The sequence below is a fragment of the Pseudomonas putida genome (assembly GCF_022627325.1).
Lineage (GTDB): Bacteria > Pseudomonadota > Gammaproteobacteria > Pseudomonadales > Pseudomonadaceae > Aquipseudomonas > Aquipseudomonas putida_X.
On record NZ_JAETZZ010000006.1, the window covers coordinates 55,574 to 110,840 of the forward strand.

The 55,267-nt window shown below is 62.4% G+C and carries 54 protein-coding genes and 1 pseudogene (2 of these 55 cut by a window edge); 29 read left to right on the forward strand and 26 right to left on the reverse strand.

Annotation, left to right across the window (positions count from 1 at the left end):
- Positions 1–265: the final stretch of an MFS transporter gene (locus JNA92_RS11265; RefSeq protein WP_241804733.1), read on the forward strand. Its footprint begins 980 nt before the window's first position; only the last 265 of its 1,245 coding nucleotides appear in the window; the start codon falls outside the window, past its left edge; it ends in the stop codon at positions 263–265.
- A gap of 63 nt (positions 266–328) precedes the next feature.
- Here JNA92_RS11265 and JNA92_RS11270 read toward each other — a convergent pair whose 3' ends face one another.
- Positions 329–1,876 (reverse strand): AmpG family muropeptide MFS transporter, encoded by a 1,548-nt coding sequence (locus JNA92_RS11270; protein ID WP_241804734.1) that lies wholly within the window; start codon positions 1,874–1,876, stop codon positions 329–331.
- Positions 1,877–1,919: 43 nt separating this feature from the next.
- Positions 1,920–2,273: an MGMT family protein gene (locus tag JNA92_RS11275; protein ID WP_241804735.1), complete on the reverse strand. Its 354-nt coding sequence runs from the start codon at positions 2,271–2,273 to the stop codon at positions 1,920–1,922.
- Between the two features lie 152 nt (positions 2,274–2,425).
- Here JNA92_RS11275 and JNA92_RS11280 point away from each other — a divergent pair, with 152 nt between their 5' ends.
- The 10 genes from JNA92_RS11280 to JNA92_RS11325 all read left to right on the forward strand — a co-directional run bounded on the left by JNA92_RS11280 (position 2,426) and on the right by JNA92_RS11325 (position 10,937).
- Entirely contained in the window at positions 2,426–3,436 is a 1,011-nt protein-coding gene (locus JNA92_RS11280) for a DUF481 domain-containing protein (RefSeq protein ID WP_241804736.1), read from the forward strand.
- A 150-nt stretch (positions 3,437–3,586) separates the two neighbouring features.
- Positions 3,587–4,318, forward strand: a complete 732-nt coding sequence (locus JNA92_RS11285; protein WP_241804737.1) for a HugZ family protein — start codon at positions 3,587–3,589, stop codon at positions 4,316–4,318.
- A 66-nt stretch (positions 4,319–4,384) separates the two neighbouring features.
- Positions 4,385–4,846, forward strand: coding sequence for an FxsA family protein (locus JNA92_RS11290; RefSeq protein WP_241804738.1), 462 nt, complete (start codon positions 4,385–4,387; stop codon positions 4,844–4,846).
- Between the two features lie 240 nt (positions 4,847–5,086).
- Positions 5,087–5,380, forward strand: coding sequence for a co-chaperone GroES (locus JNA92_RS11295; protein WP_009395550.1), 294 nt, complete (start codon positions 5,087–5,089; stop codon positions 5,378–5,380).
- Between the two features lie 48 nt (positions 5,381–5,428).
- Positions 5,429–7,069 carry a chaperonin GroEL gene (gene groL, locus JNA92_RS11300; protein ID WP_241804739.1) on the forward strand — a complete coding sequence of 547 codons (1,641 nt, stop codon included), beginning with the start codon at positions 5,429–5,431 and terminating at the stop codon, positions 7,067–7,069.
- A gap of 164 nt (positions 7,070–7,233) precedes the next feature.
- Positions 7,234–7,917: a two-component system response regulator ColR gene (gene colR / locus JNA92_RS11305; protein WP_003255215.1), complete on the forward strand. Its 684-nt coding sequence runs from the start codon at positions 7,234–7,236 to the stop codon at positions 7,915–7,917.
- Positions 7,907–9,217, forward strand: coding sequence for a sensor histidine kinase (locus tag JNA92_RS11310; RefSeq protein ID WP_241804740.1), 1,311 nt, complete (start codon positions 7,907–7,909; stop codon positions 9,215–9,217). The genes colR and JNA92_RS11310 overlap by 11 nt, the downstream gene beginning before the upstream one ends.
- Positions 9,218–9,324: 107 nt before the next feature.
- Complete coding sequence (locus tag JNA92_RS11315; RefSeq protein ID WP_241804741.1) at positions 9,325–10,005, forward strand: class I SAM-dependent methyltransferase; 681 nt, start codon at positions 9,325–9,327, stop codon at positions 10,003–10,005.
- Positions 10,006–10,011: 6 nt separating this feature from the next.
- On the forward strand, positions 10,012–10,710 hold the full coding sequence (locus tag JNA92_RS11320) for a lipopolysaccharide kinase InaA family protein (protein WP_241804742.1): 699 nt from the start codon (positions 10,012–10,014) through the stop codon (positions 10,708–10,710).
- Positions 10,710–10,937: a hypothetical protein gene (locus JNA92_RS11325; protein ID WP_241804743.1), complete on the forward strand. Its 228-nt coding sequence runs from the start codon at positions 10,710–10,712 to the stop codon at positions 10,935–10,937. The genes JNA92_RS11320 and JNA92_RS11325 overlap by 1 nt, the downstream gene beginning before the upstream one ends.
- 62 nt (positions 10,938–10,999) lie before the next feature.
- On the opposite strand, the gene JNA92_RS11330 is transcribed toward JNA92_RS11325, so the two are convergent.
- The 9 genes from JNA92_RS11330 to JNA92_RS11370 all read right to left on the reverse strand — a co-directional run bounded on the left by JNA92_RS11330 (position 11,000) and on the right by JNA92_RS11370 (position 24,558).
- Positions 11,000–14,044, reverse strand: coding sequence for a multidrug efflux RND transporter permease subunit (locus JNA92_RS11330; protein ID WP_241804744.1), 3,045 nt, complete (start codon positions 14,042–14,044; stop codon positions 11,000–11,002).
- 13 nt (positions 14,045–14,057) lie between these two features.
- Entirely contained in the window at positions 14,058–15,206 is a 1,149-nt protein-coding gene (locus JNA92_RS11335; RefSeq protein WP_241804745.1) for an efflux RND transporter periplasmic adaptor subunit, read from the reverse strand.
- A gap of 156 nt (positions 15,207–15,362) precedes the next feature.
- Positions 15,363–16,460 carry a DUF1513 domain-containing protein gene (locus tag JNA92_RS11340; RefSeq protein WP_241804746.1) on the reverse strand — a complete coding sequence of 366 codons (1,098 nt, stop codon included), beginning with the start codon at positions 16,458–16,460 and terminating at the stop codon, positions 15,363–15,365.
- Positions 16,461–16,462: 2 nt separating this feature from the next.
- On the reverse strand, positions 16,463–17,527 hold the full coding sequence (locus JNA92_RS11345) for an imelysin family protein (RefSeq protein ID WP_241804747.1): 1,065 nt from the start codon (positions 17,525–17,527) through the stop codon (positions 16,463–16,465).
- Positions 17,528–17,545: 18 nt separating this feature from the next.
- Entirely contained in the window at positions 17,546–18,973 is a 1,428-nt protein-coding gene (locus JNA92_RS11350; protein ID WP_241804748.1) for a di-heme oxidoredictase family protein, read from the reverse strand.
- 276 nt (positions 18,974–19,249) lie between these two features.
- Positions 19,250–20,587, reverse strand: coding sequence for an imelysin family protein (locus tag JNA92_RS11355; protein ID WP_241804749.1), 1,338 nt, complete (start codon positions 20,585–20,587; stop codon positions 19,250–19,252).
- A 147-nt stretch (positions 20,588–20,734) separates the two neighbouring features.
- Positions 20,735–22,786, reverse strand: a complete 2,052-nt coding sequence (locus JNA92_RS11360; RefSeq protein WP_241804750.1) for a putative bifunctional diguanylate cyclase/phosphodiesterase — start codon at positions 22,784–22,786, stop codon at positions 20,735–20,737.
- Between the two features lie 269 nt (positions 22,787–23,055).
- Complete coding sequence (locus tag JNA92_RS11365; protein WP_012312902.1) at positions 23,056–23,652, reverse strand: superoxide dismutase; 597 nt, start codon at positions 23,650–23,652, stop codon at positions 23,056–23,058.
- Positions 23,653–23,958: 306 nt separating this feature from the next.
- Positions 23,959–24,558 (reverse strand): LysE/ArgO family amino acid transporter, encoded by a 600-nt coding sequence (locus tag JNA92_RS11370; RefSeq protein WP_241804751.1) that lies wholly within the window; start codon positions 24,556–24,558, stop codon positions 23,959–23,961.
- A gap of 90 nt (positions 24,559–24,648) precedes the next feature.
- On the opposite strand from JNA92_RS11370, the gene JNA92_RS11375 reads away from it, so the two are divergent.
- The 3 genes from JNA92_RS11375 (at position 24,649) to JNA92_RS11385 (ending at position 27,496) form a co-directional block, all read left to right on the forward strand.
- Complete coding sequence (locus tag JNA92_RS11375; protein ID WP_241804752.1) at positions 24,649–25,539, forward strand: LysR family transcriptional regulator ArgP; 891 nt, start codon at positions 24,649–24,651, stop codon at positions 25,537–25,539.
- Between the two features lie 46 nt (positions 25,540–25,585).
- Positions 25,586–26,581, forward strand: coding sequence for an NAD-dependent epimerase/dehydratase family protein (locus tag JNA92_RS11380; RefSeq protein WP_241804753.1), 996 nt, complete (start codon positions 25,586–25,588; stop codon positions 26,579–26,581).
- Positions 26,582–26,668: 87 nt separating this feature from the next.
- Positions 26,669–27,496 (forward strand): ATPase, encoded by an 828-nt coding sequence (locus tag JNA92_RS11385; RefSeq protein WP_241804754.1) that lies wholly within the window; start codon positions 26,669–26,671, stop codon positions 27,494–27,496.
- 113 nt (positions 27,497–27,609) lie between these two features.
- On the opposite strand, the gene JNA92_RS11390 is transcribed toward JNA92_RS11385, so the two are convergent.
- A complete protein-coding gene (locus JNA92_RS11390; protein WP_241804755.1) occupies positions 27,610–28,659 on the reverse strand; it encodes an alkene reductase in 1,050 nt (349 codons plus the stop codon).
- A gap of 18 nt (positions 28,660–28,677) precedes the next feature.
- A complete protein-coding gene (locus JNA92_RS11395; RefSeq protein ID WP_241804756.1) occupies positions 28,678–28,980 on the reverse strand; it encodes an ArsR/SmtB family transcription factor in 303 nt (100 codons plus the stop codon).
- A 152-nt stretch (positions 28,981–29,132) separates the two neighbouring features.
- Between JNA92_RS11395 and JNA92_RS11400 the strand changes: the two genes are divergently transcribed.
- Positions 29,133–29,714, forward strand: coding sequence for an ACP phosphodiesterase (locus JNA92_RS11400; protein WP_241804757.1), 582 nt, complete (start codon positions 29,133–29,135; stop codon positions 29,712–29,714).
- 21 nt (positions 29,715–29,735) lie between these two features.
- Here the strand turns inward: JNA92_RS11400 and JNA92_RS11405 are convergent, their stop codons facing one another.
- The gene (locus tag JNA92_RS11405) at positions 29,736–30,524 is read right to left on the reverse strand and encodes a lysophospholipid acyltransferase family protein (protein WP_241804758.1); all 789 of its coding nucleotides are present in this window, start codon (positions 30,522–30,524) and stop codon (positions 29,736–29,738) included.
- Positions 30,524–31,279 carry an L-ornithine N(alpha)-acyltransferase gene (olsB, locus tag JNA92_RS11410; protein WP_241804759.1) on the reverse strand — a complete coding sequence of 252 codons (756 nt, stop codon included), beginning with the start codon at positions 31,277–31,279 and terminating at the stop codon, positions 30,524–30,526. Before olsB ends, JNA92_RS11405 begins: the two co-directional genes overlap by 1 nt.
- A gap of 148 nt (positions 31,280–31,427) precedes the next feature.
- Here olsB and JNA92_RS11415 point away from each other — a divergent pair, with 148 nt between their 5' ends.
- The 6 genes from JNA92_RS11415 to JNA92_RS11440 all read left to right on the forward strand — a co-directional run bounded on the left by JNA92_RS11415 (position 31,428) and on the right by JNA92_RS11440 (position 36,169).
- A complete protein-coding gene (locus JNA92_RS11415; protein WP_241804760.1) occupies positions 31,428–32,315 on the forward strand; it encodes an acyl-CoA dehydrogenase family protein in 888 nt (295 codons plus the stop codon).
- Between the two features lie 63 nt (positions 32,316–32,378).
- Positions 32,379–33,461 (forward strand): serine hydrolase domain-containing protein, encoded by a 1,083-nt coding sequence (locus JNA92_RS11420; protein WP_241804761.1) that lies wholly within the window; start codon positions 32,379–32,381, stop codon positions 33,459–33,461.
- A complete protein-coding gene (locus JNA92_RS11425) occupies positions 33,458–33,754 on the forward strand; it encodes an amidase (protein ID WP_241804762.1) in 297 nt (98 codons plus the stop codon). The genes JNA92_RS11420 and JNA92_RS11425 overlap by 4 nt, the downstream gene beginning before the upstream one ends.
- A 44-nt stretch (positions 33,755–33,798) precedes the next feature.
- Positions 33,799–34,380: a YceI family protein gene (locus tag JNA92_RS11430; RefSeq protein WP_241804763.1), complete on the forward strand. Its 582-nt coding sequence runs from the start codon at positions 33,799–33,801 to the stop codon at positions 34,378–34,380.
- A 1-nt stretch (position 34,381) separates the two neighbouring features.
- Complete coding sequence (locus JNA92_RS11435) at positions 34,382–35,539, forward strand: phospholipase D-like domain-containing protein (RefSeq protein WP_241804764.1); 1,158 nt, start codon at positions 34,382–34,384, stop codon at positions 35,537–35,539.
- 51 nt (positions 35,540–35,590) lie between these two features.
- Positions 35,591–36,169, forward strand: coding sequence for a DJ-1/PfpI family protein (locus tag JNA92_RS11440; RefSeq protein ID WP_241804765.1), 579 nt, complete (start codon positions 35,591–35,593; stop codon positions 36,167–36,169).
- A gap of 36 nt (positions 36,170–36,205) precedes the next feature.
- On the opposite strand, the gene JNA92_RS11445 is transcribed toward JNA92_RS11440, so the two are convergent.
- Positions 36,206–36,604: a nuclear transport factor 2 family protein gene (locus JNA92_RS11445; protein WP_241804766.1), complete on the reverse strand. Its 399-nt coding sequence runs from the start codon at positions 36,602–36,604 to the stop codon at positions 36,206–36,208.
- 115 nt (positions 36,605–36,719) lie between these two features.
- On the opposite strand from JNA92_RS11445, the gene JNA92_RS11450 reads away from it, so the two are divergent.
- Both JNA92_RS11450 and JNA92_RS11455 read left to right on the forward strand, forming a co-directional pair.
- The gene (locus JNA92_RS11450; protein ID WP_241804767.1) at positions 36,720–37,310 is read left to right on the forward strand and encodes a GNAT family N-acetyltransferase; all 591 of its coding nucleotides are present in this window, start codon (positions 36,720–36,722) and stop codon (positions 37,308–37,310) included.
- Positions 37,307–38,179: a carbon-nitrogen hydrolase family protein gene (locus JNA92_RS11455; RefSeq protein WP_241804768.1), complete on the forward strand. Its 873-nt coding sequence runs from the start codon at positions 37,307–37,309 to the stop codon at positions 38,177–38,179. The genes JNA92_RS11450 and JNA92_RS11455 overlap by 4 nt, the downstream gene beginning before the upstream one ends.
- A 30-nt stretch (positions 38,180–38,209) precedes the next feature.
- Here the strand turns inward: JNA92_RS11455 and JNA92_RS11460 are convergent, their stop codons facing one another.
- Positions 38,210–39,733, reverse strand: coding sequence for a fumarate hydratase (locus JNA92_RS11460; protein ID WP_016488901.1), 1,524 nt, complete (start codon positions 39,731–39,733; stop codon positions 38,210–38,212).
- A 249-nt stretch (positions 39,734–39,982) separates the two neighbouring features.
- On the opposite strand from JNA92_RS11460, the gene JNA92_RS11465 reads away from it, so the two are divergent.
- Complete coding sequence (locus JNA92_RS11465) at positions 39,983–40,903, forward strand: iron-sulfur-binding ferredoxin reductase (RefSeq protein ID WP_241804928.1); 921 nt, start codon at positions 39,983–39,985, stop codon at positions 40,901–40,903.
- A 96-nt stretch (positions 40,904–40,999) separates the two neighbouring features.
- Here JNA92_RS11465 and pyk read toward each other — a convergent pair whose 3' ends face one another.
- A complete protein-coding gene (pyk, locus tag JNA92_RS11470) occupies positions 41,000–42,454 on the reverse strand; it encodes a pyruvate kinase (RefSeq protein ID WP_039604343.1) in 1,455 nt (484 codons plus the stop codon).
- Positions 42,455–42,625: 171 nt separating this feature from the next.
- On the opposite strand from pyk, the gene JNA92_RS11475 reads away from it, so the two are divergent.
- The 3 genes from JNA92_RS11475 (at position 42,626) to sbcB (ending at position 44,978) form a co-directional block, all read left to right on the forward strand.
- Positions 42,626–43,012, forward strand: a complete 387-nt coding sequence (locus JNA92_RS11475) for a tetratricopeptide repeat protein (protein ID WP_241804769.1) — start codon at positions 42,626–42,628, stop codon at positions 43,010–43,012.
- Between the two features lie 123 nt (positions 43,013–43,135).
- Positions 43,136–43,495: a PilZ domain-containing protein gene (locus JNA92_RS11480; RefSeq protein ID WP_241804929.1), complete on the forward strand. Its 360-nt coding sequence runs from the start codon at positions 43,136–43,138 to the stop codon at positions 43,493–43,495.
- Between the two features lie 46 nt (positions 43,496–43,541).
- Positions 43,542–44,978: an exodeoxyribonuclease I gene (gene sbcB, locus JNA92_RS11485; protein ID WP_241804770.1), complete on the forward strand. Its 1,437-nt coding sequence runs from the start codon at positions 43,542–43,544 to the stop codon at positions 44,976–44,978.
- An 80-nt stretch (positions 44,979–45,058) separates the two neighbouring features.
- Here sbcB and mvaT read toward each other — a convergent pair whose 3' ends face one another.
- A complete protein-coding gene (gene mvaT / locus JNA92_RS11490) occupies positions 45,059–45,436 on the reverse strand; it encodes a histone-like nucleoid-structuring protein MvaT (protein WP_012312927.1) in 378 nt (125 codons plus the stop codon).
- Positions 45,437–45,733: 297 nt separating this feature from the next.
- Between mvaT and purU the strand changes: the two genes are divergently transcribed.
- Complete coding sequence (gene purU, locus JNA92_RS11495) at positions 45,734–46,585, forward strand: formyltetrahydrofolate deformylase (RefSeq protein ID WP_241804771.1); 852 nt, start codon at positions 45,734–45,736, stop codon at positions 46,583–46,585.
- A gap of 188 nt (positions 46,586–46,773) precedes the next feature.
- Here purU and JNA92_RS11505 read toward each other — a convergent pair whose 3' ends face one another.
- The 5 genes and pseudogenes from JNA92_RS11505 to JNA92_RS26070 all read right to left on the reverse strand — a co-directional run.
- Positions 46,774–47,766, reverse strand: coding sequence for a lysylphosphatidylglycerol synthase transmembrane domain-containing protein (locus JNA92_RS11505; RefSeq protein ID WP_241804773.1), 993 nt, complete (start codon positions 47,764–47,766; stop codon positions 46,774–46,776).
- A complete protein-coding gene (locus tag JNA92_RS11510) occupies positions 47,763–48,527 on the reverse strand; it encodes a DUF2334 domain-containing protein (RefSeq protein ID WP_241804774.1) in 765 nt (254 codons plus the stop codon). The genes JNA92_RS11505 and JNA92_RS11510 overlap by 4 nt, the downstream gene beginning before the upstream one ends.
- Complete coding sequence (locus tag JNA92_RS11515; protein ID WP_241804775.1) at positions 48,520–49,641, reverse strand: glycosyltransferase family 4 protein; 1,122 nt, start codon at positions 49,639–49,641, stop codon at positions 48,520–48,522. Before JNA92_RS11515 ends, JNA92_RS11510 begins: the two co-directional genes overlap by 8 nt.
- 194 nt (positions 49,642–49,835) lie before the next feature.
- A complete protein-coding gene (locus JNA92_RS26065) occupies positions 49,836–50,600 on the reverse strand; it encodes a methyl-accepting chemotaxis protein (RefSeq protein WP_372490470.1) in 765 nt (254 codons plus the stop codon).
- Between the two features lie 93 nt (positions 50,601–50,693).
- Positions 50,694–51,710: pseudogene (locus tag JNA92_RS26070) on the reverse strand (cache domain-containing protein); the annotation flags it as partial.
- Between the two features lie 165 nt (positions 51,711–51,875).
- Here JNA92_RS26070 and JNA92_RS11525 point away from each other — a divergent pair.
- The gene (locus JNA92_RS11525) at positions 51,876–53,351 is read left to right on the forward strand and encodes a helicase HerA-like domain-containing protein (protein WP_241804777.1); all 1,476 of its coding nucleotides are present in this window, start codon (positions 51,876–51,878) and stop codon (positions 53,349–53,351) included.
- Positions 53,352–53,458: 107 nt separating this feature from the next.
- Here the strand turns inward: JNA92_RS11525 and JNA92_RS11530 are convergent, their stop codons facing one another.
- Positions 53,459–54,931, reverse strand: coding sequence for an inorganic phosphate transporter (locus JNA92_RS11530; protein ID WP_241804778.1), 1,473 nt, complete (start codon positions 54,929–54,931; stop codon positions 53,459–53,461).
- Positions 54,932–55,248: 317 nt separating this feature from the next.
- Positions 55,249–55,267, reverse strand: partial view of a hypothetical protein gene (locus JNA92_RS11535; RefSeq protein ID WP_012312935.1) — the final stretch only. It continues 182 nt past the right edge of the window; only the last 19 of its 201 coding nucleotides appear in the window; its start codon lies beyond the right edge, outside the window; its stop codon occupies positions 55,249–55,251.

Genomic DNA, 55,267 nt, shown 5'->3' on the forward strand with positions numbered 1-55,267 from the left:
TGCGCTGGGCCTGGGCGTGGCCAATGCGGTGCTGTACCGCATGACGTTGTTCTCCAGCGATCAGAGCAAAGGGTTGGTGTCTGCGATGCTGGGGATGATCACCATTGCCTTGTTGGGCTTGGGCGGGGCGCTCATGGCCATGATCGGGGCGGGGGCGAGCTTGATGCACTTCGCGCTGGCGGCAGGGGTAGCGGGAGCGCTGGCGCTCTGGCCGTTGTGGTCTGTGGTAGGTGGCCGGCCTGATGAGGGTGCTGTCGCTCAGTAGCGATAGCAGTGGCCCCATTGCCGGCAAGCCGGCGATGGGGCGGGTAACGTCCGCGACTGACACTCAGGGCTGCTCGGTCGCCGAGTTATCCACCGGTGCCTGTTTCCCGCGGCCTGCTTCCTGTCGCCATTGCAAGGCGATCAGGATCAGGGTCGGTACACCCAGCAGGGCGGTGATCAGGAAGAAGTCGTGATAACCGAACTTCTCGACCATCACCCCCGAATAGCCGCCAATCAGGCGTGGCAACAACAGCATGATCGAGCTGAGCAGGGCATATTGCGTGGCCGAGAACTTCAGGTTGGTCAGGCTCGACAGGTAGGCGACGAACGCCGATGTCGCCAGGCCCGAGCTGAAGTTGTCCAGGGAAATGGTCACCACCAGCATTTGCAGGTTCGGCCCCATGTCGGCCAGCATCAGGAACAGGATGTTGGTCGCCGCCGACGCCGCGCCGCCGATGAACAGGATCGGCAGGATGCCGAAGCGCACGATCAGCAGCCCACCTGCGCCTGCGCCCACCAAGGTCATGATCAGGCCGAAGATCTTGCTGACGCTGGCAATCTGGTCCTTGGTGAAGCCCATGTCGATGTAAAACACGTTGGCCATGACGCCCATCACCGTGTCCGACATCCGGTAGGTGGCGATCAGCCCCAGCAGCAGCAGGGCCTGCCAGCGGTAACGGGTGATGAAATCATTGACTGGCGTCAGCACTGGCGCCAGGCCGCGACGGCCCATGCCCGACAGGCACGCCCAGCTCAGCAGTACATAGAGAATCAGGCGCAGGAAGGCGCGGTCTTCGAGCAGCAGGTCCAGTGGTGTGGCATCGCCGAAGATGACGCTGGCCCAATCGGTGTTGAACAGCTGGGTGAAGCTTGCCGGCACCGATACCAACAGAATGATCAGCACGAACACCGAAGCCAGTTGGTGGATAAGCCCGTAGCGCGCTGCCGACAACTGGGTGCGCAGGGGCACGGGAGGTTCGCGCATCACCAGCGTGGTGAACAGCGCCGGCAGCATCATCACACCGAACAGGACGTAAGTGCCGGCCCAGGCCTTGTGCAGGTAGCTGAAGCCGGTGGAACCGAACCATTCGGCAAAGAACAGGGCGCCAGCGGTGGCGAGCAGCGCAGCGATCCGGTAACCGGCCATGTAGCTTGCGGCCAGGGCGGCCTGACGTTGATCGTCGGCAATCTCCAGGCGGTAGGCGTCGACGGCGATGTCCTGGGTGGCAGACGCGAACGCGACCAGCACGGCCAGAGCGATCAGCCACGACAGGTGCTGTTGCGGGTCACACAAGCTCATGCCCACCAGGCCGATCACCACCAGTGCCTGTGACAGCAACAGCCACGAGCGCCGCCGACCCAACCCACCGAGCAGCGGCAGCCGCCACTGATCGAGCAGCGGGGACCATACCCATTTGAAGGCATAGGCCAGGCCGATCAGGCTGGCATAGCCAATGGTTTCGCGCGCCACGCCAGCTTCGCGCAGCCACACCGACAGGGTCGAAAACACCAGCATGTAGGGCAGACCGGCAGCGAAGCCGAGCAGCAGAAGCACCAGGGTTGACGGGCTGGCATAGGCAGCGAGCGCAGCGCGCCAGGTTTTACGGGGCATGGGCCAACATCTGCCTCAAGTTTGCGAAAACAAAACGCGCACTCTAACCGCTGTGCTCCATCGGGCGCCAGCCATGGCGCATCATATCCACACGATTATTGGCTACATTCACGCCCTCCGCACGCAGCCGCGCCCTTTGTTCGTCACCCGATGGCGTGCCCAGCGCCAGGCTCAGACGGCCGCCTGCACCCAGCACACGGTGCCACGGCAGGCGGGTGTCCGCAGGAAGCTGGCCAAGGGTCCTGCCAACCCAACGCGCCGCTCGGCCAAGCCCTGCCAATTCGGCGAGCTGACCGTAGCTGACCACCTTGCCGGCAGGCACCTGGCCCAGTACCGAATAAAGCGCCGTTCGTCGGGCCTCGGGTGTTTCCAGCGCGTGCTCATATCCCTCAGACATCCCGGCAGCCCTGGCCTGAAGTGAAACCGGACCAATGGTCACGGTAAATGCGTATTGAACTCAACGCCATGGTGGTGGGTCTGTCCTTGCTCTGGTCGTCCGCATCCGGATAATGCCCGGCTCATTCGTCTAATCGAACCTGTATTTCGCTTATGCATTCTAGATCCTTGCTGTGCCTGCTGACCGTTTCCTTGTGCGCTTCTTCTGCGTTCGCCGACACCGTGTGGATGAAGAACGGTGACCGCTTGAGCGGCAAGATTCGCGTTTTTGACGGTGGCAAGTTGTTGCTGGAGACCCCGTACGGTGGCTCTATCTCGCTGGACTGGAAACAGGTGCAGACCCTGGAGAGCGACCAGGAGTTGCTGGTCAAGCAGGATGCCTACAATGGAGAGCGGGCCAAGTCGTTGAAGGCCGCTGAACCGGGCAAGGTGACCCTGGCCAATGGTGACGCGCCCAAGACTGTCGAGCTTGCCAGCATCGAGCAGATCATGAAGCCCAAGCCTGTGGTCGAGGACTTGGTCTGGAAAGGTAATGTCGATGCCGCACTGGATTATAAGCGCGCGGAGAACGATACCGATGACTATGACATCGGCTTCAAGACCACGGCCCGTCATGGCCATTGGCGGCACAACGCTGAAGGCGAGTACAACCGCGAGACCAAGGACGACGTCACCACGACCAACAATTGGAGCGCGGAGTACGCGCTCGATCGCTTCATCACCGAGAAGTGGTTCTGGCAGGGCCGTCTTGAGTACAAGCGTGATCACATCGAGGATCTGGCGCGCCAGCGCACCGTGGGTACCGGCCCCGGTTATCAGTTCTGGGATGACGAACTGGGCGCGTTCTCGCTCGGCTCTTTGATCAACCGCACCGACTTCGAATACCAGGATGGCAGCAAGGACAACTTCTATGCGGCAGCGGTGAAGTGGGACTACACCCGTTATCTGATCGGCAAGAATGTCCAGCTGTTCACCAACGGTGAGTTCGCCAAGCCTCTGGGTGGCGTAGCCGACTATTCGCTCGATGCGGAGGTGGGGCTGCGCTACAAAGTGACCGAATGGGCCTCGCTCAACCTCAAGGCTGAAAAGGACATCATCACTGGCACGCGTGAGAGTGACCTGGACAAGACGCGCTACACCGCAGGTTTTGGCGTGACCTGGTAAGGGCAGCTGCAAGCCGCAAGCTCCAAGCTCCAAGCGAAAGCAGATGTCATGGCACCTCGCTCCCGCTTTTTCTTGCAGCTTGAAGCTTGAAGCTTGAAGCTTGAAGCTTGAAGCTTAAGGGCCCCCTAGCCCCCTGCCGAGGAGTAAGACGTGAGTCAAAAGGCCATCCGCCCCGCCCGGGAACTGCTGCTCAAGGAGTACCGCGGTGTACTCTCGACCCATTCCAAGTCCATGCCTGGCTTCCCTTTCGGCTCTGTGGTGCCCTACTGCCTGGATGCCGAGGGCAACCCGCTGATCCTCATCAGCCGCATCGCCCAGCACACCCACAACCTGCAGAAAGACCCAAAGTGCTCCTTGCTGGTGGGGGAGCGAGAGGCTGAGGACGTGCAGGCCGTGGGCCGCCTGACCATCATGGCCGAGGCGCACAAACTGCTGGACGAAGCGGCCGTCGACGCCGCTGCCGAACGCTACTACCGTTACTTCCCCGAAGCCGCCAACTACCACAAGGCGCACGACTTCGACTTCTGGGTGCTGCAGCCAGTGCGTCATCGGTACATAGGTGGCTTCGGGGCGATCCACTGGCTCGACCAAGTGACGCTGGCCAATCCCTTCGCCGGCAAGGCCGAGGCCAGCATGATCGAGCACATGAACAGCGACCATGCCAACGCCATCGCCCACTACGTAGCATTGAGCGATTTGCCGCGCAGCGCGCCAGCGCAGTTGGTCGGCATCGACAGTGAAGGCATGCACCTGCGTATCGGCCAAGGTATCCACTGGCTGGCTTTTCCAAGCAATTGCAATACGCCGACACAAGTTCGCGAGGCCTTGGTTTTACTGGCGCGCGCCGACCAATGGCCGGCCCCGGCAGAAATCGACGCTTGAAAAACCGAGCGCACGCATCCATCTGATGGTCTTAAAGGAAGATAGTCTTCCGTCGAGGAATCCTTGATGCGTGCTTTTCTACTGCTGTTTCTGCTTTTCCCTGTGCTGGAGTTGTTCGTCTTCGTCAAGGTCAGCGCAGCCATCGGTTTCTTCCCGGCGCTGCTGCTGATCATCGCCGGCTCCGCCCTGGGTGTGCTGGTCATGCGTGTGGCCGGCCTGGCCACTGCCTTGCGTGCCCGTGAAAGCCTGCAACGTGGCGAACTGCCTGCCGAGGACATGTTCCAGGGCCTGATGCTGGCGGTGGGCGGTGGCCTGCTGCTGCTCCCGGGCTTCATCAGTGACGTGCTGGGCCTGCTCTGCCTGTTGCCCTTCACCCGCCACTTTGCCGCGCGCAAGATGCGTCAGCGTGCCGAGGCCCAGGCCATGCGTCAGCGGGCGTTTCAGGATGACCCCTTTCAGGCACAGCCGCGCGACAGCGGCCACCGGCCCAATGTGATCGAAGGCGAGTACGAACGTCGCGACAAATAGACATCCCTGGGGCCGCTTTGCGGCCCCAGGCATTTCTGCTCGTTGAAAAAATTTCTGCAGCAAGCCTTGTAATTGATCCTGCCGGCCTCATGTATGTGGTCACCGCAAGGTTTCTGGTGGCAACACCGGACAATACACAGGTGGTTCGCCCGTCGCGGGCCACCCCGGCAACGCCGGACCGCATCAACCCGCCGGTGTCGACACCGGCCGATGAAAACCACAAATTGGGAGAGATCGACAATGAAGCTTCGTCCTCTGCATGACCGCGTAGTCATCCGTCGCAGCGAAGAAGAATCGAAAACCGCTGGCGGTATCGTCCTGCCGGGTTCGGCCGCTGAAAAACCAAACCGTGGCGAAGTTGTCGCCGTCGGCACCGGTCGCATCCTGGACAACGGCGAAGTACGTGCACTGGCCGTCAAAGTGGGTGACAAAGTGGTTTTCGGCCCTTACTCGGGCAGCAACACCGTGAAAGTCGATGGCGAAGACCTGCTGGTAATGAGCGAGAACGAAATCCTCGCCGTTGTCGAAGGCTGATTTACCCGACTTCCCGTTACTCCAAAGAATTTCAAGGATTAAACGATCATGGCTGCTAAAGACGTAAAATTCGGCGATTCCGCCCGTAAAAAAATGCTCGTTGGTGTCAACGTTCTGGCTGACGCGGTAAAAGCGACCCTGGGCCCGAAAGGCCGCAACGTCGTCCTGGCCAAGAGCTTCGGCGCGCCGACCATCACCAAGGACGGCGTTTCCGTCGCCAAAGAGATCGAGCTCAAAGACGCTTTCGAGAACATGGGCGCCCAGCTGGTCAAGGAAGTCGCTTCCAAGGCCAACGATGCTGCCGGTGACGGCACCACCACTGCGACCGTTCTGGCTCAGGCCATCGTCAACGAAGGCCTGAAGGCCGTCGCTGCCGGCATGAACCCGATGGACCTCAAGCGCGGTATCGACAAGGCCACCGCTGCAGTCGTCGCCGAGCTGAAAAACCTGTCCAAGCCATGCGCCGACTCCAAGGCCATCGCTCAGGTAGGCACCATCTCCGCCAACTCCGACAACTCCATCGGTGAAATCATCGCCGAAGCCATGGAAAAAGTCGGCAAAGAAGGCGTGATCACCGTTGAAGAAGGCTCGGGCCTGGAAAACGAACTGTCCGTCGTAGAAGGCATGCAGTTCGACCGCGGCTACCTGTCGCCTTACTTCGTCAACAAGCCAGACACCATGGTTGCCGAGCTGGAAAGCCCGCTGCTGCTGCTGGTCGACAAGAAAATCTCCAACATCCGCGAGCTGCTGCCAGTGCTGGAAGCCGTTGCCAAGGCCGGCCGCCCGCTGCTGATCGTTGCTGAAGACGTCGAAGGCGAAGCCCTGGCTACCCTGGTCGTCAACAACATGCGCGGTATCGTCAAGGTTGCCGCAGTCAAGGCACCTGGCTTCGGCGACCGCCGCAAGGCCATGCTGCAGGACATCGCCGTCCTGACCGGCGGCCAGGTCATTTCCGAAGAAATCGGCCTGACCCTGGAAACCACCACCCTGGAGCACCTGGGTAACGCCAAGCGCGTCATCCTGTCCAAGGAAAACACCACCATCATCGACGGTGCTGGCGTTGACGGCGACATCGAAGCACGCGTCAAGCAGATCCGTGCCCAGATCGAGGAAACGTCTTCGGACTACGACCGTGAGAAGCTGCAAGAGCGTCTGGCCAAGCTGGCTGGCGGTGTTGCCGTGATCAAGGTCGGTGCTGGCACCGAAGTTGAAATGAAAGAGAAGAAAGCCCGCGTTGAAGACGCCCTGCACGCTACCCGTGCAGCCGTCGAAGAAGGCGTGGTGCCTGGCGGTGGTGTTGCCCTGGTTCGCGCCCTGGCTGCCATTGTCGACCTCAAAGGCGACAACGAAGACCAGAACGTCGGTATCGCTCTGCTGCGTCGCGCTGTTGAAGCGCCGCTGCGCCAGATCACTGCCAACGCCGGCGACGAGCCAAGCGTTGTGGCCGACAAGGTCAAGCAAGGTTCGGGTAACTACGGCTACAACGCTGCTACCGGCGAATACGGCGACATGATCGAGATGGGTATCCTTGACCCAGCCAAGGTCACCCGTTCGGCCCTGCAAGCAGCTGCTTCGATCGGCGGTCTGATGATCACCACCGAAGCCATGGTTGCCGACCTGCCGGAAGACAAGCCAGCTGGCGGCATGCCAGACATGGGCGGCATGGGCGGTATGGGCGGCATGATGTAAGCCAGCCTTACCCCTGTAACAGGAAAAGCCCCGGTTCGTGAGAATCGGGGCTTTTTCGTTTGCGTAAACTTCGCTGAATATGTACCAGCACTGGCACTGTCCGGTCGATGGCCTTAAGCTGCGCCTGCCGCGCACCACAGCGAAGCGCCGCACAGGAGAACCCGATGCGAATTCTTTTGGTTGAAGACAACCGCGATATCCTTGCCAACCTGGCTGATTATCTGGGCATGAAGGGCTACACCGTCGACTGCGCCCAGGACGGCCTGTCAGGTCTGCACCTTGCAGCCACCGAGCACTACGACCTGATCGTGCTCGATATCATGCTGCCTGGTATCGACGGTTACACCCTGTGCAAGCGCCTGCGCGAGGATGCCCGTCGCGATACGCCGGTGATCATGCTGACCGCCCGCGACCAGCTCGATGACCGCCTGCAGGGCTTCCGCTCCGGCGCCGACGATTACCTGCTCAAACCGTTCGCCCTGTCCGAGCTCGCCGCGCGCATCGAAGCCGTGCTGCGCCGCGCCCAGGGCGGCGGGCGACGCACCTTGCAGGTTGCCGACCTGAGCTACGACCTTGATACCCTCGAAGTCACGCGCCAAGGGCGCTTGCTCAAGCTCAACCCTGTCGGCCTCAAGCTGCTCGCGGTGCTGATGCAGAAAAGCCCCCACGTGTTGCGCCGTGAGGTACTGGAAGAGGCGTTGTGGGGTGATGATTGCCCCGACAGCGACAGCTTGCGCAGCCACGTACACCAACTGCGGCAAGTGATCGACAAACCCTTCGAAAAGCCGTTGCTGCATACCGTCCATGGCGTCGGCTATCGCCTGGCCGAGGGTCGCGATGGAGTTTAAGCAAAGCCTGGCGCAGCGCATCATCATCGCCTTCGCGCTGATGAGCGCGCTGGTGGCCGGGGCGTTCGCCTTCGGTATCGTCGCCACGGTGCATCTGGTTGAAGAACGCTTGATCTCCTCGGTGCTGGGCGGCGACTTGCAGCGCCTGCTGCGCATGGACAGCATCAGTGACTGGAGCCATCGGCCGCGCCCCGACCAGCTGTTCTACTTCAGCGGTGGGCGAGATGACTTCGAGCTGCCGAAAGACTTGCGCCACCTCGATGCAGGCTTTCATGAGGTATTCCGCGACCAGCTTTCCTACCACGCAATGGTGGAAATCGTAGACGGCCGACGTTATGTACTGCTGCAGGATCAGAGCGATTTCGAAGAGCGCGAACGGGTGCTGTTCGCTGTCGTCGTGGTGGGCTTCGTGCTCAGCCTGGTCCTGGCAGTGTTCCTCGGCTGGCTGCTGGCGCGGCGTGTAATGGCACCGGTGATCCGCCTGGCGCGGCAAGTGCGCCATCGTGATCAACTGCTTGGCCTGGCACCGCCCTTGGCGCCTGACTACGCCGCCGATGAAGTCGGCCAGCTGGCCGCGGCCTTCGACGATACGCTTGGTCGTTTGCGCGATGCACTGACACGCGAGCGTCTGTTCACCAGCGACGTTAGCCATGAATTGCGCACGCCACTGATGGTTCTGGCCACTTCCTGTGAGCTGCTGATCGAAAACCCCAATCTGGACAGCCGCTCACGCAGCCAGGTCGAGCGCATCGCCCGTGCCACCGAAGAAATGCGTGAGTTGGTCAAAACCTTCCTGATGCTCGCCCGTGCCCAGCGCGACCAGGGGGCCGTGGCCTCCCAAGCGACGCTGCGTGAAGTGGCCGACGATTTGATCGGCGTGTGGCGCGACACCATCGAGCAGAAGGGGCTGACGCTGTACTTCGATGGCCGCGTCAGTGCCGGCCCGCTGCTGTACAACGCGACGTTCCTGCAGTCGGTGATGGGCAACCTCTTGCGCAACGCGGCGCACTACACCGACAGTGGCTACATTCGCCTGAGCCTTGAAGCCAACGGGTTCAGCGTCGAAGACAGCGGTGTCGGCATTCCGGAGGAGCAGCGTGAAGCGATGTTCAAACCCTTCGTGCGGGGTGATGAACGGCGCGGTGAGGGTCTGGGCCTTGGCTTATCGCTGGTCCAACGGATCTGCGACGATCAGGGATGGCACGTTACGCTGACCTCAACCGCACCCCATGGCTGCCGCTTTCAGGTGGACTTGAGCCAGAGCGCTGAGAAGTCCGATCCGCTGAAGCCTTGCGAGTGAATCGCTGGGCTATATTCCTTTAGGGATAACACTTTTTTCACATTGGAATGACCTGTTTCCTACGCAGTGTTACTTAAGGTGCGTGCAATGGAGCCAGGAGATGCCCAATGCGTAGCCCTATCAAACTCGAGTTTTCCAAGAAGTACGACCAGCAACATGCCCGGGAGTACTTTCTAAAGCACCAAGATGGTCTGGCACGTCGCCTTTCCCATAAGCGCGACGAGCAACTGGCCCGTCGCGCCTTGGCGCTGGCCGGAGAACCGGGGTTGGTGCTGGACTTGCCTTGCGGCGCGGGCCGTTTCTGGCCGCTGCTGGCCGAAAAACCCAACAGGGTGATCATCGGTGCCGACAATTCCGAGGCAATGATCGAGACAGCCTGTGCGGCACAACCGCCAGAGGTGGTGGCGCGGGTACGGCCCTTGCAAACATCAGCGTTCGCCATCGACTTGCCGGACAACTCGGTCGATAGCATTTTCTGCATGCGCTTGTTTCACCACATCGGCGAGGCGGCCCACAGGAAAGCGATTTTGTCGGAGTTTCAAAGGGTTAGCCGCGACAGCGTAATCCTGTCATTGTGGGTGGATGGAAACTTCAAGGCCTGGCGGCGGCAGAAGCTCGAGCACAAGCGCAGTGCCAAAGCCGAGCCGGGCAGCTACCAGAACCGTTTCGTGTTACCGGCAGAGACAGTCGAAGAAGAATTCAAAGCCGCCGGCTTCAGAATCCAGGAACGCCTGGATTTCCTGCCGTTCTATGCCATGTGGCGGGTTTATGTATTGCGTAAGGGGTAGTGTTTGATGGCTGTAGCCCAAAGCGGGGAATCACGCTTCGATTATTACTGGCGTCAGCAGGGCGAATGGGTCGAGGAACCGAACCAGCGCCGTGGTGGTGAAAGTGGCGTGCAACGCCTTAACGATGCCGATGGCAACTTGCTGTATGCCAAGCGCCAGGTCGGGCACATCTACCGCAGCCTGCTGCACCCGTTCGGCAGGCCGACGGTGCTGCGTGAGCTTGACGCGCTGAACAGCTTCGAACAGCTGGGGGTGCGTGTGCCGCGTATCGTGTTTTGCGGAGCCGAGCGCGATGCTGACCATCAATGGCGTGCGCTGCTGGTCAGCGAGGCGCTCGATGGTTTCATCGAGCTCGATGCCTGGCATGCCCAAGGTGCCCGCGAGCGTTACCCGCACGTGGTGCATGAACGCATGCTCAAAGAGTTGGCCGACAACCTGGCCCGCATGCACCTGGGCCATTGGCAACATGGTTGCCTGTACGGCAAGCACGTGTTCGTCAAGGTGATCGGCGAGGGTGAACAAAGCCGCGTTGAAGTGGCGCTGCTCGATCTGGAGAAGTGCCGCCGCCGCATCAGCTGCCAGCGCGCAGCGGCCAATGATCTTCGCCAGCTGCGCCGCCATTCGTCGCTCAATGACGCGGAATGGCAATCCTTGCTCTACTTTTACGAGATGGCGTTTGGCAGCGCTGTCAAAGGGTTAGGGTAATGAAACTAGAAATCGCTCGAGCTTTGTTTCTGATAGCCGGCCTGGCGGTTACCACGGTGGCGGTTGCTGCCTGGGAAGAGCCGCGGCCCAAGGTGTTCAGCAAGGCTGAACTGGCGGAACAATGCGCGTTGCCGCAGGCAGTGAAACAGCAGGTCCATGCCCAGCCGGACCAGGATCTGCTGTTGTTTCTGTTCGGGCTTCGGCAGGGCTTGCGGCCGGCAGGCTGAGCCAGGTTCGAGCATCGCAGGCCTCGCTATTGCGGGGCCTTTGCTTTTCTGCGTTGCCCCGGTCAGGCGACCACAGGTTGTTTGGCCGCAGACTTGTGCGCCAGCAGGGTGTAGATAGCCGGCAGCACGAACAAGGTAAACAACGTCCCGATCGACATCCCCGTCGCAATCACAGTACCAATGTCGAAGCGGCTCACGGCCCCGGCGCCCGTCGCCAGAATCAGCGGCACCATGCCAAATACCATCGCCGCGGTGGTCATCAGCACGGGGCGTAGGCGAATGGCCGCAGCTTCCTCGATCGCCTCCCTTGCGCTCAGGCCCTTTTCCTCGCGCAACTGGTTGGCGAATTCGACGATCAGGATACCGTGCTTGCTGATCAGGCCGATCAGTGTCACCAGGCCGACCTGGGTGTAGATGTTCATGCTGGAGATACCCAGGAACAGCGGCAACAGCGCCCCGCAGACCGACAGCGGTACCGTCACCAGAATCACCAGTGGGTCGCGGAAGCTTTCAAACTGCGCTGCCAGCACCAGGAAGATGATCGCCAGGGCCAGGCCGAAGGTCACCCACAGCGCGCTGCCTTCCTGTATGTACTGGCGTGCTGCACCTGCATAGTCGAAGGAGAACCCTTCCGGCGCCTGCTCGGCAGCAATGTCCCGTACCGTCTGCAAGGCTTCGCCGATGCTGACCAACGGCACACCCTGGATGATCGCCGAATTCAATTGCTGGAACTGGTTGAGCTGGCGCGGACGCGCCCGGTCACTCAGGGTGATCAAGGTCGACAGTGGCAGCAGTTGGCCCTGGTCGTTCTTGACGTAGTAGTTGTTAAGCCAGCCGGGATTGTCGCGGTAGGGGCGTTCGACCTGGGCGATGACTTTATAGCTGCGGCCTTCGAGGGTGAACCGGTTGATTTCCCCCTCGCCCAGCAAGGTCGCCAACGTGCCACCCAGGACGTCCATGGATACCCCCATCTGCGCAGCCTTGGCACGGTCGATGTCGACTACCACCTCGGGCTTGTCGAACGCCAGGTCGATGTCGAGGAAGGCAAATTTGCCCGATGCCTGGGCGCGTTCCTTGATCCGTTGAGCGACCTCCAGCAGCGTCTGGTAATCGCCAGCGGTATTGATGACGAACTGGAACGGCAGGCCCTCGCCGGTCCCAGGCAGTGACGGCAGATTGAAACCAAAGATCTGCAGGCCGCTGATGTTGTCGAGTTTGGCCTGTACCAGGGGCAGCAACTCCATCTGCGTGCGGTCGCGCTCGTTCCAGGGTTTGAGCAGAAAACCACCGATGCCGCTCTGCACACCGTTGAAGCCGTTGATCTGGAACGACGAGTAGTATTCGGGGAAGGCTTTGAACAGTGGGGTGAACTGGTCGGTGTAGGCATTGAGGTAGTCGAGGTTGGCCGGTTGTGGCGAGCTACTGATCATGAAGATCACCCCCTGATCCTCGTTCGGTGCCAGTTCGTTCTGGGTGAACTTGAGCAGCACCGGGATCAGGCACAGGATGATCACTGCGAACACCAGCACCACCGGGCGGCTGTCCAGGGTAGTGTGCAGCAGGCGCTGATAACGGCCCTTGATTCGCTCGAACAGCATGTCAAGGCGATGGGCCAGGCCGCTGGCATTCTGTTCCCGACGCAGCAGCAAGGCACACATCATCGGCGACAGGGTCAGGGCGACGACACCAGAGATGATTACCGCCCCAGCCAGGGTCAGGGCGAACTCCTTGAACAAGGCACCGGTGAGCCCGGTCAGGAAGCCGATCGGTGCATACACTGCGGCCAGGGTGATGGTCATCGACACCACTGGCATGGCGATTTCCCGCGCACCCTCCAGCGCGGCGTCCAGCGGTGACTTGCCTTCCTCCATGTGCCGGTGGATGTTTTCCACCACGACGATGGCATCGTCCACCACCAGGCCGATGGCCAATACCATTGCCAGCAGGGTCAGCAGGTTGAGCGAATAGCCCATCATCTGCATGAAAAACAACACCCCGATCATCGACAGTGGGATGGTCACCACCGGGATCAGTACCGAGCGCAGTGCGCCGAGGAACAAAAACACCACCACGATGACGATCAGCACCGCTTCGCCAAGGGTCTTGACCACTTCGTCAATCGAGGCCTGGATGAACAGCGTGGCGTCATAGGCAATCGACCCCTTGAGCGTGGACGGCAGCTGGCTTTCCAGCTCCGGCATGATGCGGCGTACTTCCTTGATCACCTCCAGCGGGTTGGCGGCCGGGGTGGCCTTGATGCCGATGTACACCGAAGGCGTGCCATCGAACGAGCTGACCGTGTCGTAATTTTCCGCTCCCATCTCCACCCGGGCCACATCACCGAGCAAGACCCGGCTGTCGCCTGAGGTCTTGAGCGGCAATGCGGCGAAAGCCTCGGCCGACTTCAGTTCGGTGTTGGCGTTGATGCTGGTGACCACGTATTCGCCCTTCACCTCACCCGCGGCGGCGAGAAAGTTGTAGCGGCGTACGGCGCTGGTCACGTCAGTGGCGGCAAGGCCGAAGGCTGCCAGCTTGACCGGGTCGATCCAGATGCGCATGGCGAACACCTGGTTGCCGAGGATTTCGGCCTCGGCCATGCCCGGCAAGGTTGCAAGTTTCGGCTGGATGACCCGTGACAGGTAGTCGGTGATCTGCGGGTTGCTCATTTCCTTGCTGTAGAAGCTGATGTACATCAGGGCCGAGGCATCTGCGGCTTCTTTGCTCAGGACCGGGTCTTCTGCGTCTTGCGGCAACTGGTTGCGCACTTCGTTGGCCTTGGCCAGCAACTCGGTGAACAGGCGGTCGCTGTCGGCACCGATACGCGCATAGATGGAGATGATCGAGAAGTTTTGCCGGCTCACCGAGGTCATGTAGTCGATGCCCTCGGCGCTGGCCAGGCTCTGCTGCAGCGGTTGGGTGATGTAGCCCTGAATGGTCTCTGCGTTGGCGCCGGGGTAGGCCGTGGTCACCGTGATCAGGGCATTTTCCATTTGCGGGTACTGGCGGATCTGCAGCGTGTTCCAAGCCTGAAAACCCAACAGCAGGATCAGCAGGCTGACCACGCTGGCCAGCACCGGGCGGCGGATGAACGGGTCGGTGAACGCCATGCCTGCCTCCTGGTCAGTCCGCGCGCGGGGCGCCTTGTTGGGGATCGAGGGCTGCGTCCTGGCCGATACGGATGGCCGCGCCAGGGCTCAGTTTGAGCTGCCCGGCGGTGACCACCTGTTCGCCAGCGGCGAGCCCTTTGCTGATCACCACCACGCCGTCGCGCCGCTCGCCAGTCTGCACACTGCGTTGTTCGGCGCTGAGCCGCGGCTGGCCACTGTCGTCGCGCTCGGGGTTACCGTCCTTGTCTTTCTTGGGCGCGACGACATACACGGAATTGCCATACAGCGTGTAGGTAATGGCGCTTTCCGGCACCACGATCTGTGGGCGCGGGTCAGGCAGGAGCACCAGCAGGTTGGCGAACATGCCCGGCAGCAGCTTGCCATCCGGGTTGGCCATGGTCGCGCGCACCAGCAGGTTGCGCGTGCTCTCATCGACCTTGGGGTTGATGGCGCTGAGGCTGGCAGAGAAGGTCTGGCCAGGGTAGGCGGCCACCTGCACCTGTACCTGCTGGCCCAGGCTCAGTTGGGGCAGTGCCTGCTCCGGTACGTTGAAGTCGACGTACAGGCTGGAAAGGTCCTGCAGGGTAGCGATCACAGAACCCGCCGCCAGGTAGTCACCGACATCCACCTGGCGGATGCCGATCGTGCCGCTGAACGGGGCGCTGATGCTTTTCTTGGCTTTCGAGGCCTTGAGCTGGTCGACCACCGCCTGGTTGCGCCGGTATTGGGCGGTGAGGCGATCATATTCGCCCCGAGAGATGGCTGAATCGCCCACCAGCTGGCTGCCGCGGCCGAAGTCCACTTTGGCCAGGCCCAGGTCCGCCTGGGCAGTGCCCAGCAGTGCGGTCTCCTGATCGTCATTGAGCTTGAGCAGCAGTTGCCCAGCCTTGACCTTCTGGCCGGAGTCGAAATGCAAGGATTGGACGATGCCTTCCACCTCAAGGCTCAGCTCGACTCCCTGCAGGGCCTTGAGGCTGCCCACGGCGGGCAGGCGCTGCTGCCACTGGCGCTGCTCGGCCATGGCCGCCGCCACGGTGATGGGGGGCTTGGGGGCAGTGAACATCTGGATCTGCTGGTAGATCGAGAAGGCCTTGTAGCCCCCCAGGGCCAGCACGATCAGCAGAACGACGGCCAACATGATGAGCATGCGGCGGCGCAGCATAAGTCCGTTTCCTTGGATGCGAGGTTGTTATTGGTTTTGACACGACAACGGGCAGTCCTGCCCACGTGCGGATGGGAGAAGTATTGACTGTTTTTTGAGTGACGGGGAAATGGTTTGCGACCCCGCGCCTGACGGGGCCGCGCGAACCTGGGTGAATCAGGCCAGGTGCAGGTGGTTGTCCCAGAACCCGGAGGGCAAATCCATCGGCTGGCCGATCGGTGCCTGCTTGCGGCAATCATAGTAGCGGCAACGTCCCTGCCCGGAAGTCACGACGAAACCATCCTTCACCGCCCCGACCCCGGCACAGTCCGGCATCGGCGCATCCAGCCTGACCGCGCCACTGTCCAGGTCCCAGACGAACAGACGGTTGGCCCGCGGCGCCGTCAGCGCCACCAGGCGCAGGTCGCTGTGGATCGCTACGCTGGCCGTGTACTGAGCCATGGCTTGCAGCTGGTGCTCGGGTACCGGGAACGCCTTGAACGGCTCGCCCGGGCGCTTGATGGCCAGCAGCTCGGCGGTTTCATCGGCATCGCCCATGAACTGCTGGCAGGCGGCGATGGTGCCATCACTGCCCACTGCCAGATGGCGCACGCTGTTCATTTGCTGAGCCAGCGTTTCCTTGCTCAGCAAGGTGCCGTCGCGCTGCATCAATACCAGGCTTGGCTCCATTGCGTTGAGGTTCATCTCGACCCGGCTTTCGGCCTCGGTACGAATCCCGCCATTGGCCACGATCAGCGTCTCGCCATCTGGCAGCCATGCCACTTCATGCGGGCCGATGCCGTGGGTGGGGATCTCGCCGGTATGGACCAGGCGTTCACCTTCGAAACGGTACACGCCCAGCAGGCCACGCCCGGGGTCGGTCGTGTCATTCTCGGTGGCGTACAGCCATTCGCCGCTTTCATGAATCACGGCGTGCCCGTAAAAGTGCCGGTCAGGCCGCGACGAGACGGTCTGCAACAAGCGCCCGTCGCGCAGGTCGATCAGGTAGCTTTCGGTGCCGGGGCGGCGCGCGACGAACAGGGCGATCGGCAGTTGCGGATGGTTGATGATGGCATGGCAACGCTGGGCCACCTGGGTGCTGAACACCTGGGTACCGTCCAGGCGGAACCCGACGGCATAGTGCTTGCCGTCACCATCGTCACGCGCCGACAGCAGCAAAGGATCGCTGCCTTTGTTGCGCATCAGGCTCCAGCCCCCCAAGGTCAGGGCGCTGAGCAGAACGCTACCGATTTTGAGTGCCTGGCGTCGCAGCATGATCAGTCACCGTCGTTGGCATTGAAGCCCAGCTGGATGTTCAACGCCTTGGCCAGTTCGCCTTCGTGCAGGCGATGCACGACGTTGAGGCTGTCGTAGATCTGGTTGAGGCGTTGCATGCCATCGTCGTCTGCCAGCAACTCGCCCAGGGGTTTCTGGTTGTCGGCCAGCAGTTTGAGCGAAGTAGCGTAAGCGTCGTCGATCTTTTGCGCCAGGGCTTTCTGGTCACTGCCCAGCAAGCTGCGCAGGCCCTGGTTGTCGACCCCGACCCAGACTGCCTGAGCGGCCTTGAGGCTGGCTTCCAGGCTTTTGAGCGAGGCGTGGCTGCGCCAGGCTTCGGCCTGCAGGGGTTGCGCAATGCCTTTGCTCTGGCGACCCATCGGTGCACCGAGCTTCTTCTTGAGGGTATCCAGCGCAGTCACCTGTGCACGCAGCAGGTCGGCGATCGCCTCGTGCGAGTCGGCATAGCGCTGGTTGGGGAACTTGGTCATTTGCGAGAGCATGCCGTCGGTGCTGTTCCAGCCTTTGAGGATCTCTTCAGCCAAGGCCTTCTGGTGCTCACCGATGGCGACCAGCAGCGGGCAGTAGCGGGCTTTCTGCTCGGCGGTGGCGACATCCGGCTTGCTGTCGAACAGGATGTATTCGTAGGCCGACAGGCCGCGGACCACGACGCTGGACTTGCCCAGGGTCTGGGCGTCGATCGGCTTGTCGCCATTGACCAACTGCTCGACCTGGCGACCGACCAGGTTCTTCTTGTCGGGCCAGAACTGCACCTGCCAGGCGCGGTTGCCCTCGGCCAGGGGGCCGACCAGCAGTGGCTGCAACTCGGCCCAGGCTTTTTGCGCGTTGAGGAAGTCGGCGCGGGCGCTGTCCAGGCTTTCTTTGCCTTCGCAGTAGGCCAAGGCACTGGCGGCCAGTTGGCGGTCGGCTTCGACCCAGCGGCTGTAGGTCGGCAGGATCACCTGCTTGGCGATAGCGGCCGAAGCCACGGCCTGCGGGTCCTGCGGCGAGCAGGCGCCCAGAGCGAGTGCGGCGAGGCTGGTGAACAACAGTTTGGGTCGGAACATGCCCGGCTCCTTGCGCTTTTAAAGTGAGTTCAGGAAAGCCAGCAACGCAGCGCGCTGCTCGGCATTGAAGGTCAACACATGATCGCGTGCGGCCTGCGCTTCGCCGCCGTGCCAGAGCACGGCCTCGAGCAGGTTGCGGGCGCGGCCGTCATGCAGGTACTGGGTGTGGCCACTGACCACTGGGCTGAGGCCGATGCCCCACAGCGGTGGGGTCCGCCAGTCTTGGCCGTTGGCGGTAAATTCGGTGCGGTCGTCGGCAAGGCCCGGGCCCATGTCGTGCAGCAGCAGGTCGCTGTAGGGGCGAATCACTTGCCCGGCCAGCTCTGGTTCGCTGGCGTCGGCGGCCGTGGTGAACTGCGGGGTGTGGCAACCCTGGCAGCCGGCCTGGTAGAACAGGTTCTTGCCGGCCAGCACTTGCGGGGCGCCGACGTCGCGCCGGGCTGGCACGCCCAGGTTGCGGGTGTAGAAGGTGACCAGGCGCAGGATGTTGTCGCTGACTTCTTTTTCACCGTTGGCGCCATCGCCATTGGGCGCTGCAAGGCAATCGCGCTGCGCCGGGGTACAGTCGTCCCGGGGCTGCAGGGTGCTGGTCAAACCCATGTCACCCGCAAAGGCGTGCACGTTCTGCTGGTTGACGTTTGGCTGCCCGGCCTTCCAGCCAAAGCGGCCGACCACCGTCTTGCCCAGGGCGTCGTCCCACACCCGGTTGGCCCGGCCGCGAATACCGTCGCGATTGCGATCGTCGGGGTCCTCGTTGGCCAGAATCTGAGCTTGCGGGATGGCTTCGAGCAGCCCCAGGCCGATCATGGGCGGTGCCACGCGTGCCGAGAACCGGGTGTCAGGGTGCATCGGCCCATAGCCGAGCCGGGTGATGTGCAGGGTAGGAAGACGCAGTTCGACCTGGTGGCCGTCCCTGAAGGTGACCGTCTGATGGTCGTAAGTCACGCGCACCTTGCCTTCCGGGGCCACGCCTGGGTTGGCCATGTCCTGCAACTGGGTGCCATAGACCGGCTCAGGAACCACGCCCAGGCGCTCGATTTCATTTGCCAGGTAAGGCTGGTCGGGGATCGACAGGCGCACGAGCATCGACACCGCGTTGCTGTCGCCAGGCTCTGGCGGATGGCCACGGCCATCGCGTACGTGGCAGTTCTGGCAGGCGTTGGTGTTGAACAGTGGCCCCAGGCCGTCGCGTGCAGTGGTGGTGGACGGGGCGATCACCCAGGGGTTGCGGAAGAAACTGTTGCCTACGGCAAAGTCCAGGCGCCGCTCGGGCGACAGGTTGGCCGAGGGCAGGGAAAAGGCATTGCGGTCGTTGCGCTGGACAGTCGCCTGGCCACCTGACAGCGCTTCGCCTGGCTCTGCCTGGGTGAAACGCGGGGCGTCATCACAGGCGGCGAGGGCGAGGGCCAGCAGCAAAGGGGAGAGTCGGGACAGCGACAAGGACATGCAAAATCCTGGGCGTGGGCGAAAAAGCGGCGTGCAAGCTTAGCAGGCTGAGGTTTTTTGAATAAGAGGAATTTGCAATTGCTGGATGAAACAGCTGTCATTTTTGTCGGCCCCATCGCCGGCAAGCCAGGTCCTCAGGTACCACGCAGCATTCAAGTACTGCGTGGTCGCCGTTGGAGCTGGCTTGCCGGTGAAGGGGGCTGCCTGGCAGCCCTGATAGCGCTCAATGACTGGCATTAGCCAGAAGGCCGCGCCAAGTTGCCTGGCAATGCCGAATCAGAATTCGTGATCGGCAGTGTCCGGGTTCAGGTTGGCAATGCCCAGCTTGCCCGCAGCCTGCTCGATCGCACCGGTCTGCTTGACCAGCGAGGCAATGGCGTCACGCACGACCTGGTTGCCGGCAGCATTGTCGGCAGCGATCAGTTGGTCGTAGTGCTCGCCTTTGAGCGCGTGGTCGACGATGACCTGAAGCTTGGCCTCGGTCGCTTCCAGGTCGGCCTTGAGGGTAGCGTCGGCGGCCGGGTCGGCCTTGGCCACGAGCGACGACAGGCTTGGGCCGGTCAGCTGGGTGCCGTCGGTGCGGGTGTACTCGCCCAGGTAGACATTGCGGATGCCCTTGGCGTCGTAGAAGTGCGAGTAGTGGGTGTTGTCACTGAAACAGTCCTGCTCGTCTTCCGGCGAGTTGGCTTCCAGCGAGACCTTCATGCGCTCGCCCGCCAGTTCGCCCAGCGACAGGCTGCCCATGCCGAACAGCATCTTGCGCAGGCCGTCGGTGGCAGGCTCGGCTTCCAGCGTGGCGCGGTAGTTGTCGGCGACGTTCGGCGCCCAGTTGCCGACCATTTCTTCGAGGTCCTTGACCAGCAGCTCGGTGACCGCCTTCAGGTAGGCGCGGCGACGCTCGTTGTGGCCACCGGTGGCGCCTTCACCTTCGAGGTAGTCGGAAGCAGGGCGGTTGCCTGCGCCCGGGCCGGTGCCGTTGAGGTCCTGGCCCCAGAGCAGGAATTCGATGGCGTGGTAGCCCGTGGCGACGTTGGCTTCGGAGCCGCCCAGTTCGTTCAGGCTGGCCAGCTTCTCAGGGGTGATGTCCTTGACATCGACCTTCTCCTCGCCGACCTGGATCTCGGTATTGGCGATGATGTTGGCGCTTGCAGCCGGGTTGCCCAGCGCATGTTCGTAGCTCGTGTCGACGTAGTCGATCAGGCCTTCGTCAAGCGGCCAGGCGTTCACCTGGCCTTCCCAGTCGTCGATGATGGTGTTGCCGAAGCGGAAGGCTTCGCTCTGCAGGTACGGTACGCGTGCTGCAGCCCAGGCTTCTTTGGCCGCTTTGAGGGTGTCGTCGTTGGGCTTGGCGAGGAATGCATCGATGGCCGTTTGCAGGGACTTGGCGGTGCTCAGCGAGTCGCTGTAAACGGCGTAGACCATCTCGGTGTAATGCTTGACCACGGCCTTGCCGGCCGCTTCGTCGACAGCAGCCGGAGCCGCAGCGGCGGTGCTGGCAGCAGCAGGTGCCGCAGCTTGCGGGGCGGCGGCCTTCTCGTCCTTGCTTTCACCGCAACCGGCGAGAGCGATGGCGATGGCCAGCAGACTGGCGGTGGCCAGAGGCTTACGAATCATTGTTGGTTTCCCTGCGTCGTGTGGTTGGACAGTGCGCCGTGGCACGTAAAACGACAACATCATGCGAAAGATTTGCATTTGCTGTAAAGGGGTGGTGGCGCAATTAGGCAAATGCCGGCAACGCGCTGGAGCCAGCAGGGGCAGGGGTTATAACGCAGAAACCTGATTGCGCTGGGCCTGGCGCAGGAAACTGGTCAGCTCGCGTGCCGACAGTGGCTTGCTGTAGTGATAGCCCTGACCTTCATGGCAGCCTTGGGCGATGATGTAGGCTTCCTGCTCGGACGTCTCCACGCCCTCGGCGATCACCTGCATGCCCAGGCTTTTGCCCAACTGGATGATTGCCCGAACGATGGTGGCATCGTCATCGTCGTCGAGCAGGTCCTGGACGAAGCTCTTGTCGATCTTGATCTTGTCCAGGGGCAGCGACTTGAGATAGCTGAGCGACGAGTAACCGGTGCCGAAGTCGTCAATGGCGATCATCGCACCGGAGCGGCGCAGGCTGAGCAGATGCTGGGCGGCGGTGCTGATGTCTTCCATCAGGCCGGTTTCGGTCACTTCCAGCTCCAGGCTGCGCGGTGGCAGACGGTAAGCCTGCAGCAGATTGTTGACCACGCGCGGAAGTTCGTTGTGATGCAGTTGCACGGTGGACAGGTTGACTGCCATGCGCAATTCGCTGAAGCCCAGGTCGTGCCATTCACGCAGTTGCCTGCAGGCCTGGTCGAGTACCCACTCGCCGATGGCGATGATGTTGCCGTTCTGTTCGGCCAGCGGGATGAACTGGTCCGGCGGGACCATGCCCAGTTCAGGGTGCTGCCAGCGCAGCAAGGCTTCGACGCCGACCACGCGGTGGTCGCGGTAGCTGATCTGCGGTTGGTAAACAAGGAACAACTGGTTGCGCGACAACGCCTCGCGCAGGTCTTTTTCCAATTCACGGCGCCGGCGCATCTCGCTGTCGACGCTGGCGATGTAGAACTGGTAGCGGTTGCGCGAGCGGGCCTTGGCCAACGTCATGGTCTGCTCGGCCTTTTGCAGCAGCTTCTCGGTGCTGTCGCCGTCTTCAGGGAACAGGGTGATGCCGATGGTGGCGCGCAGGCGAATCTGCTGGTGGTCCAGGTCGAATGGCGCTTCCAGGTCGTCGAGGATGCTCTGCGCCAGTTCTGCGGCCTCGTAGGGCTGTTCGATATTGGCCTGCACCAGGGCGAACTGGTCGCCACCCAGGCGCGCCAGCGCCCCCAGGCGGCCACTGTGGGCGCGCAGGCGGTCAGCCAGGGCGAGCAGCAATTGGTCGCCGACCTGATAGCTGAACTGCTCGTTTATGCCTTTGAAGTCGTCCAGGCCTACGCACAGTACGGCAACGCGATGCTGCAGGCGGGAGCCGTCTGTAAGGATCTTGTCGAGCTGTGCCTGGAGTTGCTGGCGGTTCGGCAGCCCGGTCAGGAAATCGTATTGGGCCATGCGTTGCAGGCTGTTTTCGGCTTCATGGCGCAGATGGGTATTGCGCTCGATCGAGGCCAGCAGCTGGTTGGCCGTATTGACCCAGATGCCCAGTTCGTTTTTTTCATGGCCTTTGAGCAACGGAATCTGATGCTGGCTGGGGCGGTCAGGGTTGATCTGGGTGAGGTGCTCGATGATTTCCGACAGCGGCTTGGTCAGCAGCCAGTGGTAGACCAGGTACAGCACCAGGCCCATGGCCAGGGCGCGCAGCACGCCGGAAATGAAGATGATGACGGCGTTGAGCAGGAAACCTTCACCGTAGGCGGCAGTGTCCAGGGTGATGCTCAGGTCACCGTAGTACTCGCTGTAGGGGCCGCGGCCGACCAATTGCGTGGTGTAGGTGCGTTCCTGGCCAAGGAGCAGGTCGGTCAACCAGCGTACTGGCGAGTCCTGCAGCGGGCGGGACTTTTCGGCGAGCATGGTTTCATTGGGGTGGCCGATGGAAGCCTGGCGCACAGAATTGTCTTGGAAGAGGCCTTCCATGACCTGCATGCCCATTTCCCGGTCGAGGCTGTAGACCGCCTGGGTCGAGGGGTCACGGAACATGTCGAGGATGCGATGGGCGTCGTTGTCGACGGTCTGGCGGGTCTTGTAGGTGTCATACACGATCTGCGCGCAGCTGAGAACGACACCGACCGCCAGCGCCGAAAGGAGCACGACCCTGAGCAACTTGACCGATAAGCTGTTCCGCAATTCCAGCTTCAATGGGGTTTCCTTAATCCATGCAATGGCATCATTTTGCCATTAACCTTGGCAATACACTATCGGCCGGTGGGCTGCCCTTAGCAGTGTATCGGTTGCCTGACCCTGCAACTTGAGTGCGCTGTTGCGAACTTCCAGACGTTTGATGTTAGCGCGCTATGCGGGGTGAGCAAGAGCCGCTGAGAAAACTGTTGATGGGCAGGCTGGGATGCCGGCGCCGGCCATAAAAAAACCCGGCACATGGCCGGGTTTCTTGGTCAAGGCGCTGGCAATCAGGCCTTGAAGGTCTTGCCTTCGAACTGTTCGGCAACGAAGGCCCAGTTGACCAGGTTCCAGAATGCCTCGACGTACTTGGGACGCAGGTTGCGGTAGTCGATGTAGTAGGCGTGTTCCCAGACGTCGCAGGTCAGCAGCGGGGTGTCGCCGCTGGTCAGCGGGCAGCCGGCACCGATGGTGCTGGCCAGGGCCAGGGAGCCGTCGGCTTTCTTGACCAGCCAGCCCCAGCCGGAGCCGAAGGTGCCAACCGAGGTCTTGGTGAACTCTTCTTTGAACTTGTCGAAGGAACCGAATGCGGCGTTGATGGCTTCAGCCAGTGCACCGGTAGGCTGGCCACCGCCGTTTGGCGACAGGCAGTTCCAGTAGAAGGTGTGGTTCCAGACTTGAGCGGCGTTGTTGAAGATGCCGCCCGAAGAGCTCTTGACGATCTCTTCCAGGGTCTTGCCTTCGAATTCGGTGCCTGGGACCAGGTTGTTCAGGTTCACGACGTAGGTGTTGTGGTGCTTGTCGTGGTGATACTCCAGGGTTTCCTTGGAGATGTGCGGCTGCAGGGCATCGTGGGCGTACGGCAGCGGCGGCAATTCAAAAGCCATGGTGGATCTCCTGATTCAGGTCTAGTTCGCGGTTTGCGCAAGGCCGATCACGGGCGGCCCTATGTGCGTCGGCGAGTTTGTACTCTTTGCGACGCAAGGGCTGGATCATAGCACCAGCCCCGGCGCATAACCACGCAACAAAGATAGGGAATAGAGGTTCCAGAGCGGTTGCCCGCCGCCGACGGGTGGCGCCCCGGGGCAGGAGAGCGGCAAGCTTCAAGCTTCAAGCTGCAAGTAGAAGCGGACCGCGTACAGTCTTGCCGCTTGCCGCTTGCCGCTTGCCGCTTGCCGCTTGCCGCTTGCAGCTCAAGAAAAGACCAGTTGCGCCGCCACGGCGAACATCATTACCGCCACCATCAGGTCGAGCATCCGCCAGGTCGCCGGGCGGGCCAGCCAGGGCGCCAGCCATGCAGCACCGATCGCCAGGGTCGAGAACCACAGCAGCGAAGCGCTGGCGGCGCCTGCCACATACGCGCCTGGTACGGTCTGCTGGGCGCCCAGCGAGCCGATCAGCAACACCGTGTCCAGGTACACATGTGGGTTCAGCAGGGTCACGGCCAAGGCGCTGAGCAGCACCGCACGCCGCGAACGCATGCCTTGGCCTTGCTGATGCTGCAGGCTCTGCTTGGAACAGGCGCTACGCAGCGCTTTGGCGCCGTACCAGAGCAGGAACACCGCGCCACCCCAGCGTGCGACCGCCAACAGCGTCGGATTGTGTGCCAGCACCGTCGCCAGGCCGAATACCCCGGCGGCGACCAGCAGAGCGTCGCAGACGATGCACAGTGCTGCCACCGGCAGGTGATGTTCACGGCGCAGGCTCTGCGCCAGGACGAAGGCGTTCTGGGCGCCGATGGCCATGATCAGGCCGAGGGCCACCAGCATGCCGTTCAGATAGCTTTGCCACATGGCAGATACTCCAAAGAAGATGCTGGCTATTGTGGCGATCGGCCCTGTATAAGAAAAACAAATAATGCTGATCCGTCATTAGGGAAATCGATGTTCGACTACAAGCTGCTGGCCGCCCTCGCCGCCGTGATCGAGCAAGGGGGGTTCGAACGTGCAGCGCAGGTACTGGGGCTGTCGCAATCGGCTATCTCACAGCGCATCAAACTGCTCGAGGCGCGGGTTGGCCAGCCGGTGCTGGTGCGCGCCGCGCCACCGAGCCCGACGGAGGTCGGGCGCCAGTTGCTCAACCATGTGCAGCAGGTGCGGTTGCTCGAACGTGACCTGCAGCGCCAGGTACCGGCACTGGATGAGGAAGGCATGCCAGAGCGTCTGCGCATTGCGCTCAACGCGGATAGCCTGGCGACCTGGTGGGCAGGCGCGGTGGGTTCGTTCTGCGCCGAGCAGCAGGTCCTCACCGACCTTGTGGTGGAAGACCAGGAAGTCGGCCTCAAGCGCATGCGTGCCGGGGAAGTGGCGGCCTGCCTGTGCGGCAGCGAGCGGCCAGTGGCGGGCGCGCGCAGCATGCCACTGGGCGCCATGCGCTACCGGGCGCTGGCCAGCCCGGCATTCATGGCGCGCTATTTCCCTGGGGGCTTCGAGGCCCGGCGGCTGGCCCGCACGCCGGCGATCGTGTACGGCCCGGACGATTTTCTGCAGCACCGATACCTCGCTTCTCTAGGTATCGAGGATGGCTTCCTGCACCACCTTTGCCCCTCGTCCGAAGGCTTCCTGCGCATGACCGAAGCCGGCCTGGGTTGGGGCCTGGTGCCAGAGTTGCAGGCCCGCGAACAGTTGAAAAGCGGGCAACTGGTGGAAATATCGACCGATACCCCCATCGATGTGCCGCTGTACTGGCATCATTGGCGCAATGGCGGGCAACTGCTCGCGCAACTGACCGAACACCTGCGCCACACAGCACAGCATTGGCTGGTGCCGTTGTAGTGGTGGCCGGCGTCTGTTGCATCTGAAATCTGAGGCGGAGTGTTACATGCGAATTCTGGTCACTGGCGCGAGCGGCTTCATCGGCGGGCGCTTTGCGCGCTTTGCCCTGGAGCAAGGCCTGGATGTGCGGGTCAGCGGCCGCCGCGCCGAGGGCGTCGAGCACCTGGTCAAGCGTGGAGCGCAGTTCATCCCCGGCGACCTCGGTGACGCCGAACTGGCCCGGCGCCTGTGCCAGGGCGTCGAGGCGGTGGTGCATTGCGCCGGAGCGGTGGGCACCTGGGGGCGCTATCAGGATTTTTACCAGGGCAATGTGGTGGTCACCGAGAATGTGGTCGAAGGCTGCCTGAAGGAGCACGTCCGTCGCCTCGTGCACCTGTCGTCGCCGTCGATCTACTTCGATGGCCGCTCGCGCCTGGATATCCGCGAAGACCAGGTGCCGCGTCGTTTTCACCACCCCTATGCGCAGACCAAATACCTTGGCGAGCAAAAGGTCTTCGGCGCCCAGGAGTTCGGGCTCGAAGTGCTGGCGCTGCGCCCGCGTTTTGTGACCGGCGCCGGTGACGCCAGTATTTTCCCGCGGCTGATGCAGATGCAGCGCAAGGGCCGCGTGGCGATCATCGGCAACGGCCTGAACAAAGTCGATTTCACCAGCGTGCACAACCTCAACGAGGCATTGCTTGGCGCGCTGTTCGCCGATGATCGTGCGTTAGGGCAGGCCTACAACATCAGTAATGGCCAACCGTTACCCTTGTGGGATGTGGTCAATTACGTCATGCGCCAGATGCAGTTGCCCCAGGTGACCCGTTATCGCGCCTATGGCCTGGCCTACAGCATGGCGGCGCTCAATGAAGCCGCTTGCCTGCTCTGGCCCGGGCGACCCGAGCCCACCCTCACGCGCCTGGGGATGCAGGTGATGCACCGCGATTTCACGCTGGATATCAGCCGCGCCCGGCAGTACCTGGACTATCAACCCAAGGTCAGCCTGTGGACGGCGCTGGATGAATTCTGCGCGTGGTGGAAGCACCAACCTTTTGCTCAGTGAACCAGGCGCCTGGATGATGGTCATCAGTGCGCCGCTTGAGCGGTTTATACTCATGTCTCTTTGCTACTACCGCGGTTGAATCTATCCATGCGCAACGATGCCCACGACGATTTTGATGATGTGCCAACCCTGCGTGCCGGCACCCCGGATGACGACGAACTCTTGCCGGCGCGGGTCTCGCGCAACCGTCAGAAGGCCGTCAGGCCCGCCAGCACGGGCCCTTTGTGGGCGTTGCTGGGGGCCTCGTTCATCGCGTTGGCCGGGCTCGGCTGGTGGAGCTTTCAGCAAATCTCGCTGATGGAGCAGCAACTGGTGGCTACCCAGGAGAGCTTTGCGCGCATCAGCGAGGAAGCAGCGGGGCGTTTGCAGGCGATCAGTGGCAAGGTCGCTGCCACTGAGACCTCTACCACCACCGGCAGTGAAGCGCTCAAGCTGCAGATCCGCCAATTGCAGGCCAGCCTGGCCGAGCAGGGCAAGCAACAGCAGGGCGTGGCAGGGCAAACGGGTGACTTGGGCAAGCGCCTGGAGCAGGTGCTGGCCGATACCCGCGAACAGCAAAAGGCGGTCACTGAACTGCAAACTCAGTTACAGGCGCAGTTGAAATCGGTGAATGCCGAGCTGGCGGCGTTGAAGTCGGGCCAGGTGGATGGCGGCAAGCTCGATGGGCAGCTCAAGAGCCTTAGCGAGGAGGTGGCCGCGCTGAAGAAGCAGGGCAACCCGAAAGCGGCGATCGAGAGCCTGGAGCAGGACGTGCTGGTATTGAAAAGCCAGGTGGACAATCGCCCAGCTGCGGCGGCTGCCGGTAGTGCTTCGGTTCAGGAGTTCGATGCGTTTCGTGGCCAGACGACCCGCAACTTCAACACCCTGCAAAGCCAGATTCGGAACCTGCAGCAGCAGATCAACGCCCGCCCTTGAGGCCTTGCGCGAGGGCTTTGCCCTCCTTACGTCAGGCCAGGGCGCTTCTACAGGATCATCCATAGGTCAGCCATGCGTCGCGCAGGGCCGCAAAGCGGCCCTGGCGTTCGGGCTTACAGCCGCGGGTAATCGATGTACCCCACCGGCCCCTTGGCATAGAAGGTTTCCGGGTGCGCCTGGTTCAACGGCGCATCGGCTGCCAGGCGTGCCGGCAGGTCCGGGTTGGCAATGAATGGCACGCCAAATGCCACCGCATCTGCCTTGCCACTGGCCAATGCAGCATTGGCACTCGCCTTGTCGAACCGCTCGTTGACGATGTAAGGGCCACCGAACGCTGCTTTGATCAGCGGGCCGATACTGTCATCGGCTTCCTTCTCCCGCGAGCAGATGAAGGCGATACCCCGCTTGCCCAGTTCCCGCGCGACATAGGTGAACGTTTCGGCGCGGTCGGCATCACCCATGTCATGGGCGTCTGCGCGCGGTGCAAGGTGCACGCCGACCCGGCCTGCGCCCCACACGCCGATGGCGGCGTCTGTCACCTCCAGCAGCAGGCGGGCACGGTTTTCCAGTGAACCACCGTAGCGGTCGGTGCGCTGGTTGGTGCTGCTCTGCAGGAACTGGTCGAGCAGATAGCCGTTGGCACCGTGGATCTCCACGCCATCGAAACCGGCCGCCTTGGCGTTCTCTGCGCCACTGCGGTAAGCCTCGACGATGTCGGCGATTTCTTCGCTTTCCAAGGCACGCGGGGTCGGGTATTCGGTGATCGGTCGCACCAGGCTGACATGGCCCTTGGGCTGGATGGCGCTGGGCGCCACCGGCAACTCACCGTTCAGGTAGCTGGGGTGGGAAATGCGGCCAACATGCCACAACTGCAAGAATATGCGACCGCCCGCGCCGTGCACGGCCTTGGTCACGTTGTTCCAGCCGCGTACCTGTTGGTCGTTCCAGATGCCTGGGGTATCAGGGTAGCCGACGCCCATGGGCGTGACCGAAGTCGCTTCACTGAGGATCAGCCCGGCGCTGGCGCGCTGCACGTAGTACTCGGCCATCAGCGCATTGGGCACCCGGCCTTCGTCGGCGCGGCAGCGGGTGAGTGGCGCCATGATGATGCGGTTGGGCAGTTGCACATCGCCCAGTGTGATCGGATCGAAAAGCGTGGTCATAAGTGTTTACCTGCTGGGTCAAAGCGCTTGGCGCAGTTGTTCGAGAAACGCCTGGATGGTGGCTTCGTTGCGTTTGAAAAAATGCCACTGGCCGATCTTCTGGCTGCTGACCAGGCCAGCGCGCTGCAAGGTCGCCAGGTGGGCCGAAACGGTCGACTGCGACAGGCCGCAGCGTTGATCGATCTGCCCGGCACAGACACCGTGCTCGGTGCTGTGGTGTTGGGCAGGAAAGTGCGCTGCCGGGTCTTTGAGCCAGTTGAGGATTTCTCGCCGGACCGGGTGGGCCAGGGCTTTTATTATTTCGTCGAGATCGAGAGGCATGGTGTGGGGCTCATGGTGTAGCCATATATCGTGATGTGACGAAATATAAATCGGTATTTCGCGATATAGAAATATGAAGTCGTTCTGAGCTGAGCGCGAATCGTTATATCGCGTTATAACGATATATGAGTGCACGGTGCTAAACTGCGCCCATGAACTACCTCGCACACCTGCACCTGGGCGGCCCGGCGCCGCAACAATTGCTTGGCAGCCTGTATGGCGATTTCGTCAAAGGCTCGCTGGAGGGGCGCTTTGCGCCGACGCTGGAAGCTGCCATCCGTCTGCATCGGCATATCGACAGCTATACCGATCAACACCCGCTGGTGTTGGCGGCGCTTGCGCGGTTCCCCCGGGAGCGGCGCCGCTATGCCGGGATCATTGTGGATGTGTTCTTCGACCATTGCCTGGCACAACACTGGGGCGACTACGCCGAGCAGCCGCTGGAGCAGTTTACCGGTGCGTTCTATCGCGTGTTGCTGGCCGAGCCCGAGTTGCCAGAACGCTTGGCACGCATTGCGCCCTCGATGGCCGCAGATGATTGGCTGGGGGCCTATGGCGATTTTGCCACCTTGGAGCAGGTCTTCAACGGCATTGGGCGACGCTTGTCCAGGCCTGAGGGCATGATGGGCGTGATGACTGAGCTTGAGCGGTTATACGAGCCGTTGCTGGCGGATTTCCGTGAGTTCTATCCGCAGTTGCAGGCGTTTGCCGTAGCGCAAAGGGCTGGCACCTAGCGCTGTACTGCCAATCGAGCATCAAGCCACCTGAGCCTGTCGGCCCAGGGCCACCTCCACTTCGCCAACGCCGAACAACGCCCGCTCGATGGCCTGCTGCGCCTGCAATGCCAATGCCGCGCGCTCTTTGTTCACGCTGCTGATCGGCTGCAACAGGTGAATGCACACCTTACCCCGCGGCTCGGCGAACAGGCGCAACAGGTGGGCCACCAGGTCATCGTTACCAATGAACGGCGCAACCAGGTCGGCCTCGCCGTTGCGCAGGTACGCAAGGGCAACGGGCTGCACCGCCACACCCTGGTCGATGGCCCCTGCCAGCAGACGCCCGTGGAAGGTCCGCACCTGGCGCCCATCGGTCGTGGTGCCTTCGGGGAAGATCAACAGCGGCCTGGCGTCGCCCAGTTGTGCGCTGATCTGTTCACGCAGGCGCTGGCTGTCGCCGCCGCCGCGGCGGATGAACAACGTGCCGGCTTTCTCCGCCAGCCAGCCCGCCACTGGCCAGTGGCGGACTTCGGCCTTGGACAGGAACGACAGCGGCAGCAGCATGCCGAGCAGTGGGATATCGGTCCAGGACACGTGGTTGCTGACCCACAACATCGGCCGTTGGGGCAGCTCACCGATTACCTGCACGTCGAAGGGCAGGGCCGCGACCAGGCGCTTCATGAACAGGCAGGTCCAGCGCTGGCGGCGCTCGATGGAGGCTTTGCTGCCCAGGCGTTCGCCGACGGCGATCACGCTGGCCATGAGCATGCCCAAGAGCAGCACCAACAACAGCCTTGCGAGGCGGGCGAACACCCGCAGCTTGGGCATCAGACCGCTGCCTTGAAGTGGCGGGCGTAACGCGGGCACAGGTCATCACGCTTGAGCAGGATGAACACGTCGGCAACCTGGAAGTCCTCATCCCAGCAGGGTTCACCGCAGATCTTCGCACCCAGGCGCATGTAGGCCTTCAGCAGCGGCGGCATTTCAGCGATGACATTGTGCGGCAGGGCCAGGGTGGGCAGCGGGTTCTTCGGTTCTGCACGCAGATGTTCGGTGCACAGGTAGCGCTCGCGCAGCCGTTGCATGACAGCATGGGCCTGAACACCGCCATCCTGCATGGGGATGCTCGCGCAGCCCATCAGGTAGCTGTAACGGCCTTCATTGAGCACTTCGGCCAGCTCGCCCCAGAGCACGGCGATGGTGCCGCCGTTGCGGTAGCCGGGGTCCACGCAGGTGCGGCCCAGTTCGAGAATTGGCCCCTGCAGTTGCAGCAGGCCGTGCAGGCTGAATTCTTCTTCACTGTAGAAACGCCCCAGGCTGCTGGCGGCCTGATGGTCGAGCAGGCGGGTGGTGGCGACCAGTTCGCCGGTGCTCAGGTCGCGTACGCCGATGTGCTGGCAGTGTACGTCGTAGTCATCCATGTCCAGGCCCAGTTCAGCGCCCTTGAGCCTGGCCTTGAATTCTGCGCTGAACACGTTGTAGCGCAGGGCCTGTGCTTCCTGCAGGGCCGCGGCGCCGACCAGGCGTTCGGCTTGCAGACGGCGTTCAGTGCTGTTGTCGCCAGAGCGAGCGGTCCGAGTCATTGCGAGTCTCCCTAAGCCAGCCATGAAGGGTTGCGGCCGGTCGGCTTTGTTGTGCAAAGTCAGCCTAGGTAGGCGCGGTGTCACCCCTGTGAACCTTTGGTGATGCTTGCGTGACACCCCTGACAAGCGCTTATGAGAGGAGCGTCCGATGGCCTGGTTGCAACGACTCAACGATCCCTTTCGCCAGCCTCTGGCCGACACCTTGGGCGAGCTCTATGCCGCGCAGCTCGAACGCCTCGGCGGGTGCGCCCCGTTCGAGCTGGCGGTGCTGGGTGGGCGCGCCATGGCCACACCTGGCCTGGCGTTTCTGCTTGGCTACCAGGCCGCCTTGCGTGCGCTGTGGCCCAGCGCCCCCGCCACCCTCGGCGCGCTGTGCGCCACCGAGGGGCGTAGCGTGCGCCCGGCGCACATGCAGACGCGCCTGGAGGGCTTGCGCCTGACCGGCAGCAAGGACTTCGTGACCGCCGGGCTTGACGCCGAATGGCTGCTGGTGGCGGCGCGCAGCGAGGGGCAGGGGGAAGCACCGCGCCTGAGCCTGGGGGTGGTTTACCCGGGTGAGCCAGGGGTGACCCTGGAGGCGTTGCCGACCCTGCCATTGATGCCTGATGTCGGCCACGGGCGCCTGCAACTGCGCCAGGCTGCCTGCGAGTTGCTCGCCGGTGATGGTTGGGATGCATACGTCAAACCGTTTCGTTCACTGGAAGATCTGTACGTGCTGGCGGCGATGGTTGCCTGGTTGTATGGCGTAGCGCAGGAAAGCGGCTGGCAACGGGCGCTGCGGTTGCGCCTGATCGGCTTGTTGGCGGGTTGTGCCGAGGCCAGCCGCCAGTGCGCCGACAGTGTCGGCTGCCATTTATTGCTGGCGGGCTTGTTTGCGCAGTTTCAGGCACTGAAGCCGTCCCTCGACGAAGCCCTGTCGGCCGGGCCGGCGCAATGGGCGCAGCTGTGGCAGCGCGATCAGGGCGTCATGGCGCTGGCGACGGCTGCTCGGGAAAAGCGCCTGGCCAAGGCTTGGGAGGCTGCCGGATTGTCATGAACGCCTGGCAGGATCGCCTGATCCGTTGACACCCGGGTCGCCCTGCGGCCCCAAGAGGCGTCTATGTTCAAGACAGGGTTGATCATCCTGGCGGTGGCGGTCGGTTCGGCCAGGGCAGAGGACTGGCCCCTGCCGGAGTGGCAAGCCGACACCACGGCCATCGACTGGCAGGCTGTCGATAGCTATGCCTTCCCGGAGCGCGATACCACCCGGCGCAGCGGCATTCGCAGCGACGCCCTGCTGATCATCCGCGACGGCCGCATCCTGCACGAGCGGTACGCCGCGCCTACTACCGCGAAAACCGCCCACCTGACCTGGTCGGTGAGCAAGAGCGTACTGGCGACAGTGCTGGGCGTGGCCCAGGGCGAGGGGCGTTTTCAGTTGCAGGACCCCGCAGCACGCTATTACCCGCCCATGCAGGCCCACCCCGATGTGCGTATGGCCGACCTGTTGCATTGGGCCAGTGGACTGGCCTGGCAGGAAGACTACGAATACGCACCGCTGAAATCCTCGGTGGTGGCAATGCTCTATACCCGAGGGCGCCATGACATGGCCGCGTATACCGCTGCAAGGCCCGTTGCCGAAGCGCCTGGGCAGCGATTCCTGTATTCGAGTGGCGACAGCAATGTCCTGGCCGCCGCATTGCGCGGCATGCTCAAGGGCGGTGCTTACCCTGACTACCCCTGGCAGGCGCTGTTCACCCCGCTGGGCATTCACAGCGCCGTGTGGGAGCGCGATGGCAGTGGCACCTTCGTTGGCTCTTCCTACCTCTACCTCAGTGCCCGCGACCTGGCACGCATCGGCCTGTTGATGCAGCGTGAAGGGCGCTGGGGTGGCCGCCAGTTGCTGCCGGCAAGCTGGGTTGCCTTCAATCGTACCCTGTTCAGCCAGGCCACACCGCTGCCCGGCGAAGCCAACCCCGGTGGCCACTGGTGGCTCAACCAGCCACTGCCGGGCAGTACCTTGCCCTGGCCTGACGCGCCGGCGGACACCTATGCCGCCCTCGGCCACTGGGGCCAGGCCCTTTACATACTGCCGAGCCACAAGCTGGTCATCGTCCGCTACGCTGATGACCGTGATGGCAGTTACAGCCATAACGAACTGCTAAGGCGCGTGCTGACAGCGCTGGCCAAGGAGGGGGCATGAAGCGGCTGCTGGGGCTGGTGGTGCTTGCCTTGCTGGGCTGGGCTTGGCTGGAGCGCCAGGCATTGGCGGATTTCCCGGGTATTCTTTCGGCTTATTCGGCCAAGGAGTATTGCTCCTGCCGTTTCGTCATGGGCCTGGACCCTGACTATTGCCGGGGTTATGTAGCGCAGTGGTTGCCGTTGAGCATGCTGGAGGAAGACAGCCAGCGGCGTCTGGTCAGTGCCGCAGGGCTGGGCCAGCGCAATCAGGCGGCATGGCAGGGCGCGCAGGTTGGCTGCCGCTTGCTGCCATGAAAAGGGCCGGGTAAGGTTGGCGGTCTGGTTTCACGAGATCTGTCATGTTCAAGCTGCCCCGTCTTTTACCCGCCCTGTTGCTGGCCCTGTGCCTGCCCGCCCACGCCAATTGGCACCTCGATGGTGAGTCCTCACGCCTTTCATTCGTCACTGGCAAGGACGGCGACACGGCCGAAGTCCATCGTTTTCTGGTGCTGCATGGTACCGTCGACCGCAAGGGCGCCGCCGGGCTGCGTATCGAGATGGATTCGGTCAGCAGTGGTATCCCGCTGCGGGACGAGCGTATGCGTGACGATCTGTTCGAGGTCGGCCGCTTTGCCGAAGCGACGGTCAAGGCCCAGCTCGACCTGCGGCCGATAAACGATCTGGCCGATGGCGCGCAGATCGAACTGCGCCTGCCGTTGACCGTTACGCTGCATGGCCAGTCGCACAGCTACAACGCCTTGTTGCTGGCAACCCGCCTCGATGCGCGGCGCTTTCAGGTGGTGACCCTTGAGCCACTGATTTTGCAGGCCCACGATTTCGGCTTGCTGCCCGGGCTGGAAACCTTGCGCAAGTTCGCCAAGCTCAAATCCATCAACCCGACGGTACCGGTCAATGCGGTGCTGATTTTCAACGCCCGCTGACATGCCGGGGCCGGTCTTTCCCTGGCGTGATGGCAACCAGTTCGAACTGCTGATCGACGGCCCCGAATTCTTTCCACGCATGCTTCAGGCGATCGTGGATGCGCAAGCCCAGGTCGATCTTGAGTTGTATCTGGTCGAGGCCGGTGCGTGCGCCGAAGCAGTGGTCGATGCACTGGAGCAGGCCGCCCGGCGTGGGGTACGCGTGCGGTGCCTGTTCGATGACTACGGCTCGCTGGCGTTCAATTCGGCTTTGCGCCAACGCCTGCTCGATGCCGGTGTGTACCTGCGCTGGTACAACCGCCTGCGCTGGCGCCGCGGCCTGCGCAACCTGTATCGCGACCATCGCAAGCTGCTGCTGGTCGACGAGCGCCTGGCGGTGGTAGGGGGTACCGGTGTCACCGATGAGTTCTGGACGCCGGGCGAAGCGACCAGCGAGTGGCATGAGGTGATGGTACAGATGCACGGCCCGGTGGTCAGCGATTGGCAGCTACTGTTCGACCGCCAGTGGCAGGCCAACCACCGCCGTACTGCCTGGCGCCCCGCTGAGGGCTTCGGCCTGCCGCGCCTGCCCAAGGTGCCGGTGCATGGCCCGGGCATGGGCCGCGTGGCCTATGCCGACGCCCGCCAGCACCGTGACATCCTGCATTCGCTGGTGCGTGCGCTCAACAGCGGCAAGCAGCGAGTCTGGCTGGCCACACCTTATTTTCTGCCAACCTGGAGCGTGCGCCGTTCGCTGCGCCGGGCGGCAGGCAAGGGCGTCGATGTGCGCCTGCTGCTCACCGGCCCGCGGACCGATCACCCCTCGGTCCGCTACGCCGGCCATCGTTACTACCCTCGTTTATTGCGCGCGGGGGTACGTATCTATGAATACCAGCCGTGCTTCCTGCACCTGAAGATGGCGCTGGTGGATGATTGGGTCAGCGTCGGCTCGTGCAACTTCGATCACTGGAACCTGCGCTTCAACCTGGAGGCCAACCTCGAGGCCTTGGACCCGCCGCTGACGGCCGCCGTGGTCGCCAGCTTCGAACGCGATTTCGCCCTCAGTCACGAAGTCGACCTTGACCACTGGCATGCCCGGCCACTGTGGCGTCGTTTGAAGCAACGGATATGGGGCTGGATGGACCGGCTGGTGGTCAACCTGCTCGACCGTCGTAACTGAAGCAGACTATCGTGCAGGTTGCTTCCCAAACTACCGAAGGAGTGGATGGCGATGACTGCGAAGAAGATTCTCATGCTGGTGGGCGACTACGTCGAGGACTACGAGGCGATGGTGCCTTTTCAGGCCTTGAGCATGGTGGGCCACACGGTGCATGCGGTGTGCCCGGAGAAAATCGCGGGGCAGACGGTGCGCACGGCGATCCACGATTTCGAAGGCGAGCAGACCTACAGCGAGAAGCCTGGCCACAACTTTGCCCTCAATCATGATTTCGTCCAGGTCCGTGCCGAAAGCTACGATGCCTTGCTGATCCCCGGTGGGCGTGCCCCTGAGTATCTGCGCCTGGATGAGCGCGTGCTGGCGCTGGTCAAGGCGTTCGACCAGGCCAGCAAGCCGATTGCGGCGGTTTGCCATGGGGCGCAGTTGCTGGCGGCGGCTGGCGTGCTCGAAGGGCGTGAGTGCAGTGCGTATCCGGCCTGTGCGCCGGAGGTGCGCCTGGCAGGGGGCACGTTCATCGATATCGCAGTGGACCAGGCGCACGTGGATGGCAACCTGGTGACAGCGCCAGCGTGGCCGGCGCACCCGGCATGGCTTGCGGCCTTCCTCAAGGTGCTGGGAACGCGCATCAGCTGAGCCGGCCTGGTCGCCGGCTTGCCGGCGCTGCTGGGTTCAACCCACCTGCTCAACCCAGTCATTGAGGTTGTAGTAGTTGCTTACCCGGGCAATCTTCCCGCAGTGAATGTAGAAGAAGGCGCCTGCCGGTAGCACGTAGGTCTGCCCCTTGGCCGCAGGCAATCCCTCATCATCGGCCAGGTACTCGCCATGTACGGTGAACTCGGCCGCCGCGCGGCTGCCGTCGGCATTTTGCATCACCACGATATCGGCCAGGCGCTCGCGGTAGCAGCGGTTCATCTTGTCCATGAACGCGGCAAACCTGGCCTTGCCCATTTGCCGCTCGCCCTGGTTGATGTCGTGAATCACGTCTTCGCTGAGCAAGGCAAGGAAGGCAGGCATGTCGCCGGCATTGAACGCCGCGTAGTAGGCATTTACCAGTTCGGTAGCGGTCATGGAACAGTTCCTGTCGTGTAGGGGAAAGGTGCAGCCTTGGTTCGGATGATAGGGTTTCCCCTCAAGCCCGGCTTAGCCGAGCGCGTCATCCACATCGACAAAACGACCGCCAAGCATGGAAATACGCCTGTTGCACGGCGCCGCTATCGCGCCTTACATCGATGACCTCGCTCGTCTGCGCCTGACCGTTTTCCGCGAGTTCCCCTATCTCTATGACGGTACGCTGGAGTATGAAGCCGAGTACCTGGCAGCCTATGCGCGTTCCGGCCGCAGCCTGGTAGTGCTGGCCCTGGACAATGGCCAGGTGGTGGGCGCCTCGACCGGCGTGCCGCTGGTGGACGTTGCGCCCCAGTTTCAGCAGCCATTTCTGGCGCAGGGTCGCGACCCGGCCAGCGTGTACTACTTTGGCGAATCGGTGGTACTGCCCCAATACCGTGGCCAAGGCCTGGGCGTGCGCTTCTTCATCGAGCGCGAGTCTTATGCGCACAAGCTGGCCGAGTTCGATTGCTGCGCCTTCTGCACCGTCGAGCGCCCTGGCGTGCACCCAAGGCGGCCTGCCAACTACAAGTCATTGCACGGTTTTTGGCGAAACCGGGGCTTCCTGCATGACCCGTCCCTGCGCACGCATTACGCCTGGCGCGACCTGGACGAGCAGGAAAGCAGCGACAAGATCATGTCGTTCTGGCTCAAGGAATTACCGATATGATCCGTGTGGCGGCCTGCCAGTACGCCATCGAGTTGCATGAATCCTGGAGTGCTTACGCCGAGCACCTGCAACGCGTATGCGCCGAGGCGGTGGCGGCGGGCGCTCAATTGCTGCTGTTGCCTGAATACGCCGGCATGGTGCTCAGCGGCCAGTTGCCTGCCGACCAGCGCGGCGACCTGAAAGCCTCCATCGCCGGTGTTCAGCCGTTGGTCAAACCCTGGTTGGCGCTGTGCGAAGGCATCGCCCGGCGCTTGGGGGTGTACCTGCAGCCGGGCAGCCTGCCGGTGCTGGACAACGATGGGCACTATCGCAACCGGGCTTGGCTGTTCGGGCCGGAAGGTATGCTTGGGCATCAGGACAAACTCATGATGACCCGTTTCGAGCGAGAACACTGGGGCATTAGCGCGGGCCAGGGGCTGCGGGTATTCGATACGCGCCTCGGCCGCCTGGGCATCCTGATCTGCTATGACAATGAGTTCCCGCTGCTGGCGCGGCACTTGGCCGAAGCGGGGGCCGACCTGATTCTGGCGCCCAGTTGTACCGACACCGAAGCGGGCTACCACCGCGTGCGCATCGGTATTCAGGCGCGGGCGCTGGAAAACCAGATAGCGCTGTTGCAGAGCCCGACTGTGGGCTCGGCACCGTGGTCACCGGCGCTGGATGAGAACGTTGGGCGTGCGGGGTTGTTCGTGCCGCCGGATCATGGCATGCCGAGCAATGGGGTGGTGGGTGAAAGCGAAACGCTGAGCCCCGTAGGCAGCCAATGGCTGGTATGCGATGTGGACCTGGGAGCGGTCCGGCGGGTGAGGGAGCAGGGGCAGGTCTTTACCCGGCGCGATTGGCCAGAGCAGTTCGAGCGTATTGCGTGAATCGGGGCCGCGACGCGGCCCCGATACCGATTACTTGACTTCGACCGCCAGGCTTTCGGCGATCTTGCTCTGCCACAGCGCAGGGCCGGTGATGTGCACCGACTCACCGTTGCTGTCCACCGCGACGGTGACCGGCATGTCTTTGACTTCGAACTCGTAGATCGCTTCCATGCCCAGTTCGGCGAAGGCCAGCACCTTGGACTTGCGAATCGCCTGGGCCACCAGGTAGGCGGCGCCGCCGACGGCCATCAGGTAAACGGCCTTGTTGTCCTTGATCGCTTCGATGGCGGTCGGGCCACGCTCGGACTTGCCGATCATGCCCAGCAGGCCGGTTTGCTCAAGGATCTGCCGGGTGAACTTGTCCATCCGGGTGGCGGTGGTCGGGCCAGCCGGGCCTACCACTTCGTCACCGACCGGGTCGACCGGGCCGACGTAGTAGATGAAGCGGCCTTTGAGGTCAACCGGCAGCGCTTCGCCACGGTTGAGCATCTCGACCATGCGCTTGTGCGCGGCATCGCGGCCGGTGAGCATCTTGCCGTTGAGCAGGATGGTCTCGCCCGGTTTCCAGCTGGCGACTTCTTCCGGGGTGATGTCGTCGAGGTTGACGCGGCGGGCGCTCGGGCCTGCTTCCCAGACGATTTCCGGGTAGGCGTCCAGCGACGGGGCTTCCAGCTCGGCCGGGCCGGAGCCGTCGAGCACGAAGTGCGCGTGACGGGTGGCGGCGCAGTTGGGGATCATGCACACCGGCAGCGATGCGGCGTGGGTCGGGTAGTCCATGATCTTGACGTCGAGCACGGTGGTCAGGCCGCCCAGACCTTGGGCGCCGATACCCAGCTGGTTGACCTTCTCGAACAGCTCCAGGCGGATTTCTTCGAGGCGGTTCTGCGGGCCACGGGCTTTGAGTTCATGGATGTCGATGGACTCCATCAACACTTCCTTGGCCATGACCGCAGCTTTTTCGGCGGTACCGCCGATGCCGATGCCGAGCATGCCCGGCGGGCACCAGCCGGCACCCATGGTCGGAACGGTCTTCAGAACCCAGTCGACGATCGAGTCGGACGGGTTGAGCATGGCCATCTTCGACTTGTTTTCCGAGCCGCCGCCTTTGGCTGCCACATCGACTTCGACCTTGTCGCCTGGGACGATCGAGTAGTGGATGACGGCTGGCGTGTTGTCCTTGGTGTTCTTGCGGGCACCGGCCGGGTCGGCCAGGATCGAAGCGCGCAGGACGTTTTCAGGCAGGTTGTAGGCGCGACGCACACCTTCGTTGATCATGTCGTCGACGCTCAGGGTGGCGCCGTCCCAGCGCACGTCCATGCCGACGCGCACGAATACGGTGACGATACCTGTATCCTGACAGATCGGGCGGTGGCCGGTGGCGCACATGCGCGAGTTGATCAGGATCTGGGCGATGGAGTCGCGCGCGGCAGGCGACTCTTCACGCAGGTAGGCCTCGTGCATCGCCTGGATGAAATCGACGGGGTGGTAGTACGAAATGAATTGCAGGGCGTCGGCGACGCTCTGAATCAGGTCGTCTTGCTTGATCACGGTCATGCAGCGCGCTCCTCTTAAAGACGGGAACATTCGTAAAGGCCTTCCGACACTGCACACCTGCGTGTCGAAACGCCTGGCAAGGCGTCGACAGGTCAGGCCGACGCAAAAAGGCGCGGCAGTATAGCGCGCCTGTGCCTGCGAAACACCTGCGCGTGGTCTGGACCATGGTCGGCAGGCGGCGGGCATCCTTTTTGCTGCCGATGCCGGCTTGCCTTAGAGTGGCGATGTATAGCCGGAGAAGTGATGACCATGCCTGAACTCTGTGTGGGCGAGCGCCGCTGGACGGTGCCCACCGGCAGCAATCTGCTCGATGCCCTGAACGATGCGGGGCTGAACGTGCCCTACAGCTGCCGTGCCGGTAGCTGTCATGCCTGCCTGGTGCATTGCCTGGAAGGGCAACCCGCCGATGCACTGCCAGAGGCCTTGGCGCTGGAAAAACACGCTCAGGGCTGGCGACTGGCATGCCAGTGCCGGGTGACTGATGACCTGCGCGTGGCGGTGTTCGACCCCCTGCTGGACGGCATCCCTGCACAGGTCTGTGCGCTGGACTGGTTGGGTGATGTGCTGCGCTTGCGCCTGAGGCCGGAGCGCGCATTGCGTTATCAGGCGGGGCAACATGTGGTGCTGTGGAACGGCCCGGTGGCCCGGCCCTATTCCCTGGCAAGCCTGCCGGGCGAAGACGCGTACCTGGAGTTTCATATCGACTGCCGGCACCCGGGCGCGTTTTGCGACAAGGCCCGTGGTTTGCAGGTCGGCGATACGTTGCGCTTGGGAGAGCTGCGCGGTGGGGCGCTGCATTACGATCTGGACTGGCAGGGGCAGGCGCTATGGCTGCTGGCGGCAGGTACTGGGCTTGCGCCCTTGTGGGGCATCTTGCGCGAGGCGGTGCGCCAGGGGCATCGGGGAGAGATCAGGGTGATGCATGTGGCCCATGATGACGCAGGGCATTATCTGGCTGAGCCGTTGATGCAGATCGAGGGCGTGACTGTCGAGCGGGTACTGGCAGGGCAGCTGGATGCAGCGCTGGCGACACTGCGGCCATCATCGCGCCAGACCATTGCGTTGCTGTGTGGCTCGCCGGCCAGTGTGGAGCGGTTCGCGAGGCGGCTGTTCATTGCGGGGGTACCGAGGAATCAGGTATTTGCCGACGTGTTCGTCGCGCATGCCTGACGGCGCTGTGCAGTGATCGAGCCGGCCTGATCGCTGCGGCGCGTCGTGGCGATGAACCGCAGCGATGGGCCGCAGCGCGGCCCCGGTCAAGACCGATCAGCCGACCAGCGGATCACCGACATGCAGGATCTTCATGCCGTTGGTACCACCGATGGTGTGGTAGCTGTCGCCCTTGGTCAGGATCACCCAGTCGCCTTGCGCCACCAGGCCACGCTTGAGCAGTTCGTCGACCGCCGCCTGGCTGACCTTGTCGGCCGGCAGCGAAGCCGGGTCGAACGCGATCGGGTAGACGCCGCGGAACATCGACGCGCGCGCTTGGGTAGCGCGGTGCGGCGACAGTGCGTAGATCGGCACATGCGAGCGCAGGCGCGACATGATCAGCGGGGTGTAGCCACTTTCGGTGAGGGCGATGATCGCCTTGACACCGGGGAAGTGGTTGGCGGTGTACATGGCCGCCAGGGCGATGCTCTCGTCGCAGCGCTCGAAGGTGGTGTGCAAACGGTGGCTGGATTTCTGGCTGGTCGGATGCTTTTCAGCGCCCAGACAGATGCGCGCCATGGCCTGGACCGCTTCGATCGGGTAGGAACCGGCGGCGCTTTCGGCCGACAGCATCACCGCATCGGTGTTGTCCAGCACGGCGTTGGCCACGTCGGAAACTTCGGCGCGGGTCGGCATCGGGTTCTGGATCATCGACTCCATCATCTGGGTCGCCACGATCACCGCCTTGTTGTTGCGGCGAGCGTGCTGGATGATCTTCTTCTGGATGGCGATCAGCTCGGCGTCACCGATTTCCACGCCCAGGTCGCCACGGGCAACCATCACGGCATCGGAGGCAGCGATCAGCTTGTCGAGGGTTTCGTCGTCGGCAACGGCTTCGGCACGCTCGATCTTCGCCACCAGCCAGGCGCTGCCGCCGGACTCGTCGCGCAGCTTGCGGGCATATTCCATGTCGCTGGCGTCACGCGGGAAGGATACGGCGAGGTAGTCCAGGTCCATTTCCGCGGCCAGCTTGATGTCGGCCTTGTCTTTTTCGGTCAGGGCTGGTGCGGTCAGGCCGCCACCTTTGCGGTTGATGCCTTTGTGGTCCGACAGCGGGCCACCGATGATCACCACGCAGTGCAGTGCATCAGCGGTAGCGGTCTCGACGCGCATGACCACACGGCCGTCGTCGAGCAACAGTTCGTCACCAACGCCGCAGTCCTTGACCAGGTCGGGATAGTCGATACCGACGATGTCCTGGTTGCCTTCGGTCAGCGGATGGGCGGTGGAGAAGGTGAACTTGTCACCGATCTTCAGTTCGATGCGCTTGTTGCTGAACTTGGCGATGCGGATCTTCGGACCCTGCAGATCGCCCAGCAATGCGACATGGCGGCCGTTCTTGGCAGCGATCTCACGGATCAGGCGGGCGCGCGCCTTGTGCTCGTCCGGGGTGCCGTGGGAAAAGTTCAGACGTGCCACGTCCAGGCCGGCGAGGATCAGCTGTTCGATCACTTGCGGCGAGTTGCTGGCGGGGCCGAGGGTGGCGACGATTTTGGTACGGCGGATGGTCATGCACAGACTCCTATAGTGAAGCGCAGCGAAAGGCTACTCCTGAATCGCCCTGTAGTCATTGTTCCGTTGCACTACCTGAAGGCGGGTACGATAGGGCAGCTGCAAGCCGCACGTGGCAAGCTGAAGAAATATACCGGCACGCCGATATACTCTTTATTAAAGGAGATCCCCATGCGAGCCCTGATCGTTTTCGCCCTGGCGGCCAGCGCCGTCGGCTGTACCCGCTGGTCCATGGACCACCACCTGAACAACGCCTATCGTGCGTACGACCGTGGCGATTGCCAACGGGTGATGCTCGAGCTGTCACAGGTCGACCGTACCAGCCGCGCGCGGCCGTTCATTCATCCGGAAGTTTCGTTGCTGCGTGGCCAGTGCCTGGAGCGCCAGAAGCTTTACGTGGACGCTGCACAAACCTACGAGTACCTGATTCAGCAGTATCCACGCAACGAGTATGCCTACCGGGCCAAGGCGCGGCTGCAAACCCTGGAGAAGCTGGGCCACTACCGCGCTGGCGAGGCTGCGATGGCCAACCCGGTGAGTACCTCTCCTTGGCGTTAACACCAAGGTGTCGTTTATTTCACGGGATTTGCCGCGCGCGCTGCGCTAACCTGTAACTCAGTTGTTACAACAACCGCCAGTACCTCGTATTCCTGGCATCGGGTACGGACTGCAATTGTGACCATGTTCAACCAGCGTCATATCGAGCGCCATCAGTTACCTTGCGTACTGATGGTCTTCAATCGCGTGACCGATCAGCCGATCGGGCAGTTGGGCAATGCCTCGGAAGATGGCTTGATGTTGATCAGCCAGTTACCGGTGCTGGTGGGCCCGGATTTCGAATTGCAATTGCGCCTGCCGCTGCCCGGTGGCGGCTTTCAGTTCATCAACCTGACCGCCAGTTGCCTGTGGTGCCGTGAGGACCAGACGCCTGGCCATTACGATTCGGGCTTCATGCTGTTGCAGGCACCACGCGAGTACGACGAGTTCGTGCGCTCGTTGCGCGACTATTTCAGTTTCCATCCGGCCAACGCTTCCGTCTGAGGCCATGTCCGCTAGAATCGGGGCGACCTTCGATCAGGACGACCCCGTGACCTCCAGCATTTTCTGGCACGACTACGAAACCACCGGTATCAATCCGCGCTGCGACAGGCCGTTGCAGGTGGCCGGTGTGCGCACCGACTTCGAGCTCAATGAAATCGACGAGCCGATAAGTCTTTATTGCCGCCCCAGCGACGATATCCTGCCGCACCCGGCGGCTTGCCTGGTGACAGGCATCACCCCGCAGCAGCTGGCCAACCAGGGCCTGAGCGAAGCCGAGTTCATGACGCGGGTGCACGCGCAACTGGCCCAGCCGGGGACCTGCGGCGCGGGTTACAACACGTTGCGCTTCGACGACGAGGTTACCCGCTACAGCCTGTACCGCAATTTCTTCGACCCGTATGCCCGGGAGTGGCAGGGCGGCAATAGCCGCTGGGACTTGATCGATGTGGTCCGCACTGCTTACGCCCTGCGCCCTGAGGGCATCGTCTGGCCGCAACAGGACGGGCGCGTCAGCTTGCGCCTTGAATTGCTCAGCAAGGCCAACGGCATCGATCATGGGCATGCCCACGAGGCACTTTCCGACGTGCGGGCTACCATCGCGCTGGCGCGCTTGATCCGCGACAAGCAGCCTAAGTTGTATGAGTGGCTGTTCCAATTGCGCAGCAAGCACAAAGTGATGGAGCAAATCCGTCTGCTGCAGCCCTTGGTGCATATATCGGGGCGCTTCTCGGCGGCGCGCAATTATCTTGGGGTGGTCTTGCCGTTGGCCTGGCACCCACGTAATCGCAACGCGCTGATTGTGTGCGACCTGCAAAGTGAAACCCTACCCTTATTAAGGGAAAGTGCCGAGGTAATTCGTGAGCGCTTGTACACGCGTCGTGAGGAATTGTCTGATGGGCAATTACCCATACCGCTGAAGTTGGTGCAGATCAATCGCTGCCCGGTAGTGGCGCCGCTTTCGGTATTGCGCGCGGCCGATCAGCAACGGCTCGGGATCGATCTGGCGCTCGTACACGCTCGCGCTGAAGAGTTGGCCAATCAGCAGAACGCCTGGCAACACAAGCTGGAACATATTTACGGCAAGGACGACTTTGCTCCGAGTGAAGATCCCGAGCAGCAATTGTATGAAGGGTTTCTCGGCGACCGCGACCGCCGGCTGTGTGAACAAGTAAGAACGCTGGACCCTTCACAGTTGGGGCAAGGCCACTGGATGTTCGATGACCCGCGCCTGCCTGAGTTGTTGTTCCGGTACCGGGCGCGTAACTTCCCGGACACCTTGAATAGCGAAGAGCGGCAGCGCTGGTATGGTTTCTGTCAGCAGCGATTGAGCGACCCACACTGGGGAGCACCGAACACGCTGGGCGACTTCGAGCAGGCGCGGCAAAGCGCCTGGGCCAAGGCGGACGAGCCGGGGCGCCAGGTGCTGGACGCCTGGCAGGCGCATGCCCGTCAACTGGCAGAGCAATTTGCCATTCCTTTTTGAGTGGTTTTGTACACGCAAACAAAAACGCCGGCATTGTGCCGGCGTTTTTGTTTTAAGCAGTACAGCGATCGAGCGGACAATCAGTCCAGCAGGGTCGCCCAGCTTTCAACCACATCGCCACCCCATTTGGCTTTCCACTCTTTCAGGGTTTTGTGGTTGCCGCCTTTGGTTTCGATCACTTCACCGTTGTGCGGGTTTTTGTATTGCTTGACCTTGCGCGCACGTTTGGTGGCGGTGGTCTTGACTGCGCCACGTGGGCCTTTGCTCAGCTTCGATTCTGGGTCGAGCAGGGCAATGACGTCGCGCAGCGATTTGGAGTATTCGCCCATCAGCGTGCGCAGTTTGCCTTCGAACTCCAGTTCTTTCTTCAGCTTGTCATCCTGCGACAGGTTGGCCAGGCGGGCTTGAAGTTCTTTGATGGCTTCTTCGGTGGCGCGGTATTCGTTGATCAGGGACATGGAGTGTTCCTTAATGCGTGTTCGGGAAATGTGTGGAGCAATAATAGACAGGCGATACTCTCAAGTAAACCTATTAATCAGTTCATCAACTGTTTATGTGGGCTGTGACAAAATATCTCAAGGTTAAAAAAATATTTACATTAGCCCGCGTAACTCGTCATGTTTCGCCTGGCTGTTGCTGCGTGCCACGGCCCGCGTCTAGGCGCGCAAGGGGCGATGGCGGGGTGCAATGATTACTGCGTTTTTCCGGGCGGGCCGCTAGAATGAGCGCCTTTGCGAAGTTCTGGAGTCTTATTCATGCGCACCTATCGTCTGGTGATCGCTTGCCCCGACCGTGTTGGTATCGTGGCGAAAGTCAGTAATTTCCTGGCTTTGTACAATGGCTGGATCAACGAAGCGAGCCACCACTCCGATGAGCAGAGTGGCTGGTTCTTCATGCGCCATGAAATCCGCGCCGAATCGCTGCCATTCGGTATCGAGGCCTTCCGCGAAGCCTTTTCGCCGATAGCCGAAGAGTTTTCCATGACCTGGCGCATTACGGATTCGGCTCAGAAAAAGCGTGTGGTGTTGATGGCGAGCCGTGAATCCCACTGCCTGGCTGATCTGCTGCATCGCTGGCACACGGATGAACTCGATTGCGAGATCCCCTGCGTGATCTCCAACCACAACGACCTGCGCAGCATGGTCGAGTGGCACGGCATCCCGTTCTTCCATGTACCCGTCGACCCGAAAGACAAGGCGCCTGCGTTCGCTGAAGTGTCGCGCCTGGTCCAGGAACATGCGGCCGATGTGGTTGTGCTGGCGCGGTACATGCAAATCCTGCCACCGCAGTTGTGCCAGGATTACGCCGAAAAAGTCATCAACATCCACCACAGCTTCCTGCCGTCGTTCGTCGGTGCCAAGCCTTACCACCAGGCCGCCCTGCGTGGGGTGAAGCTGATCGGTGCTACTTGCCACTACGTGACCGAAGAACTGGACGCAGGCCCGATCATCGAGCAGGACGTGGTGCGTGTGAGCCATGCCGACAGCATCGAGGACATGGTCCGCTTCGGCCGCGATGTGGAGAAGATGGTGCTTGCCCGTGGCCTGCGCTATCACTTGGAAGACCGCGTGCTGGTGCACGGCAACAAGACTGTGGTGTTCGACTGATACGGGCTTTGGGGCTGCACTGCAGCCCCAGCCATGCAGGGGGTGAAACATGACAGGCTCACGCAACAAACCCACCGCATCAGCACCGCCTACCCTCGGGGAAGGCTGCCTTTCTCGCTACGACCCCGACGCCCTGAGCGAACAGGACGGCACTGATTTCCCCGGTGCCGCTGAGCTCTGGCGCCAGCTCAACCCGTCTGACGCCGCCAGCGCTCCAGCAGGGGACGCGCCAGCAGGCAGACAAACACCGGCCCCCCGGCCAGCAGATAAAAGTAGTAAGTGACCGCACGCCAGATCAGGATCGCCGCAGCCGCGGTGGAACTGCCCACCAAAGGCGTCAACAGGCTCGCCGAGGTCAGCTCGGCCGCCCCGGCGCCGCCCGGCAGCAGGCTGAACTGCCCGGCACTGAGCGAGAGCATCTGTACCAGGAAGCTCGGAATCCACGACAACTCCACACCCAAGCCTTGCAAGACCAGGTACAGCACGCTGTAGCGCAGGCTCCAATGCGCGCAGGTGAGGGTGAACACCAGTGCCAGTGTGCTTTTTGGCAGCTGCCAGGTCTGCGCCAAGGCATCGATGAAGTGCAACAGCTTGCGCGCCCAGCGCCGTTTGCGCGCAGGCGCCACCCCCATGCGCTGCAGCAGCCGCCCATTCAGGCGCATCACCGTCCGTCGGTACCGTAGCAGCGCCACGATTGCCGCCAGTGCCGAGCACAGCAGTAGGGCACTGCCCAGCAACATGCTCTGCTGGCTGCGGCCAAGGCTGTGGAACAGTGCGTAACCGGCGATTGCCAACATGGCGCAGAAGAAGAACAGCAGATCATTCAACTGGTCCATGGCAAACACCGCGCCGCTGCGTGCCGGGCCGATACGGTCACGGGCCAGCAGGGCCATGAGTGTCAACGGCCCGCCGCTGCCGCCTGGGGTGGTGCAAATGGCGAATTCGGTGGCCATCACCACGCCGAGGCTGCGCACGTGGCCAAGCTTTGCTCCCTGCTGGCCAAGCAGCAGGCGCAAGCGCACGGCATTGATTACCCAGCACATCAGGATCATGCCCAGCAGGGTCAGCAGCAGTGCGGGGTCGAAGGCCTTGAGCCTGGGCAGCAGGTCGCTGCCCCCCAGCAGGGCCGGTATCACCATGGCCATCACCAGCGCCATGGCCAGCCAGCCCAGACGGTTCATCCTACTGCCTGGCGCTGTAGCCAGGCCGACTTGGTCAGGGGGGCGCGCCCTTGCATCAGCAGCTTGTCCAGCGTGCGCAGCCAGTAATCTCGTGAGGCGCGGTGGCGCATGTCCACGGGGTGCAGCCCAAGGCGCAGGGTCTCAGCGTTGCGCCAGCGCCTGCACTGCCAGTCACAGACCACCTGCGACACACCACGACGCCAGGCGCTGCGGGCACTCCAGACCAGGCCCGGGGCATTGAACGCGGTGAAGTCGGGTAAACGATAAAGGTGCTGCGGGGTGCTGGTGTAGCGCAACGGCAATTGGCTCAAGGCCTGGCGGGTGCCTTGGCTCATCAGCCAGGCTGGGGCGACGAAGCCTGCCACGGGCCAGCCTTGCCGGTCGAAGACTTCAAGGCCGGCCTCCAGGCGTTGCATGGCCTGCGCCTGGTTCAAGGCATAGAACTCCCCTTCATGGGTGTACAGGCGGCGCATGAAGTAGTCACGCAGGCTGCGTGGCGCTGGCCCGTCGTCGGCGTGATACAAGCCATGCAGCGCCAGTTCGTCGCCACGCGCCAGGCGTCGTTCGAGCAGGCGGCAGAATGCGGGTGAGCCTGCCAGCGGGTTGCGGTGATGGAAGTTCGGCACTACCAGCCAGGTCATGGGCACATGGCCCATTTCGTCGACGGCCTCGACGAAGGGCTGGTAATCCGGCCAGGTCTCAGGCGCCATGTCATGCAGCACAAGCATCAGGCTGCCCGGCGCGGCGCTGGTCTCAAGCATGGGCGCGTACCTGCGGTTGATGGCCAAGCACCGCCTGATAGTGCTGCAGCAGGCCGGCGACGACATTGTCCCATGAATAATGCTGCTCCACATGGCTGCGGGCCTGGGCCCCGAGCTTGCGCACGCCGGCTTCGAACACCTCACGCACCGCGGTGGCCATGGCCAGGCCGTCGTTTGCCCGGCACAGGCGCCCGCACTGCTCATTGACGATCTCGCCGAAGGCCCCGGCGTGCACGGCCACCACGGGCGTGGCGCTGGCCATGGCTTCAAGGATGACCAGGCCGAAGGTTTCCTGGTCGCCGGCATGCACCAGCAGGTCGGCGCTGGCCACGAGCCGGGCGACGTCCTGCGGCGCGCAGAATCGATTGATCACACTGACGTTGTCAGGGACGTTGCTTGGCATGTTCGAGCCTACCAGCAGCAGGTGGTAAGGGCGGCCAAGGCGCTGTATGCAATCGAGCAGTACGGGCAGGTTTTTTTCCCGCGAGCCACGGCCAGCGAAGACCAGCAGGCGGCTGGTATCGGGGATACCCAGTTCGGCGCGCAGTTGTGGGTCACGGTGTTGCGGGTTGAACGTGGCCAAGTCCACGCCCAGGCGCTGCACATGCACATCGCGCACGCCCAGGCGGCGAAGTTTGTCGGCCATCACCTGGCTGGGCGCCAGCACTCGGTCGAAATTGCCGTACAGCTTGCTGACATAGGCTTCTACATTCGGCGTGAACCAGTTGCCCATGCGGTTGCTGACCAGCAGTGGCAAGTCGGAGTGATAGAAGCCGATCACGGGGACATCGAGCTGGCGGCGCGCCTCGAGGGCGGCCCAGGCGGTCAGGTACGGGTCACCCACTTCGATGAGGTCGGGCTTGAGGCCGCGCAGCACATTGCACCAGGGAGCAAGGCGCACGGGGAAGCGGTAGCCTTTGCCAAAGGGCAGGGGCGGCGCCGGAACTTGATAGATGCCGTCTTCCTGGCGAGCACTGGCCCCGGGAATCAACAGGCTGTGGCGTACGCCCTCAATGGCGTCGAGACGGTGGTGTTTGGCATCAAGATAGGTACGTACGCCCCCGCTGGCCGGGGCGTAGAACATGGTGATGTCAGCGATGTGCACGATCAGCATCCCTCCGGGATCGACTTTTGGTCCGTCATCGGGCTGTAACAGGCCGACGATGACGCGCCTAAAGATTGACCTACCTGAAGGATAGTTTGTTCGGTTGGGTTGGGAGCTGCAGCTGCAAGCTGCAAGCGGCAAGCTACAAGCGAGAGGGCGCATGGCCCGCTTTTACTTGCAGCTTGCAGCTTGCCGCTTGCCGCTTAGATGCGGAAGCTGCCTACCAGGTGCTTGAGGCGGGTGGCCTGTTGTTCGAGGTCCGAGCACGCTCGCAGGGTGGCCTGGAGGTTCTCCACGCCTTCCTGGTTGAGCATGTTGATCTCATTGATGTCCATGTTGATCGAGTCGACCACCGCTGTTTGCTCTTCGGTTGCAGTTGCCACCGACTGGTTCATGCCGTCGATTTCACCGATGCGTACAGTCACGCTGTCCAGGCGCTCACCCGCCTGGTTGGCGATCGCCATGCTGTCCTGGCTGTGGCGCTGGCTCTGGCCCATGGTGTCCACCGACTCACGGGCACCGACCTGCAGCTCCTCGATCATCGCCTGGACCTGTTGCGCCGACTCTTGGGTACGGTGCGCCAGATTGCGGACTTCGTCGGCGACCACGGCAAAACCACGCCCGGCTTCACCCGCCCGTGCGGCTTCGATGGCAGCGTTCAGCGCCAGCAGGTTGGTCTGCTGGGAGATGCTGGTGATCACTTCGAGGATCTGGCCGATGTTCACCGTCTTGCTGTTGAGCGTTTCGATGTGCGCGCTGGACGTGACGATCAGGTCCGACAGGCGATTCATCGCCTCGATATTGCGCGTCACTACCTGCTGACCTTCTTCTGCCAGCAGCCGTGCAGAACTTGCATGCTGCGAAGCCTGGGCGGCATTGCCGGCGATTTCCTGGGCGGCGGCACCCAGTTCATTGATGGCCGCGGCAACGCTGTTGGTGCGGTTGGACTGCTCGTCGGAGTTGGTCATCGACGAGTTGGAGGCGCTGATCACGCGCAGCGCCACCTCGTTGACCTGCTCGGTGGCCGAGGACACCTCGCGGATCGAGCCGTGGATGCGCTCGACGAAGCGGTTGAAGGCAGTGCCGAGGATGCCGAACTCATCCTGCTGGTGAATTTTCAAGCGTTTGGTCAGGTCGCCTTCACCTTCGGCAATGTCCTCCATGGCGCGGGTCATGGTGAGCAACGGCTGCATCAGCACGCGGATCAGCAGGCCCAGCAAACCGATGATGATCACGACCGCTACCACCGTGGCGATCACTGCCGAAGTACGGAAGTTGCTGAGCATGGCAAAGGCTTTGTCCTTGTCCACGGACAGGCCGATGTACCAGTTGGCCGATGGCAGGCCCTTGATCGGGGTGAAGGTCAGCAGGCGGGTCTGGCCATCGGCTTCGATTTCAGTCAGCTCGCCAGTCAGTTTCGGCGTGTGCTGCGGGAACAGGTCCGACAACGATTTCATGACCAGTGCCTTGTCAGGGTGCACCAGAATCTTGCCTTGGTCGTTGACCAGGAAGGCGTAGCCCATGCCGCCAAAATTCAGCGAGTTGATGATCTGCACCAGGCCGTCCAGCGCCAGGTCGCCGCCGACCACGCCCACACCCGCGGACACTTTGCTGAGGATGCCGATGACCATCTGGTTGGTGGTCATGTCGATGTAGGGCTCGGTGAGGATGGCGCCTGTGGCGCTCATGCCATCCTTGTACCAGGGGCGGGTGCGGGGGTCGTAACCATCCGGCATCTTCGAGTCGGGGCGCACGCTGAAGCCGCCATCGACCTTGCCCAGGTAGACGGTCAAAAAGCTTGAAGTCAGGGCGCTCTGGCCCATCAGCGTTTCTGCGCTGGCAGGTTGCTGGGCGATGTTCTGCGCCAGGTTTTCAACCAGCGTTATCCGGCCTTCGAACAGGTTGCGAATGTTGTTCGAAGTGGAGGCGCCCATTTCAGCCAGATAATTCTCCAGGTTTTCACGGATGGCATTACGCTGGAGATAGTCGTTGTAGAGGGTGAACAGGCTGAAGGCGAGTATCACGATCAGTGATGCGGCCAAAAGAATCTTGTGGCTGAAACGAAGGCTTTTGTTCATGGCGTGATCGGTTCCGCTAAGGTTTTTATCGGGCGTTCGCACGAGTACCGCTTAAAACAGTGCAACATCCCGTAAGTCCTTTCAGGGGTGTTCTGTCTTCAAAGGCGAATATCATCCAGAGCTATCGGCTGATGGGTGGTCGAGCTTGAGCAGGGGATTAAAAAGATGTCGGAAAACTCGACGATAGTTGTAGGTGCTGGCCCGGATGGCCAGCCTGTGACCCAAGCCATGCGCCTGGCTAACCGCCATGGCCTGGTCGCCGGTGCCACCGGTACCGGCAAGACCGTGACCTTGCAACACCTGGCGGAAGCGTTCAGTGATGCCGGTGTGGCGGTGTTCGCGGCCGATGTCAAAGGTGACCTGTGTGGTGTCGGTGCGGCGGCAGCGCCCCAGGGCAAGGTGGCCGAGCGCATTGCCGGCATGCCTTGGCTGGGGTACCGGGCGCAAGCGTACCCGTTGAGCCTTTGGGATATCGCCGGGCAGTCCGGCCACCCGCTGCGCACCACCCTGAGCGAGATGGGGCCGCTGTTGCTTGGCAACCTGCTTGAACTGACCGACAGCCAGCAGGCAGCGTTGTATGCCGCATTCAAGGTGGCCGACCGTGACGGTTTGCTGCTGCTCGATCTCAAGGACCTCAAAGCGCTGCTGGCACACCTTAAAGACAATCCCCAGTTGCTGGGCGAAGACAGTGCACTGATGACCACCGGTTCGACCCAGGCATTGTTGCGTCGTTTGGCAACGTTGGAGCAGCAGGGCGCCGAGGCGCTGTTCGGTGAGCCGGCATTGCAACTGGAGGACCTGCTGCGCACGGACGCTGATGGTCGTGGGCGAATCCACCTGCTCGATGCCAGCCGCTTGGTGCATGAGGCGCCGAAGGTCTACGCCACCTTCCTGCTGTGGCTGTTGGCCGAACTGTTCGAGCAGTTGCCGGAGCGAGGCGATGCCGACAAGCCGGTGCTTGCGCTGTTTTTCGACGAAGCCCATCTACTGTTCAACGGCACCCCGAAAGCGCTGCAGGATCGATTGGAACAGGTGGTTCGGCTCATCCGCTCCAAGGGCGTGGGGGTGTTCTTTGTCACCCAGTCGCCGGGCGATCTGCCCGACAGCGTGCTGGCCCAATTGGGGTTGCGTATACAGCATGGGTTACGGGCGTTTACCGCCAAGGAGCAGAAGTCGCTGCGGGCCGTGGCAGACGGCTTTCGCCCGAACCCGGCATTCGACACTCTGGCAGTGCTGACCGAGCTTGGGATTGGCGAGGCGCTGGTGGGGACGCTTGAAGACCGGGGGACGCCGGCGATGGTGCAGCGAGTACTGATCGCGCCGCCGCAATCGCGAATCGGGCCGTTGAGTGCGGGCGAGCGTAGTGCGCTGATAGCCGGGTCGCCGTTGGCGGGGCGCTATGACAAGCCGATCGACCGTGAGTCGGCGTATGAAATGCTGGCCCGGCGCAAAGGCGAGCCGGCGGAGCCGGTACCGGCGCCCCAGGCGGATGAAGACAGCTTGGTGGACAAGGCTGGGGACTTCTTGCAGAGCGCCGCAGGGCAGGCGATCAAGTCGGCTGTGCGTCAGGCGGCCAATCAGTTAGGGCGCCAACTGGTGCGGGGGTTGATGGGGTCGTTGCTCGGGGGCAAGAAGCGTTAGCGGTGGTGATGCTGGCTTCTGTGCATTAAAAGCCGCTTGAGGGTTGGTGTTGGTCAGCCCGGGTAAAAGGGGCCGCAGAGCGGCCCTTTTCACTGCACTGCCAAGGTTCAGCCGATTGCCTTGGATGCCAGCCAGAACAAGCCAGCCGCAAGGCCCATCGTCGCAGGCAGGGTCAATACCCAGGCCAGCAGGATGGTTTTCACCGTGCCGCCTTGCAGGCCACTCTTGTTGGCAACCATGGTGCCGGCCACACCGGACGACAACACATGGGTCGTCGAAACCGGCAGGGCGAACACGTTGGCCATGCCAATGGCGCAGGCTGCGGTGATCTGCGCCGACATGCCCTGGGCATAGGTCATGCCCTGTTTGCCGATCTTCTCGCCTACGGTCAGTACAACGCGTTTCCAGCCGACCATGGTCCCCAGGCCCAGCGCCAGGGCGACGGCAACGATTACCCAGAACGGGGCATATTCGGTGGTGGCGGTGAGGTCTTTGCGCAACTTGTCGAGGTCGGACTTTTCACGCGCCTCCAGCCCTGGCAGCTTGCCAACCTTCTTCGCCGTATCATCCAGGCACAGCAGGTAGCGGCGCACTTCCACACGCTTTTCGGCGTCAAGGGCACGGTAATCGGTAACGCCCTGAAGCGAGGATTGCAATGCCGCGATGGTAGGTTCGGTCTGCTGCGGGTTGCAGCTGAACTGCTCCGGAAGGTCGCTGGCCTGCGCCTTGCCCAGTGCCAGGAACTCGCCAAGTGTGGCGGCGTTGCGCTGGTAGAACTGGCTAAGGTGCATCGTTGCGTCGCGGGTGCGTTCGATCTGGTAAGTGGTGCTGTTCAGGTCGAGTACGAACTTGGCCGGAACAATGCCGATCAGCACCAGCATGATCAGGCCGATGCCCTTCTGGCCGTCGTTGGAGCCGTGTACGAAGCTCACGCCCATGGCCGAAATCACCAGCACCAGGCGGTTCCAGAAGGGTGGGTGCTTCTTGTCGTCGAGCTTGCGGCGTTGCTCTGGTGTCTTGTGCATCTTCGACAGCGGGCGCCACCATTTCAGGCCGAGCAGCAACAGCGCAGCGACAGCGAAGCCAGCCATGGGCGAAATGACCAACGACATGGCGATGTCGATCGCCTTCTGCCAGTTGACGCCGTCACCCAAGGGAATGTCGCTGATCAGGGCATTGGCCAGGCCCACGCCCAGGATCGAACCGATCAAGGTGTGCGAGCTCGAGGCCGGGATGCCGAAATACCAGGTGCCCAGGTTCCAGGTGATGGCCGCAGCCAGCAACGAGAAGACCATGGCCAGGCCATGCCCGGTGTTCACATTGATCAGCAGCTCGACCGGCAGCAGGTGAACGATGGCGTAAGCCACCCCGACACCGCCCAGCAGAACGCCAAGGAAGTTGAACACCCCGGAGAAGAACACGGCCAGGTGTGGTGGCATGGCTTTGGTATAGATGACGGTGGCTACCGCGTTGGCGGTGTCATGAAAGCCATTGATGAACTCGAATGCGAGCACGAAGGTCAGGGCGAGCAGCAGGCTCACCAATACCCAGGCATCCAGTCCGCTGAATAAATCGATCATGAAGGTTGTCTGGCGGTCATTTGGGGGGCGGGATTATGCCAGAAAACCTTTGCAATCGATGCACCCGCAGCTGACCGATGGCAGCCTTTTGCGCGCCCCCCTAGCGTCATTACCCACGGCGTAAAGCGCAGAAAGCTCCGCTAAAAATCACAAAAAGCGCCGAAATCCAGGGTATTCCTACAAAATGGACTCGCCATTCAGGATTCAAACGGCTGTATGAAATTTGTGTAATTCCATTTCATGAGTGGCTGTTCGGTAACGATCTATGTCCCGAGCGCCGCCCCTGACCGCGAATGCGATTGCCTGCGGCAAATGGCTCAGGTGTCTTCGTTGCGC

Excerpts from the sequence above, each read along its gene's own strand:
- JNA92_RS11355 (WP_241804749.1), bottom strand. The coding sequence starts at position 20,587 with ATGATTCGTAAGCCTCTGGCCACCGCCAGTCTGCTGGCCATCGCCATC.
- JNA92_RS11475 (WP_241804769.1), top strand. The coding sequence starts at position 42,626 with ATGCGAGCCCTGATCGTTTTCGCCCTGGCGGCCAGCGCCGTCGGCTGT.
- JNA92_RS11280 (WP_241804736.1), top strand. The coding sequence starts at position 2,426 with ATGCATTCTAGATCCTTGCTGTGCCTGCTGACCGTTTCCTTGTGCGCT.
- JNA92_RS11375 (WP_241804752.1), top strand. The coding sequence starts at position 24,649 with ATGTTCGACTACAAGCTGCTGGCCGCCCTCGCCGCCGTGATCGAGCAA.
- JNA92_RS26065 (WP_372490470.1), bottom strand. The coding sequence starts at position 50,600 with ATGACCAACTCCGACGAGCAGTCCAACCGCACCAACAGCGTTGCCGCG.
- JNA92_RS11335 (WP_241804745.1), bottom strand. The coding sequence starts at position 15,206 with ATGCTGCGCCGCCGCATGCTCATCATGTTGGCCGTCGTTCTGCTGATC.
- JNA92_RS11310 (WP_241804740.1), top strand. The coding sequence starts at position 7,907 with ATGGAGTTTAAGCAAAGCCTGGCGCAGCGCATCATCATCGCCTTCGCG.
- JNA92_RS11400 (WP_241804757.1), top strand. The coding sequence starts at position 29,133 with ATGAACTACCTCGCACACCTGCACCTGGGCGGCCCGGCGCCGCAACAA.
- JNA92_RS11315 (WP_241804741.1), top strand. The coding sequence starts at position 9,325 with ATGCGTAGCCCTATCAAACTCGAGTTTTCCAAGAAGTACGACCAGCAA.
- JNA92_RS11295 (WP_009395550.1), top strand. The coding sequence starts at position 5,087 with ATGAAGCTTCGTCCTCTGCATGACCGCGTAGTCATCCGTCGCAGCGAA.
- JNA92_RS11290 (WP_241804738.1), top strand. The coding sequence starts at position 4,385 with ATGCGTGCTTTTCTACTGCTGTTTCTGCTTTTCCCTGTGCTGGAGTTG.
- JNA92_RS11345 (WP_241804747.1), bottom strand. The coding sequence starts at position 17,527 with ATGTTCCGACCCAAACTGTTGTTCACCAGCCTCGCCGCACTCGCTCTG.
- JNA92_RS11450 (WP_241804767.1), top strand. The coding sequence starts at position 36,720 with ATGGAAATACGCCTGTTGCACGGCGCCGCTATCGCGCCTTACATCGAT.
- pyk (WP_039604343.1), bottom strand. The coding sequence starts at position 42,454 with ATGACCATCCGCCGTACCAAAATCGTCGCCACCCTCGGCCCCGCCAGC.
- JNA92_RS11380 (WP_241804753.1), top strand. The coding sequence starts at position 25,586 with ATGCGAATTCTGGTCACTGGCGCGAGCGGCTTCATCGGCGGGCGCTTT.
- JNA92_RS11510 (WP_241804774.1), bottom strand. The coding sequence starts at position 48,527 with ATGCTTGAGACCAGCGCCGCGCCGGGCAGCCTGATGCTTGTGCTGCAT.
- JNA92_RS11430 (WP_241804763.1), top strand. The coding sequence starts at position 33,799 with ATGTTCAAGCTGCCCCGTCTTTTACCCGCCCTGTTGCTGGCCCTGTGC.
- JNA92_RS11505 (WP_241804773.1), bottom strand. The coding sequence starts at position 47,766 with ATGAACCGTCTGGGCTGGCTGGCCATGGCGCTGGTGATGGCCATGGTG.
- JNA92_RS11480 (WP_241804929.1), top strand. The coding sequence starts at position 43,136 with ATGTTCAACCAGCGTCATATCGAGCGCCATCAGTTACCTTGCGTACTG.
- JNA92_RS11415 (WP_241804760.1), top strand. The coding sequence starts at position 31,428 with ATGGCCTGGTTGCAACGACTCAACGATCCCTTTCGCCAGCCTCTGGCC.
- JNA92_RS11395 (WP_241804756.1), bottom strand. The coding sequence starts at position 28,980 with ATGCCTCTCGATCTCGACGAAATAATAAAAGCCCTGGCCCACCCGGTC.
- JNA92_RS11270 (WP_241804734.1), bottom strand. The coding sequence starts at position 1,876 with ATGCCCCGTAAAACCTGGCGCGCTGCGCTCGCTGCCTATGCCAGCCCG.
- JNA92_RS11425 (WP_241804762.1), top strand. The coding sequence starts at position 33,458 with ATGAAGCGGCTGCTGGGGCTGGTGGTGCTTGCCTTGCTGGGCTGGGCT.
- JNA92_RS11325 (WP_241804743.1), top strand. The coding sequence starts at position 10,710 with ATGAAACTAGAAATCGCTCGAGCTTTGTTTCTGATAGCCGGCCTGGCG.
- JNA92_RS11370 (WP_241804751.1), bottom strand. The coding sequence starts at position 24,558 with ATGTGGCAAAGCTATCTGAACGGCATGCTGGTGGCCCTCGGCCTGATC.
- JNA92_RS11460 (WP_016488901.1), bottom strand. The coding sequence starts at position 39,733 with ATGACCGTGATCAAGCAAGACGACCTGATTCAGAGCGTCGCCGACGCC.
- JNA92_RS11365 (WP_012312902.1), bottom strand. The coding sequence starts at position 23,652 with ATGGCTTTTGAATTGCCGCCGCTGCCGTACGCCCACGATGCCCTGCAG.
- colR (WP_003255215.1), top strand. The coding sequence starts at position 7,234 with ATGCGAATTCTTTTGGTTGAAGACAACCGCGATATCCTTGCCAACCTG.
- JNA92_RS11405 (WP_241804758.1), bottom strand. The coding sequence starts at position 30,524 with ATGCCCAAGCTGCGGGTGTTCGCCCGCCTCGCAAGGCTGTTGTTGGTG.
- JNA92_RS11445 (WP_241804766.1), bottom strand. The coding sequence starts at position 36,604 with ATGACCGCTACCGAACTGGTAAATGCCTACTACGCGGCGTTCAATGCC.
- JNA92_RS11390 (WP_241804755.1), bottom strand. The coding sequence starts at position 28,659 with ATGACCACGCTTTTCGATCCGATCACACTGGGCGATGTGCAACTGCCC.
- JNA92_RS11435 (WP_241804764.1), top strand. The coding sequence starts at position 34,382 with ATGCCGGGGCCGGTCTTTCCCTGGCGTGATGGCAACCAGTTCGAACTG.
- JNA92_RS11385 (WP_241804754.1), top strand. The coding sequence starts at position 26,669 with ATGCGCAACGATGCCCACGACGATTTTGATGATGTGCCAACCCTGCGT.
- JNA92_RS11455 (WP_241804768.1), top strand. The coding sequence starts at position 37,307 with ATGATCCGTGTGGCGGCCTGCCAGTACGCCATCGAGTTGCATGAATCC.
- JNA92_RS11465 (WP_241804928.1), top strand. The coding sequence starts at position 39,983 with ATGCCTGAACTCTGTGTGGGCGAGCGCCGCTGGACGGTGCCCACCGGC.
- JNA92_RS11275 (WP_241804735.1), bottom strand. The coding sequence starts at position 2,273 with ATGTCTGAGGGATATGAGCACGCGCTGGAAACACCCGAGGCCCGACGA.
- JNA92_RS11330 (WP_241804744.1), bottom strand. The coding sequence starts at position 14,044 with ATGGCGTTCACCGACCCGTTCATCCGCCGCCCGGTGCTGGCCAGCGTG.
- JNA92_RS11420 (WP_241804761.1), top strand. The coding sequence starts at position 32,379 with ATGTTCAAGACAGGGTTGATCATCCTGGCGGTGGCGGTCGGTTCGGCC.
- mvaT (WP_012312927.1), bottom strand. The coding sequence starts at position 45,436 with ATGTCCCTGATCAACGAATACCGCGCCACCGAAGAAGCCATCAAAGAA.
- JNA92_RS11440 (WP_241804765.1), top strand. The coding sequence starts at position 35,591 with ATGACTGCGAAGAAGATTCTCATGCTGGTGGGCGACTACGTCGAGGAC.
- JNA92_RS11525 (WP_241804777.1), top strand. The coding sequence starts at position 51,876 with ATGTCGGAAAACTCGACGATAGTTGTAGGTGCTGGCCCGGATGGCCAG.
- JNA92_RS11515 (WP_241804775.1), bottom strand. The coding sequence starts at position 49,641 with ATGCTGATCGTGCACATCGCTGACATCACCATGTTCTACGCCCCGGCC.
- olsB (WP_241804759.1), bottom strand. The coding sequence starts at position 31,279 with ATGACTCGGACCGCTCGCTCTGGCGACAACAGCACTGAACGCCGTCTG.
- JNA92_RS11320 (WP_241804742.1), top strand. The coding sequence starts at position 10,012 with ATGGCTGTAGCCCAAAGCGGGGAATCACGCTTCGATTATTACTGGCGT.
- groL (WP_241804739.1), top strand. The coding sequence starts at position 5,429 with ATGGCTGCTAAAGACGTAAAATTCGGCGATTCCGCCCGTAAAAAAATG.
- purU (WP_241804771.1), top strand. The coding sequence starts at position 45,734 with ATGCGCACCTATCGTCTGGTGATCGCTTGCCCCGACCGTGTTGGTATC.
- JNA92_RS11530 (WP_241804778.1), bottom strand. The coding sequence starts at position 54,931 with ATGATCGATTTATTCAGCGGACTGGATGCCTGGGTATTGGTGAGCCTG.
- JNA92_RS11350 (WP_241804748.1), bottom strand. The coding sequence starts at position 18,973 with ATGTCCTTGTCGCTGTCCCGACTCTCCCCTTTGCTGCTGGCCCTCGCC.
- JNA92_RS11340 (WP_241804746.1), bottom strand. The coding sequence starts at position 16,460 with ATGCTGCGACGCCAGGCACTCAAAATCGGTAGCGTTCTGCTCAGCGCC.